At 60.8% G+C, this 55,707-nt stretch carries 52 protein-coding genes (2 of these 52 running past the window's edge); 35 read left to right on the top strand and 17 right to left on the bottom strand.

The window, feature by feature from the left end; genetic code table 11:
• A protein-coding gene (locus HKK57_RS07845) for a GspE/PulE family protein (RefSeq protein ID WP_169391183.1) crosses the window boundary here: on the bottom strand, window positions 1-1,635 show its 5' portion. The gene continues 117 nt to the left of window position 1, outside the view; only the first 1,635 of its 1,752 coding nucleotides appear in the window; its start codon is at window positions 1,633-1,635; its stop codon lies off the left edge, out of view.
• Window positions 1,636-1,719: 84 nt separating this feature from the next.
• Window positions 1,720-2,052 (bottom strand): hypothetical protein, encoded by a 333-nt coding sequence (locus HKK57_RS07840; protein WP_029289492.1) that lies wholly within the window; start codon window positions 2,050-2,052, stop codon window positions 1,720-1,722.
• Window positions 2,053-2,179: 127 nt separating this feature from the next.
• On the opposite strand from HKK57_RS07840, the gene HKK57_RS07835 reads away from it, so the two are divergent.
• Complete coding sequence (locus tag HKK57_RS07835) at window positions 2,180-2,650, top strand: Lrp/AsnC family transcriptional regulator (protein WP_029289490.1); 471 nt, start codon at window positions 2,180-2,182, stop codon at window positions 2,648-2,650.
• 183 nt (window positions 2,651-2,833) lie between these two features.
• On the opposite strand, the gene HKK57_RS07830 is transcribed toward HKK57_RS07835, so the two are convergent.
• Window positions 2,834-4,201 (bottom strand): CYTH domain-containing protein, encoded by a 1,368-nt coding sequence (locus HKK57_RS07830; RefSeq protein ID WP_169390005.1) that lies wholly within the window; start codon window positions 4,199-4,201, stop codon window positions 2,834-2,836.
• Between the two features lie 160 nt (window positions 4,202-4,361).
• On the opposite strand from HKK57_RS07830, the gene argE reads away from it, so the two are divergent.
• Window positions 4,362-5,510 carry an acetylornithine deacetylase gene (argE, locus tag HKK57_RS07825; RefSeq protein WP_029289486.1) on the top strand — a complete coding sequence of 383 codons (1,149 nt, stop codon included), beginning with the start codon at window positions 4,362-4,364 and terminating at the stop codon, window positions 5,508-5,510.
• Window positions 5,511-5,645: 135 nt separating this feature from the next.
• A complete protein-coding gene (argA, locus tag HKK57_RS07820) occupies window positions 5,646-6,944 on the top strand; it encodes an amino-acid N-acetyltransferase (protein ID WP_029289484.1) in 1,299 nt (432 codons plus the stop codon).
• Window positions 6,945-7,060: 116 nt separating this feature from the next.
• On the opposite strand, the gene tauA is transcribed toward argA, so the two are convergent.
• Window positions 7,061-8,047: a taurine ABC transporter substrate-binding protein gene (gene tauA / locus HKK57_RS07815; protein WP_029289482.1), complete on the bottom strand. Its 987-nt coding sequence runs from the start codon at window positions 8,045-8,047 to the stop codon at window positions 7,061-7,063.
• Between the two features lie 369 nt (window positions 8,048-8,416).
• Between tauA and HKK57_RS07810 the strand changes: the two genes are divergently transcribed.
• The 8 genes from HKK57_RS07810 (at window position 8,417) to HKK57_RS07775 (ending at window position 15,545) form a co-directional block, all read left to right on the top strand.
• Complete coding sequence (locus HKK57_RS07810) at window positions 8,417-9,742, top strand: OprD family outer membrane porin (protein WP_029289480.1); 1,326 nt, start codon at window positions 8,417-8,419, stop codon at window positions 9,740-9,742.
• 176 nt (window positions 9,743-9,918) lie between these two features.
• Complete coding sequence (locus tag HKK57_RS07805) at window positions 9,919-10,557, top strand: peroxiredoxin (RefSeq protein WP_169390004.1); 639 nt, start codon at window positions 9,919-9,921, stop codon at window positions 10,555-10,557.
• Between the two features lie 314 nt (window positions 10,558-10,871).
• Window positions 10,872-11,465 (top strand): NADPH-dependent FMN reductase, encoded by a 594-nt coding sequence (gene ssuE / locus HKK57_RS07800; RefSeq protein ID WP_038444301.1) that lies wholly within the window; start codon window positions 10,872-10,874, stop codon window positions 11,463-11,465.
• A 93-nt stretch (window positions 11,466-11,558) separates the two neighbouring features.
• Window positions 11,559-12,527 carry a sulfonate ABC transporter substrate-binding protein gene (locus tag HKK57_RS07795; RefSeq protein ID WP_169390003.1) on the top strand — a complete coding sequence of 323 codons (969 nt, stop codon included), beginning with the start codon at window positions 11,559-11,561 and terminating at the stop codon, window positions 12,525-12,527.
• A gap of 25 nt (window positions 12,528-12,552) precedes the next feature.
• Window positions 12,553-13,701, top strand: a complete 1,149-nt coding sequence (gene ssuD / locus HKK57_RS07790) for an FMNH2-dependent alkanesulfonate monooxygenase (protein ID WP_029289471.1) — start codon at window positions 12,553-12,555, stop codon at window positions 13,699-13,701.
• Window positions 13,702-13,710: 9 nt separating this feature from the next.
• On the top strand, window positions 13,711-14,499 hold the full coding sequence (gene ssuC, locus HKK57_RS07785) for an aliphatic sulfonate ABC transporter permease SsuC (protein WP_029289469.1): 789 nt from the start codon (window positions 13,711-13,713) through the stop codon (window positions 14,497-14,499).
• Window positions 14,496-15,302 (top strand): aliphatic sulfonates ABC transporter ATP-binding protein, encoded by an 807-nt coding sequence (gene ssuB / locus HKK57_RS07780; protein ID WP_032858910.1) that lies wholly within the window; start codon window positions 14,496-14,498, stop codon window positions 15,300-15,302. Before ssuC ends, ssuB begins: the two co-directional genes overlap by 4 nt.
• A 27-nt stretch (window positions 15,303-15,329) precedes the next feature.
• A complete protein-coding gene (locus HKK57_RS07775; protein WP_003213899.1) occupies window positions 15,330-15,545 on the top strand; it encodes a TOBE domain-containing protein in 216 nt (71 codons plus the stop codon).
• A 123-nt stretch (window positions 15,546-15,668) separates the two neighbouring features.
• On the opposite strand, the gene HKK57_RS07770 is transcribed toward HKK57_RS07775, so the two are convergent.
• Together HKK57_RS07770 and HKK57_RS07765 are read right to left on the bottom strand one after the other, a co-directional pair.
• The gene (locus tag HKK57_RS07770; protein WP_029289463.1) at window positions 15,669-16,298 is read right to left on the bottom strand and encodes a TetR/AcrR family transcriptional regulator; all 630 of its coding nucleotides are present in this window, start codon (window positions 16,296-16,298) and stop codon (window positions 15,669-15,671) included.
• Window positions 16,299-16,480: 182 nt separating this feature from the next.
• On the bottom strand, window positions 16,481-17,857 hold the full coding sequence (locus HKK57_RS07765; RefSeq protein WP_029289461.1) for a glutamine synthetase family protein: 1,377 nt from the start codon (window positions 17,855-17,857) through the stop codon (window positions 16,481-16,483).
• A gap of 278 nt (window positions 17,858-18,135) precedes the next feature.
• On the opposite strand from HKK57_RS07765, the gene HKK57_RS07760 reads away from it, so the two are divergent.
• The 8 genes from HKK57_RS07760 to HKK57_RS07725 all read left to right on the top strand — a co-directional run bounded on the left by HKK57_RS07760 (window position 18,136) and on the right by HKK57_RS07725 (window position 27,358).
• Entirely contained in the window at window positions 18,136-18,924 is a 789-nt protein-coding gene (locus HKK57_RS07760) for a gamma-glutamyl-gamma-aminobutyrate hydrolase family protein (protein WP_169390002.1), read from the top strand.
• Window positions 18,925-18,963: 39 nt separating this feature from the next.
• Window positions 18,964-20,322: a glutamine synthetase family protein gene (locus HKK57_RS07755; protein ID WP_029289457.1), complete on the top strand. Its 1,359-nt coding sequence runs from the start codon at window positions 18,964-18,966 to the stop codon at window positions 20,320-20,322.
• Window positions 20,323-20,377: 55 nt separating this feature from the next.
• On the top strand, window positions 20,378-21,742 hold the full coding sequence (locus HKK57_RS07750; protein ID WP_029289455.1) for an aspartate aminotransferase family protein: 1,365 nt from the start codon (window positions 20,378-20,380) through the stop codon (window positions 21,740-21,742).
• 195 nt (window positions 21,743-21,937) lie between these two features.
• Window positions 21,938-23,035, top strand: a complete 1,098-nt coding sequence (locus HKK57_RS07745) for a polyamine ABC transporter substrate-binding protein (protein ID WP_029289453.1) — start codon at window positions 21,938-21,940, stop codon at window positions 23,033-23,035.
• A gap of 220 nt (window positions 23,036-23,255) precedes the next feature.
• Window positions 23,256-24,350, top strand: coding sequence for a polyamine ABC transporter substrate-binding protein (locus HKK57_RS07740; protein ID WP_029289451.1), 1,095 nt, complete (start codon window positions 23,256-23,258; stop codon window positions 24,348-24,350).
• A 67-nt stretch (window positions 24,351-24,417) separates the two neighbouring features.
• Window positions 24,418-25,560: an ABC transporter ATP-binding protein gene (locus tag HKK57_RS07735; RefSeq protein ID WP_029289449.1), complete on the top strand. Its 1,143-nt coding sequence runs from the start codon at window positions 24,418-24,420 to the stop codon at window positions 25,558-25,560.
• Window positions 25,557-26,477 (top strand): ABC transporter permease subunit, encoded by a 921-nt coding sequence (locus HKK57_RS07730; protein ID WP_029289447.1) that lies wholly within the window; start codon window positions 25,557-25,559, stop codon window positions 26,475-26,477. Before HKK57_RS07735 ends, HKK57_RS07730 begins: the two co-directional genes overlap by 4 nt.
• Window positions 26,474-27,358: an ABC transporter permease subunit gene (locus tag HKK57_RS07725; RefSeq protein WP_029289445.1), complete on the top strand. Its 885-nt coding sequence runs from the start codon at window positions 26,474-26,476 to the stop codon at window positions 27,356-27,358. The genes HKK57_RS07730 and HKK57_RS07725 overlap by 4 nt, the downstream gene beginning before the upstream one ends.
• Window positions 27,359-27,427: 69 nt before the next feature.
• Here HKK57_RS07725 and HKK57_RS07720 read toward each other — a convergent pair whose 3' ends face one another.
• Window positions 27,428-28,069: an HD domain-containing protein gene (locus HKK57_RS07720; RefSeq protein ID WP_070994004.1), complete on the bottom strand. Its 642-nt coding sequence runs from the start codon at window positions 28,067-28,069 to the stop codon at window positions 27,428-27,430.
• A gap of 310 nt (window positions 28,070-28,379) precedes the next feature.
• Here HKK57_RS07720 and HKK57_RS07715 point away from each other — a divergent pair, with 310 nt between their 5' ends.
• Window positions 28,380-29,345: a GlxA family transcriptional regulator gene (locus HKK57_RS07715; protein ID WP_029289441.1), complete on the top strand. Its 966-nt coding sequence runs from the start codon at window positions 28,380-28,382 to the stop codon at window positions 29,343-29,345.
• On the opposite strand, the gene HKK57_RS07710 is transcribed toward HKK57_RS07715, so the two are convergent.
• Window positions 29,323-29,676 (bottom strand): carboxymuconolactone decarboxylase family protein, encoded by a 354-nt coding sequence (locus tag HKK57_RS07710; protein ID WP_028618364.1) that lies wholly within the window; start codon window positions 29,674-29,676, stop codon window positions 29,323-29,325. The two genes, HKK57_RS07715 and HKK57_RS07710, sit on opposite strands and share 23 nt — an antisense overlap.
• 99 nt (window positions 29,677-29,775) lie before the next feature.
• Here HKK57_RS07710 and HKK57_RS07705 point away from each other — a divergent pair, with 99 nt between their 5' ends.
• Entirely contained in the window at window positions 29,776-30,681 is a 906-nt protein-coding gene (locus HKK57_RS07705) for an AraC family transcriptional regulator (RefSeq protein WP_169390001.1), read from the top strand.
• Between the two features lie 142 nt (window positions 30,682-30,823).
• Here the strand turns inward: HKK57_RS07705 and HKK57_RS07700 are convergent, their stop codons facing one another.
• Together HKK57_RS07700 and HKK57_RS07695 are read right to left on the bottom strand one after the other, a co-directional pair.
• Complete coding sequence (locus HKK57_RS07700) at window positions 30,824-33,193, bottom strand: penicillin acylase family protein (RefSeq protein ID WP_169390000.1); 2,370 nt, start codon at window positions 33,191-33,193, stop codon at window positions 30,824-30,826.
• Window positions 33,194-33,223: 30 nt separating this feature from the next.
• Window positions 33,224-33,796 carry a DUF6436 domain-containing protein gene (locus HKK57_RS07695; RefSeq protein ID WP_169389999.1) on the bottom strand — a complete coding sequence of 191 codons (573 nt, stop codon included), beginning with the start codon at window positions 33,794-33,796 and terminating at the stop codon, window positions 33,224-33,226.
• A 111-nt stretch (window positions 33,797-33,907) separates the two neighbouring features.
• Here HKK57_RS07695 and HKK57_RS07690 point away from each other — a divergent pair, with 111 nt between their 5' ends.
• On the top strand, window positions 33,908-34,849 hold the full coding sequence (locus HKK57_RS07690; protein WP_169389998.1) for an alpha/beta hydrolase: 942 nt from the start codon (window positions 33,908-33,910) through the stop codon (window positions 34,847-34,849).
• 124 nt (window positions 34,850-34,973) lie between these two features.
• On the opposite strand, the gene HKK57_RS07685 is transcribed toward HKK57_RS07690, so the two are convergent.
• On the bottom strand, window positions 34,974-35,726 hold the full coding sequence (locus tag HKK57_RS07685) for a DUF2059 domain-containing protein (protein WP_029289427.1): 753 nt from the start codon (window positions 35,724-35,726) through the stop codon (window positions 34,974-34,976).
• A gap of 131 nt (window positions 35,727-35,857) precedes the next feature.
• On the opposite strand from HKK57_RS07685, the gene HKK57_RS07680 reads away from it, so the two are divergent.
• Together HKK57_RS07680 and HKK57_RS07675 are read left to right on the top strand one after the other, a co-directional pair.
• Window positions 35,858-36,490, top strand: coding sequence for a 2OG-Fe(II) oxygenase (locus tag HKK57_RS07680; RefSeq protein ID WP_029289425.1), 633 nt, complete (start codon window positions 35,858-35,860; stop codon window positions 36,488-36,490).
• 2 nt (window positions 36,491-36,492) lie between these two features.
• Window positions 36,493-36,981, top strand: a complete 489-nt coding sequence (locus HKK57_RS07675) for a DUF523 domain-containing protein (RefSeq protein ID WP_029289423.1) — start codon at window positions 36,493-36,495, stop codon at window positions 36,979-36,981.
• Between the two features lie 147 nt (window positions 36,982-37,128).
• On the opposite strand, the gene HKK57_RS07670 is transcribed toward HKK57_RS07675, so the two are convergent.
• Window positions 37,129-37,752 (bottom strand): transporter substrate-binding domain-containing protein, encoded by a 624-nt coding sequence (locus HKK57_RS07670; RefSeq protein ID WP_169389997.1) that lies wholly within the window; start codon window positions 37,750-37,752, stop codon window positions 37,129-37,131.
• A 134-nt stretch (window positions 37,753-37,886) separates the two neighbouring features.
• Between HKK57_RS07670 and HKK57_RS07665 the strand changes: the two genes are divergently transcribed.
• Entirely contained in the window at window positions 37,887-38,324 is a 438-nt protein-coding gene (locus tag HKK57_RS07665; protein WP_029289419.1) for a DUF4399 domain-containing protein, read from the top strand.
• Between the two features lie 63 nt (window positions 38,325-38,387).
• Here HKK57_RS07665 and serA read toward each other — a convergent pair whose 3' ends face one another.
• Window positions 38,388-39,617: a phosphoglycerate dehydrogenase gene (gene serA, locus HKK57_RS07660; RefSeq protein WP_029289418.1), complete on the bottom strand. Its 1,230-nt coding sequence runs from the start codon at window positions 39,615-39,617 to the stop codon at window positions 38,388-38,390.
• A gap of 205 nt (window positions 39,618-39,822) precedes the next feature.
• On the opposite strand from serA, the gene HKK57_RS07655 reads away from it, so the two are divergent.
• From HKK57_RS07655 to HKK57_RS07640, 4 genes are all read left to right on the top strand, one after another.
• On the top strand, window positions 39,823-41,217 hold the full coding sequence (locus HKK57_RS07655) for an FAD-binding oxidoreductase (RefSeq protein WP_169389996.1): 1,395 nt from the start codon (window positions 39,823-39,825) through the stop codon (window positions 41,215-41,217).
• A gap of 24 nt (window positions 41,218-41,241) precedes the next feature.
• Window positions 41,242-41,907: a fumarylacetoacetate hydrolase family protein gene (locus HKK57_RS07650; RefSeq protein WP_029289416.1), complete on the top strand. Its 666-nt coding sequence runs from the start codon at window positions 41,242-41,244 to the stop codon at window positions 41,905-41,907.
• A 263-nt stretch (window positions 41,908-42,170) separates the two neighbouring features.
• Complete coding sequence (locus HKK57_RS07645) at window positions 42,171-43,097, top strand: SdiA-regulated domain-containing protein (RefSeq protein WP_029289414.1); 927 nt, start codon at window positions 42,171-42,173, stop codon at window positions 43,095-43,097.
• A 120-nt stretch (window positions 43,098-43,217) separates the two neighbouring features.
• Entirely contained in the window at window positions 43,218-44,138 is a 921-nt protein-coding gene (locus tag HKK57_RS07640; protein WP_070993995.1) for an SdiA-regulated domain-containing protein, read from the top strand.
• 13 nt (window positions 44,139-44,151) lie between these two features.
• On the opposite strand, the gene HKK57_RS07635 is transcribed toward HKK57_RS07640, so the two are convergent.
• Both HKK57_RS07635 and rpiA read right to left on the bottom strand, forming a co-directional pair.
• Window positions 44,152-46,098, bottom strand: a complete 1,947-nt coding sequence (locus tag HKK57_RS07635; RefSeq protein WP_169389995.1) for an autotransporter domain-containing protein — start codon at window positions 46,096-46,098, stop codon at window positions 44,152-44,154.
• Between the two features lie 362 nt (window positions 46,099-46,460).
• Window positions 46,461-47,132, bottom strand: coding sequence for a ribose-5-phosphate isomerase RpiA (gene rpiA / locus HKK57_RS07630; RefSeq protein WP_029289406.1), 672 nt, complete (start codon window positions 47,130-47,132; stop codon window positions 46,461-46,463).
• A 136-nt stretch (window positions 47,133-47,268) separates the two neighbouring features.
• Here rpiA and ilvA point away from each other — a divergent pair, with 136 nt between their 5' ends.
• Both ilvA and HKK57_RS07620 read left to right on the top strand, forming a co-directional pair.
• Window positions 47,269-48,783 carry a threonine ammonia-lyase, biosynthetic gene (ilvA, locus tag HKK57_RS07625; protein WP_029289404.1) on the top strand — a complete coding sequence of 505 codons (1,515 nt, stop codon included), beginning with the start codon at window positions 47,269-47,271 and terminating at the stop codon, window positions 48,781-48,783.
• A gap of 40 nt (window positions 48,784-48,823) precedes the next feature.
• Entirely contained in the window at window positions 48,824-49,237 is a 414-nt protein-coding gene (locus HKK57_RS07620) for a DUF2269 family protein (protein ID WP_169389994.1), read from the top strand.
• A gap of 128 nt (window positions 49,238-49,365) precedes the next feature.
• On the opposite strand, the gene HKK57_RS07615 is transcribed toward HKK57_RS07620, so the two are convergent.
• Complete coding sequence (locus HKK57_RS07615; protein ID WP_169389993.1) at window positions 49,366-50,022, bottom strand: HAD family hydrolase; 657 nt, start codon at window positions 50,020-50,022, stop codon at window positions 49,366-49,368.
• A 143-nt stretch (window positions 50,023-50,165) separates the two neighbouring features.
• Here HKK57_RS07615 and HKK57_RS07610 point away from each other — a divergent pair, with 143 nt between their 5' ends.
• Both HKK57_RS07610 and ptsP read left to right on the top strand, forming a co-directional pair.
• Window positions 50,166-50,645, top strand: a complete 480-nt coding sequence (locus tag HKK57_RS07610; protein ID WP_003176750.1) for an RNA pyrophosphohydrolase — start codon at window positions 50,166-50,168, stop codon at window positions 50,643-50,645.
• A 22-nt stretch (window positions 50,646-50,667) separates the two neighbouring features.
• Complete coding sequence (gene ptsP / locus HKK57_RS07605) at window positions 50,668-52,947, top strand: phosphoenolpyruvate--protein phosphotransferase (RefSeq protein WP_029289388.1); 2,280 nt, start codon at window positions 50,668-50,670, stop codon at window positions 52,945-52,947.
• 90 nt (window positions 52,948-53,037) lie between these two features.
• On the opposite strand, the gene HKK57_RS07600 is transcribed toward ptsP, so the two are convergent.
• The gene (locus tag HKK57_RS07600; RefSeq protein ID WP_070993992.1) at window positions 53,038-53,784 is read right to left on the bottom strand and encodes an NRDE family protein; all 747 of its coding nucleotides are present in this window, start codon (window positions 53,782-53,784) and stop codon (window positions 53,038-53,040) included.
• Window positions 53,785-53,997: 213 nt separating this feature from the next.
• Between HKK57_RS07600 and lgt the strand changes: the two genes are divergently transcribed.
• Together lgt and HKK57_RS07590 are read left to right on the top strand one after the other, a co-directional pair.
• The gene (lgt, locus tag HKK57_RS07595; RefSeq protein ID WP_070993991.1) at window positions 53,998-54,810 is read left to right on the top strand and encodes a prolipoprotein diacylglyceryl transferase; all 813 of its coding nucleotides are present in this window, start codon (window positions 53,998-54,000) and stop codon (window positions 54,808-54,810) included.
• Window positions 54,811-54,861: 51 nt separating this feature from the next.
• On the top strand, window positions 54,862-55,707 hold the 5' portion of the coding sequence (locus HKK57_RS07590) for a thymidylate synthase (protein ID WP_029289382.1). It continues 126 nt past the right edge of the window; the window shows 846 of its 972 coding nt (coding positions 1-846); it begins with the start codon at window positions 54,862-54,864; its stop codon lies off the right edge, out of view.

Genomic DNA, 55,707 nt, shown 5'->3' with positions numbered 1-55,707 from the left:
CAGTGCCTGCAAGTCGGTGTCGGCACTGACCAGGGCCCTGGCCCCGTCATTCATCAACATGATTTCGTAGACCCCGATACGCCCGCGATAGCCGCTTTCGCGGCACTCTACGCAGCCATTGGCGCGGTAGACGCTGGCGGGTGGTGCCACGCAAGACTGGGTAGCGCTGTGCCAAGCGTCCTGGTTCAACGCCGTCGGGCTTTTACAGTGTGGGCACAACCGCCGCACCAGGCGCTGGGCCATGACCCCAAGCAAAGTGGCCTTGATCAAGTAATGGGGAATGCCCAGTTCCAGCAGGCGGCTTACTGCGCTGGGAGCGTCGTTGGTGTGCAGGGTCGACAGTACCAGATGACCGGTCAAGGCCGCCTGGATCGCCATTTCAGCGGTTTCCAGGTCGCGGATCTCGCCGATCATGATGATGTCCGGGTCTTGGCGCATGAGCGCGCGGATGCCGCTGGCGAAGGTCAGGTCGATATTGTGCTGGACCTGCATCTGGTTGAAGGCCGGCTCCACCATCTCGATGGGGTCTTCCACCGTGCACAGGTTCACCGTGCGGGAAGCCAATTGCCGCAGGGTGGTATAGAGGGTGCTGGTCTTGCCTGACCCGGTGGGGCCGGTGACCAGGATGATGCCGTTGGCTTGGGCGGTCATGTGCTGCCAGCGCTGCAGGTCATCGGCCGACAGCCCCAGTTGCTGGAAATCCTGGAGCAGCACCTGGGGATCGAAAATCCGCATCACCAGCTTCTCGCCGAAGGCCGTGGGCAGGGTCGAAAGACGCAACTCCACTTCGATACCCGTGGGCGTCTTGGTCTTGACCCGGCCATCCTGGGGCTTGCGCTTCTCGGCGACATTCATCCGCCCGAGGCTTTTCAGGCGGCTGACCACGGCGGTCGTGACCTGGGGCGGAAACTGATAGACATCGTGCAGTAAGCCGTCGATACGGAAGCGCACGCGGCCCTGGTCGCCGCCCGGCTCGATATGGATATCGCTGGCGCGCTGGCCGAAGGCAAATTGCAGCAGCCAGTCGACAATATTGACGATATGCGCGTCGTTGGCGTCGGGCTCCTGGTCGCCGGCACCGAGGTTGAGCAACTGCTCGGCAGGGGGCGCCGTGGGGTTGGTCTGGTCGGCCCCGCTGACCGACCTGGCCAGCCGGAAGAACTCCTGGGTACAACTGCGGATCGCCTGGGGGTTGGCGACCACGCGCTTGATCGAGCGCTTCAACACATGAGCCAGCCCCGCTTCCCACTCACACAGGTAGGGTTCGGCGCTGGCCACCGTCACGCTGTCGCGATCCAGGGCGACGGCGAGGATATGGTGGCGCTGGGCGAAGGCATGGGACATCAGCGGCACCACGCTCGCCACATCGATTTTCAGTGGGTCGATGCGCAGATAGGGCTGGTCTACATGACTGGCGAGCCATTGGGTCAGCCGCTCCAGTGATAGCGCCAGGCCGGGCCGCGCGGGGTCGGGCAGTGACTGGCCGGCGAGAAACTCCAGCGGGTGCAGGCCATTGGCCGGAGTTCGCCGCAGGCGTTCGGCCAGGGCTGTGTCGATCAAACCATGGGCGGTGAGGGCGGGCAGCAGTTCGTCGAGGCAAAGCCTGCGATCCTGGCGTTGTGGCGCAACGGGCATGGCGGTTTCCTGGGCGGTTTCATGCGGTAGCGCCAAGGCTAGTTCCATCCTGGTCGCTGTCGCCCAGAGGGTTATTGCCGGTTTTTACTGAGCCATCGCTTGTACGGTCTGCAACCTTGTGGATTCAACAGGTTGCAGCTCCAGCGAGCACACGCTGATCAGGTTACGAAGTTTTTCACCGATCACCTGGGCGCGGTGCCAGCTCAGGCCGTCCATCACTACGTCGATGTTCAGCAGGTCATCGTCGCGTGTCACGTTCACCTGTTGCGGCACGAGGAACTGCAAAGCGAAGTAGTTCAGGATTCGGCACAGCACATCGGGCTCGGCTTCGGCGAGGATCTGGTAGCGCGCCTGGCAATGGCTATTGCTGACTGCCCAGGCATCGACGCGGGTGGGGCTGGCTGGGACTGAATGCATGGCCGTTCTCCAAATTTGACTGGAGAAATTTTTACATGAGCTGTGGGGTATTTCTTATCTATGTTTGAGTGATATGCCTTATAAATGAATAGCACAATTCGAGCGTACGGGATTAAAGGGTATTTTTATGCACAGTGAGTTGGACGTCTACGACCGCCGGATCCTGGCACTGCTGCAGGAAGACGCGTCACTCTCCAGCGCGCAGATTGCCGAACAGGTCGGTCTGTCGCAGTCGCCTTGCTGGCGGCGGATCCAGCGGCTCAAGGAAGAGGGGGTGATTCGCGCCCAGGTGACGTTGCTCGACCGCAAGAAGATTGGCCTCAACACGCAGATTTTTGCCGAGGTCAAACTCAACGCCCACGGGCGGTCCAACTTCACGGAGTTCACCGAGGCGATCCGCGGGTTCCCGGAGGTGCTGGAGTGTTATGTGCTGATGGGGGCGGTGGATTTTCTGTTGCGCATTGTCACCTCGGATATCGAGGCGTATGAGCGGTTTTTCTTTGAGAAGTTGTCGATGGTGCCGGGGATACAGGAGGTCAACTCGATTGTGGCGTTGTCGGAAATCAAGTCGACCACCAGCCTGCCAGTGTTGCGCTGAAAGGGCTGCTGTGGCGAGCGGGCTTGCCCCGCGCTGGGCTGCGTAGCAGCCCCAAAACCTGTCGCCTCGGTCCACCTGAAAAAAATCAGTTGGTCTTGGTTGGTTGGGGCTGCTACGCAGCCCAGCGCGGGGCAAGCCCGCTCGCCACAAGAAGTCGGCTCTCCACAGCAAGCCAGAGGGCGCTTACAGACGCAGCAAAGTCTTCCACGCACGATTCTGATACACCGCGATCACCTGATGCATCCGCGCATCCAGCGATTCGTCGTTGATTGGCAGGTTGGCCAGGGCCGCCAACTTGTTCAGCTCACCGTACAAACGATCCAGCTCCGGGATTTCCAGCAGGTGCCGGGCATGGTGCAGCCAAGCCTGCAGACGCTCGATGCGCGGCAGTTGCTCGGCGAGGTCTTCGGGCTGTTGCTGGTAGCGCGGCAGGCGCAGGGCGACGGCTTCGTCGGCCAGCAAGCGCGGCAGCCAGTTGGCGACCTGGGCGGCGCCCTGGCGGTTGCCGCGCACGTTGCGGTCCTGGGTCCAGGTGCGGGCCAGCAGCCAGCGCGAAGTGTTCAGTGAGAACAGGCCCCAGCGCACGTCGGTCAATTCTTCGATGAACTGTTCCGGCGCGGCCTTGCGCACGTCTTCATCGTCTTCACCGGCCTGGACCAGTGGGCGCCAGTCTTCCAGCAGGGCGTCGAGCGCGCTGCGCAGTTCGCTGGTGGATTGACGTGGTGCGGCCTGGCCGAGGCTACCGATCAGGGCGCGCATTTCGGCGAGGTTTTCTACCCAGTCCTGCAACAGGCGCCAGTGGCCGTTGAAACGGTACTGCTCGGCCAGGCGCTGGCTGCTGCCCAGCAGGTGCCAGGTCAGCGCGGCGAAGACGTCATCCAAAGGCATTTGTGGTTGCAGTTGTGGGGCCGGCAGGCTCAGGGAGTAGCTGCTGGCGTCGAACAGGCGGTAGCCGCGCTCGGCCTTGCTGATATCGCACGGCATCAGCGCCAGGGTCTGGGCCAGTTCGGCAGCCAGTTCCAGCAGGGCGGCGGGTTCGCCTTCGCGCAATTCCAGTTCCAGCTCGCAGATTTCTTCCTTCTGCTTGCCGGCAATCACATGGCCCAGGTCCAGGGCGGCTTCGATCACCACCTTGGCCTTGCCACGGCCCCATGCGATCTCGGCACGTTCGCGCACGAAGTCGGTGGTGAAAATTGGCTTGAGAGTCTTTTTGTCCAGCTCGGCCAATTGCTCGGGCCAGCATTCGCCGTCGAGTTTCTTCACGTCGAGCTTGGCTTTGGGCAGTTTCCAGTCGTATTCATTACGTTCCGACAAGCCGGCAACGCTGTGGCCGCGGGTCTTGAGGGTCTGGATCACTTCGTCGCCATCCTTGCGCAGGCGCAGGGCAACCTTGGCCTGGGCCAGGTCGCGCTCGGGGGTGTCGAAGTACTGATTCATCAACTCACGGCGTTCCCAGCCACTTTTGTTGCGTTTTTTCAGGAGCGGGTGCTCACGCAGCGCAGCGAGGGTCTCGCGGCTGACGCGGAGCTTGATTTCGGTTTCTTTTTGCATGGCCGGAACATCCAGGATCGGGAGTGCAGCCGGGGGAAAATGTGGCTGCCAAGGTCGTGCAGTGTACAGGACTGAGCCCGGCAACGTGCCGCAACGGGTTTATTGTGCTGCGCAGATGGTTCTATGATGGGTTTCATCTGTGGAAGTTGAGAGACAGCGCATGCCTTTACCGTCCATGAAAGAACAATTTGCCGCTCTGATTGCCGCGCCCTCTGTCAGTTGTACCCAAGCGTCTCTCGACCAGACCAACCGCCCGGTGATCGATCTGCTCGCCACCTGGCTTGGCGACCTGGGCTTTGCCTGCGAGATCCAGCAGGTCAGCCCTGGCAAGTTCAACCTGCTGGCCAGCTTCGGCAGCGGGCCCGGCGGCCTGGTGCTGGCGGGGCATAGCGATACCGTGCCGTACGATGAAGCGCTATGGCAGACCGATCCTTTGAAGTTGACGGAAGTGGACGGGCGCTGGGTAGGACTGGGTAGCTGCGACATGAAAGGCTTTTTCGCGCTGGCCATCGAAGCGGTCCTGCCGCTGCTCGACCAACCGTTCAAGCAGCCGCTGTTGATCCTTGCCACCTGTGATGAAGAAAGCTCCATGGCCGGCGCCCGCGCGCTGGCTGCGGCCGGTCGCCCGCTGGGGCGGGCTGCGGTGATTGGCGAGCCCACGGGCCTCAAGCCGATCCGCCTGCACAAGGGCGTGATGATGGAACGTATCGACATCCTCGGGCGCAGTGGTCACTCGTCAGACCCAAGCCTGGGCCACAGCGCCCTCGAAGCCATGCATGACGCCATGGGCGAGCTGCGCGGCCTGCGCCTGGCCTGGCAGCGGGAGTATCGCAACCCACAGTTCAGCGTGCCCCAGCCCACCTTGAATTTTGGCTGCATCCACGGCGGCGACAACCCCAACCGCATTTGCGGCCAATGCTCCCTGGAATTCGACCTGCGGCCCTTGCCCGGCATGGATCCGCAGGTGCTGCGCGACGCCATCCAGCAGAAACTGCGGCCCATCGCCGAACGCCATCAGGTGCAGATCGACTATGCGCCGCTGTTCCCCGAAGTGCCGCCTTTCGAGCAGCCTGAAGATGCCGAGCTGGTGCGGGTCGCGGAACGATTGACCGGCCATCGTGCCGAAGCAGTAGCGTTCGGCACTGAAGCGCCTTATCTTCAGCGCCTTGGTTGTGAAACCCTGGTGCTCGGCCCTGGGGATATTGCCTGCGCCCACCAGCCGGGCGAGTACCTTGAAATGTCACGCTTGACGCCTACAGTGCGTCTATTGCGGGAATTGATTGAACACTACTGCCTCAAACCTGCATAAATTAACCCCATTGCATCCCGTACTTAGAAGGAGAGCGAGCGTGTCGCCAAGCCTGTTCCGACGATAACCATCAGCCCGCTGTGCGTTTAGCGATTCATTCTTTTTTTGGCTGCTTTTTATAACAGGCCCAGGTTTATGCCCGAATACGTCAATTGGCTTCGTCACGCTTCGCCTTACATCAATGCCCACCGTGACTGCACCTTTGTGGTCATGCTGCCGGGCGACGGTGTGGATCATCCCAACTTCGGCAACATCGTCCACGATCTGGTGCTGCTGCACAGCCTCGGCGTGCGCCTGGTGCTGGTACATGGTTCGCGCCCGCAAATCGAAACCCGCCTCGCCGCTCGCGGCCTGACCCCGCATTACCACGATGGCATGCGCATCACCGATGCCGCGACCCTGGAGTGCGTGATCGACGCGGTCGGCCACTTGCGTATTGCTATCGAAGCACGACTGTCCATGGACATGGCGTCCTCGCCAATGCAGGGCTCGCGCCTGCGGGTAGCCAGTGGCAACCTGGTGACCGCACGGCCGATCGGCGTGCTGGACGGTATCGATTACCACCATACCGGCGAAGTGCGCCGGGTCGACCGCAAGGGCATCAACCGCCTGCTGGACGAACGCTCCATTGTCGTACTGTCGCCATTGGGCTATTCGCCGACCGGGGAGATTTTCAACCTGGCCTGTGAAGACGTCGCCACCCGCGCCGCCATCGACCTGGGGGCCGACAAGCTGCTGTTGTTTGGTGCCGACCTGGGCCTGATCGACGAAAACGGCCGACTGGTGCGCGAGCTGCGTCCGCAGCAAGTACCGGCGCACCTGCAACGCCTGGGCAACAACTACCAGGCCGAACTGCTGGATGCGGCGGCCGAGGCCTGTCGTGGGGGCGTGGGGCGTAGCCATATCGTCAGTTATGTCGAAGACGGTGCGCTGTTGACCGAACTCTTTACCCGGGACGGCGGCGGTACGCTGGTGGCCCAGGAGCAGTTCGAACTGGTGCGCGAGGCGGCGATTGAAGACGTCGGCGGCCTGCTGGACCTGATCAGCCCACTGGAAGAGCAGGGCATTTTGGTGCGCCGCTCGCGGGAGGTGCTGGAGCGGGAAATCGAACAGTTCAGCGTGGTGGAGCGCGAAGGCATGATCATCGCGTGCGCCGCGCTGTACCCCATTGCCGACTCGGAGGCGGGTGAGCTGGCGTGCCTGGCGGTCAATCCGGAATATCGCCATGGCGGCCGTGGTGATGAGCTGCTCGAGCGCATCGAAACCCGCGCCCGCACCCAAGGCTTGAAGACCCTGTTCGTGCTGACGACCCGTACCGCCCACTGGTTCCGCGAGCGCGGCTTTGTGCCAAGCAGCGTGGATCGCCTGCCGTCGGCGCGGGCTTCGCTGTACAACTTTCAGCGTAATTCGAAGATCTTCGAGAAGACCTTATAAGCGCCACCCATCCAATGTAGGAGCGGGCTTGCCCGCGATGGCGGTGTATCAGTCGACATCTTTGTTAACTGGCCCACCGCCATCGCCGGCAAGCCGGCTCCTACAGGGTGGCGGGTTTATTCTTTGATGAATTTTCCGGTCACGTAGGCTGAATAGTCCGGTAGCACTGTCTCTACTTTCCCTTGTTCCTTGAGAAACTTCGCCGTATCTCCAATGGCCTTGGCTGTCCCACCATTAAGCAAGGCGTCGGTTTGCTGCGCCCGGGCATCGGGGAAGGTGCTGCCTTCCAGCAGTTCGGGAATATCTGCGGCGTTTGCGCCGGTCAACCTGGCGATCTTCTGCACCGGCGCCGAATCCACCGTCCAACTGGCTTTATGGGCCGCATACTCGGCAAACGAATCCAGGGTGACCTTGGCAAACTTGGCCACCACCTCAGGATGCTTCTCGGCAAAGTCCTTGCGCGCCACCCACACCTCGAACGTCGGCGCGCCCCATTGGCCGACCTGGGCAGCATCGGTGAGGATCTTGCCGGTCTTGCGGATTTCCCCCAGGGCCGGCGACCAGACAAACGCCCCGTCGATATCCCCGCGTTTCCAGGCTGCGGCAATTTCGCCTGGTTGCAGGTTCACCACTTTGACCTGCTTTGTGTCCAGGCCCCAGTGTTTCAAGGCCCCGAGCAGGCTGTAGTGGGATGTGGAGACAAAAGGTGTGGCGATGGTTTTGCCAATCAGGTCCTTGGGTGCGTCAATGTGACTGTCGTTGCGCACTACCAAAGCTTCAGAACTATTGATCTGGGCCGATACGATGAACGCTACGATGGGTAGGTTACGGGATGCGGCGGCCGCCAACGGGCTGGAGCCGAGGTTGCCGATCTGCACATCGCCGGAGGCAATCGCGGTGACCACTTGGGGGCCGCTGTTGAAGCGGCGCCAGTCGATCTGCTGACCGATGACTTGCTCATAGACACCGTCGGCCTGGGGCACTTTGCTGGGGTCAATCCCGGTTTGGTAACCGATGGTGAGATTGGCTGCTTGCACGCCAAAAGAAAGTGTAAGCGATAGTAAAACTGTAACAAATTGACTAGAGGATGCGCGTTTGGCCATGATGGCGTCGCCTTTTTGATCGTGAGTGACGTGTGCGAGATTTTGCTCACACTAAACGATCTAAAAAATGGCCAATAAATACCCTTTAGGAATTAGCTTATGGAGCGATACCCCGCTGCGGGATCGTCGCATCATGGAAAGTGTTATTCCTGAATAGTATGAAAAAGGATGAAATAATTCTTTTTGGGTGTATGAAAAACTCATTACCCTGCAGGGACCAAATCAACTGCGGTTAGACGAAGGTAGTAGACACACAAGGTTGCGATTGACTTGTCAGTCACTATCTGGCGCTAATCGCGCGTCTGTGGATCGAGGGCGTCAGACCCGAGACCAAAGAACTACAAAAATTAGAAACGAGAGGAGCGGTACATGAAGAAGTCCACATTGGCGTTCGCCATCGCGGCTGGGGTTTTGGCCCAGCAAGCAGGCGCCGCTGGTTTTGTTGAAGACACCAAGGCATCCGTAAGTTCTCGGACCCTGTATTTTGATAACGATCAGCGTGAAGGCGGCGCTGACCAGCGCGAAACGGCCACCGGCCTGAAGTTCAACGTCCAGTCTGGTTTCACTGAAGGCACGGTCGGCTTTGGTATCGATGCCCAGGCATTGGTCGGCTTTCACCTAGATGGTGGCCGTGGTCATCACCCAGACAACAACTCCTTTGTTCCAAGCGACACCGACGGTTCGGCCGTGAGCAGCTGGAGCAGCGCGAGCGCCAACGTAAAAGCTCGTTTTTCCAAGACCGAGGCCCATCTGGGCGGGGCCCTGGCTCCGAACCTGCCGGTCGTGATCGCAAGCGATGGCCGTCTGCTGCCGCAAACCTTTGAAGGCGGCACCATCACCTCCAAAGAAATCGACAACGTGACGTTCAACGCCGGTCAACTTGAACACGCCACTGGCCGTGCCTCGAGCAACAGCACTGGCCTGTCGGTTGCAGGCGCCAGCCAGGAAAGCAACAAGTTCCGTTATGGCGGTGCTGACTGGAAGGTCACCAAAGACCTGACCTTGCAGTACTACTACGCCAACCTGGAAGACTTCTATAAGCAGCACTTCCTGGGTCTGGTTCACGTCTACCCGATCACCGAAGGTCAGTCGTTCAAAACCGACGTGCGCTACTTCGATAGCAGCTCCGACGGCAAGAACGGCCAGGCTGGCTACCAGTTCAACAACAATGGTGGTTATGCGAAGGACGCAGGCGAAGTCAATAACAAAACCTGGAGCGCCATGTTCACCTATAGCCTGGGTGGCAGTGCGTTCATGGTCGGCCATCAGCGTGTCAACGATGACGGCGGTTTCGTCTGGCTGAACCAGGGCGGTGTTGTCGACGGCAACGGCCGTAACGAAGGCGCCGGCGGTTCCAGCTTCTACCTCTTCACCGATAGCATGATCAACTCCTTCGTGCGTGCGGGTGAAAACACCACCTTCGGTCAGTACTCCTATGACTTCGCTGCATTGGGCGTTCCAGGTTTGAAAACCTCGATTGCTTACCTGCATGGCGACAACATCAAAGCCAAGAACGGTGGCAGTGACCAGTCCGAGTGGGAACGCGATATGCGTATCGACTACACCATTCAGCAGGGCGCTCTCAAAGGCTTTGGCACCACCCTGCGTCACGGTGTCTATCGCGGTAGCGGCACTGGCATTCAGGACCAGGACCAGACTCGTCTGATCTTCAACTACACTTACAGCTTCCTGTAAGAACCGTTGAGAAAAAAACCTCGCGATAATTGCGAGGTTTTTTTTGCCCAGAAATTGGTCAATCAACGCACTGCTTGATATTCCTTTATGGTCTAAATAAATCGATATTTATTCTTTTTAAAATCTCATCGGCGCAGGCACAGTGGGTTCCATAAGCACTCATCAGGAGCCACACCATGAGCCTCAGACTGGGCGATATCGCCCCCGACTTTGAACAGGATTCCAGCGCCGGCAAGATTCGTTTCCACGAGTGGCTGGGTGATAGCTGGGGCGTGCTGTTTTCCCACCCGGCGGACTTCACCCCGGTGTGCACCACCGAACTGGGCTTCACCGCCAAGCTCAAGGATGAGTTCGCCAAGCGTGGGGTCAAGGCCATCGCCCTGTCGGTGGACCCGGTGGACTCCCACCACAAGTGGATCGAAGACATCAACGAAACCCAGAACACGATCGTCAACTTCCCGATCCTGGCCGATGCCGATCGCAAGGTCTCGGACCTTTACGACCTGATCCACCCCAATGCCAACGACACCCTGACCGTGCGTTCGCTGTTCGTGATCGACCCGAACAAAAAGATTCGCCTGACCATCACCTACCCGGCCAGCACCGGGCGCAACTTCCACGAAATCCTGCGGGTCATCGACTCGTTGCAACTGACCGACAACTACAAAGTCGCCACTCCTGCCAACTGGCAGGACGGTGATGAAGTGGTGATCGTGCCGTCGCTCAAGGATGAGGATGAGATCAAGCAGCGCTTTCCCAAAGGCTATCGCGCGGTCAAGCCGTATCTGCGGCTGACCCCACAACCCAACCGCTGAAGCTGATACCGCCATCGCGGGCAAGCCCGCTCCCACAGTTGACCGCATTTCCCTGTGGGAGCGGGCTTGCCCGCGATGGCGCCCGTACAAACGCTGCAAACATTGCATCAGAACCGACTCACATAGCAGGGGTTTTCAGGCCGTCTCGACGGCCTTTTTTTTCGCCTTATAAATGATTTTTCTTATATGCAATTTAAGAATAAACAAATGAAAAAATAAGATTTATAGATATATAAATCTGCTGATAAGGTCTGTTCCATCTTGGCGCCATCGCCGCACCGCGAACCGCCGACACTTGCTCAAGGAAACTCCAGATGCTGGTCGTAACACTTGGTGGCAGTCCCAGTCAGCGTTCCCGCTCCGGGGTCTTGCTGGATCACTCCCGGCGCTGGTTGCAGCAGCAAGGCGTGGAAGTGGTGAGTTATCAGGTACGGGACTTCCCGGCCGAAGATTTGTTGTATGCCCGCTTCGACAGCCCGAAGGTCCTCGACCTGCTGGCCCAGGTGGCCAATGCCGATGGTTTGCTGATCGCCACGCCGGTGTACAAGGCCTCGTTTTCCGGCGCGCTGAAAACCGTCCTCGACCTGCTGCCGGAACGCGCCCTGGCCCACAAAGTGGTATTGCCCATGGCCACCGGCGGCAGCATTGCCCACATGCTGGCGGTGGATTACGCCTTGAAGCCAGTGCTGTCGGCACTCAAAGCCCAGGAGCTGCTACACGGGATTTTTGCCGAGGACAGCCAGATCGCCTATGGCGAAGGCAGTGCCCAGGCACAGTTGGTGCCGATCCTTGAACAACGCTTGAGCGAAGCCCTGGAGCAGTTCTACAGCGCCATGGCCCGCCGCCCGCAACCGCTGGACCCCCATGTGTTGAATGAACGTTTGTTGAGTGCTCGCTGGAGCATTTGAGCCACACCCCATTACCAGAATCCCTCACCTTACTCAGCCGCCAACGGCCAAGCAGGTGCAGCCACAACCCTAACCGTCAATTTGGAGAGCGCCATGCGCACTGTCATCTTGCGTCGGGGCCTGGTCGCACTGTTTGCTGCGGCTGTGTCCTTCGGCGCCATTGTTCAAGCCCAGGCCGCTGAAACCCTGCGGATCGGTTATCAGAAATACGGCACCCTGGTGCTGCTCAAGGCCAAGGGCACCCTGGAAAAACGCCTGGCCGACCAGGGCGTGAACGTGCAGTGGACCGAGTTTCCCGGTGGCCCGCAGTTGCTCGAAGGGCTGAATGTCGGCTCCATCGACTTTGGCGTCACCGGCGAAACCCCACCGGTGTTCGCCCAGGCCGCCGGTGCCGATCTGCTCTACGTCGCCTACGAACCGCCAGCGCCGACCAGCGAGGCCATCCTGGTACCCAAGGACTCGCCGATCAAATCGGTGGCCGAGCTCAAGGGCAAGAAAGTCGTGCTCAACAAAGGCTCCAACGTGCATTACCTGCTGGTGCGCGCCCTGGAAGACGCCGGCCTGAAATACACCGACGTACAGACCGTGTTCCTGCCGCCCGCCGACGCCCGTGCCGCCTTCGAACGTGGCAGTGTCGACGCCTGGGTCATCTGGGACCCGTACCAGGCGGCCGCCGAGCAACAACTGCAAGCTCGCACCCTACGTGACGCCACCGGCATTGCCGACAACCACCAGTTCTACCTGGCCACCAAGCCCTATACCGAAAAACATCCGGACGTGATCAAGGCGCTGGTGGAAGAAGTGCGGGCCGTAGGCGAATGGTCCAAGGCCAACCCCCAGGAAGTCACCCAACAAGTTGCGCCGCTGCTCGGCCTGCCGGCTGACATCACCCTGACCTCGGTCAAACGCCAGGGCTACGGTGCGCTGTTCCTGACCCCGGAAGTGGTCGCCGCGCAGCAGAAAATCGCTGACACCTTCTACCAGCTCAAATTGATTCCCAAGCCCTTGAGCATCAAGGACGTGATCTGGACGCCACCTGCGACCGTTGCCAAAGCGCCGTAATCCGACTTCTTCAGGAGACAACTCCATGAGCCTCAATATTTTCTGGTTCCTGCCTACCCACGGCGACGGCCATTACCTTGGCACCGCCGAAGGCGCTCGCGCCGTAGACCACGGTTATCTGCAGCAGGTGGCCCAGGCCGCTGATCGCCTGGGCTTTGGCGGGGTACTGATCCCCACCGGTCGTTCTTGCGAAGACTCGTGGCTGGTGGCCGCCTCGCTGATTCCGGTGACCCAGCGTCTGAAATTTCTGGTTGCCCTGCGCCCCGGGATCATTTCCCCGACGGTGGCGGCGCGTCAGGCAGCGACCCTGGACCGGCTGTCCGGTGGACGGGCGCTGTTCAACCTGGTGACCGGTGGTGATCCAGAAGAGCTGGCCGGTGATGGCCTGTTCCTCAGCCATGAGGAGCGCTACCAGGCCTCGGTGGAATTCACCCGCATCTGGCGGCGCGTGCTGGAAGGCGAAACCGTGGACTACGACGGCCAGCACATCAGCGTCAAAGGCGCCAAGTTGCTCTACCCGCCGATCCAGCAGCCACGCCCGCCGTTGTATTTCGGCGGTTCTTCCGAAGCGGCCCAGGACCTGGCAGCCGAACAAGTGGAAATGGTCCTGACCTGGGGCGAACCACCAGCGGCAGTCGCGGAAAAAATCCAGCAGGTACGGGTCAAGGCGGCCAAGCTTGGGCGCACCGTGCGCTTCGGTATTCGCTTGCATGTGATCGTGCGTGAAACCAACGAGGAGGCATGGAAAGCCGCCGACAAACTGATCTCCCATCTGGACGACGACACCATCGCACGTGCCCAGGCCTCGCTGTCGCGCTTTGATTCGGTGGGCCAGCAGCGCATGGCCGCCTTGCATGGTGGCAGTCGCGACAACCTCGAAGTCAGCCCCAACCTGTGGGCCGGCGTCGGCCTGGTACGCGGCGGCGCCGGCACGGCACTGGTGGGCGATGGGCCGACCGTGGCGGCGCGGGTCAAGGAGTACGCGGACCTGGGCATCGACACCTTTATTTTCTCCGGTTATCCACACCTGGAAGAGTCGTACCGGGTTGCAGAGTTGCTGTTCCCGCACCTGGATATCGAACGTCCCGAGCTGCCGAAAAGTGCCGGTTACGTCAGCCCGTTTGGCGAGATGGTGGCCAACGACATTCTTCCCAAAGCCGCGTCGCAGAGCTGAGGCGCCGTCATGAATAGTCAACGGATTCTGCATCGGCTGGCGCCTTGGGCACTGCCGATCCTGTTGCTGGCGGTGTGGCAGTTGTCGGTGTCGGCGGGCTGGCTGTCGACCCGGATTTTGCCGGCCCCCAGCGCAGTGATTGCGGCCGGCGTGCACCTGGTCAGTAGCGGTGAGATCTGGACCCACCTGGCCATCAGCGGCTGGCGCGCGGGCCTGGGTTTTGTGATCGGCGGCGGTATCGGCCTGGCCCTGGGTTTTATCACCGGCCTGTCGAAATGGGGCGAGCGCCTGCTGGACAGCTCGGTGCAGATGATTCGCAACGTGCCGCACCTGGCGCTGATCCCGCTGGTGATTTTGTGGTTCGGCATTGATGAGACGGCGAAGATTTTCCTGGTCGCCCTCGGCACGCTGTTCCCTATCTACCTCAACACCTATCACGGCATCCGCAACGTCGATCCGGCACTGGTGGAGATGGCGCGCAGTTATGGCTTGTCGGGTTTCAGCCTGTTTCGCCAAGTGATCCTGCCGGGCGCGTTGCCATCGATCCTGGTGGGGGTGCGTTTTGCCCTGGGCTTTATGTGGCTGACGCTGATCGTCGCGGAAACCATTTCCGCCAGCTCCGGTATCGGCTACCTGGCGATGAATGCCCGGGAGTTCCTGCAAACCGACGTGGTGGTGCTGGCGATTGTGCTGTACGCGGTGCTCGGCAAATTGGCGGACCTCGCGGCGCGTGGCCTGGAGCGGGTGTGGCTGCGCTGGCATCCGGCCTATCAAGTACACAAAGGAGGTGCGGCATGACCGCTCAACAACCTCCACGCCTGCTGCGGGGCATTCCGTTAGCGGTGCGCAAGCTGCGCAAGGCGTTCGGCGCGCGGGAAGTCCTGCGCGAGATTGACCTGCACATCCCGGCGGGCCAGTTCGTGGCTGTAGTGGGCCGCAGTGGCTGTGGCAAAAGTACCTTGCTGCGCCTGCTGGCCGGCCTTGATAGCGCCAGCAGTGGCGAGTTGCTTGCAGGCTCTGCACCCCTGAGCGAAGCGCTCGAAGACACGCGGCTGATGTTCCAGGAAGCACGCCTGCTGCCGTGGAAAAAGATCATCGATAACGTCGGCCTGGGCCTAAAAGGCAACTGGCGGCCCCAGGCGCTTGAGGCGCTGGAAGCGGTCGGCCTGGCCGAGCGTGCCGATGAATGGCCGGCGGCGTTGTCCGGTGGCCAGAAACAACGGGTGGCCCTGGCCCGCGCCCTGATTCACCAGCCGCGCCTGTTGCTGCTGGATGAGCCCTTGGGTGCGCTGGATGCCCTGACCCGCATCGAGATGCAGCAACTGATCGAAAACCTGTGGCGCAAGCACGGTTTTACCGTGTTGCTGGTGACCCATGACGTCAGCGAAGCCGTGGCCATTGCCGACCGGGTAATCCTGATCGAAGACGGCGAAATCGGCCTCGACCTGCATGTGGAACTGCCACGCCCGCGGGTCCGTGGCTCCCATCGCCTGGCGGCCCTGGAAACCGAAGTCCTCAACCGTGTGCTGTCACTGCCCGGCACGCCGCCGGAGCCGGAACCTGTTTCACCGTTGCCTACGCAATTGCGTTGGGCGCAATAACTCACTTGTCCCTTAAGGAGTAACACCATGACTATCAAAGCGATCAACGTGCGTAACCAGTTCAAAGGCACCATCAAGGAAATCGTCGAAGGCGACGTACTGTCGGAAATCGACGTGCAGACCGCGTCCGGCATCGTCACCTCCGTGATCACCACCCGCTCGGTGAAAGAGCTGGAGTTGGTGATTGGCAGTGAAGTGATTGCGTTTGTGAAGTCCACCGAGGTGTCGATCGCCAAGCTGTGATCGGCTTTCGACCGCTATCGCAGGCAAGCCAGCTCCCACATTCGACCGATTTCCAACATGGGAATGCGGTCGAATGTGGGAGCGGGCTTGCTCGCGAAGAGGCCGGCCCAGTCACCACAACCCTTATCGCTTAGGCAAAAACACCGGCAAATAAAGCCCCACATACGCATCAAACACCCGCATCCCTTCCTCCGCCATGCGCGGGGTGATCTGCCCATGCTGATGCACTGAGCGCGCGTAAACGCGGTCGCTTAGCTCCAGCGCCAGGGCAAACACGTCCACATCTGCCGGCAGCACCGGCACTTCAAAGTGGCGGTTGAACACTTGCAGCATCAAGTCCCCCAACTCCAGGTCATGCTGGCGGTCGGCCTGGGTCACTTCGGTGAGGCCGTGCTGGGCGAGGATCAATTGCCGGGCGGCGGCGTCGTTGCTGTAGATGGTCAGCATGCGCAGCTCCACCACGCGCGACAGGTCGCGCCAGTGATGCAGGCTGTCGTGGTCGATGGGGGCTTGTAGCGCGGCGCGGAATGCGGCGTGTACGTCAGCCGTCAATGCTTCGAGCAAGGCCGGTACGCTGGCGAAAAAGTGATACACCGATGACGGCGGAATCTGCGCCCGTTCGGCCACGCTGTAGATCGACAGGCTGGCCACGCCTTCGGCTGCCAGCAAGGTGCGGGCGGCGTCGAGGATCGCGTCGATCCGGGCCTGGCTGCGGGCGCGGGGTTTGCGAGGGGCGGCGGGGCGGGTGGTCATGGAAGTCTCCTACAAGGCAGAGCGCATTGTACGCAGAGATCCATATCGGTACAGATAGGGCTTGTTGTGGGGAGCAGGTTTGTTTGTGGTGAGTGGGCCTGTTGTGGCTAGGGCTTTTTTGTGGTGAGTGGGCTTGTTGTGGCTAGGGCTCGCCACAGACAAGCCCGCTCACCACAATCCGTTTACACGGTATGCAGGTACCAGTTGTACTCAAGGTCGGAGATGGAGTGTTCGAACTCCTCCAGCTCGCTTTCCTTGCAGGCGACGAAGATATCGATGTATTTCGGATCGATGTACTTGGCCATCACCTCGCTGTCGTCCAACTCGCGCAGTGCGTCACGCAGGTTGTTCGGCAGGCTTTGCTCGTTCTGCTCGTAGCTGTTGCCTTCCACCGGTGCGCCAGGTTCGATCTTGTTGGTCAGACCGTGGTGCACGCCCGCCAGGACCGAAGCCATCAGCAGGTAAGGGTTGGCATCGGCGCCGGCCACGCGGTGTTCGATACGTACCGCGTCGGACGAGCCGGTAGGGACGCGAATCGCCACGGTGCGGTTGTCCAGGCCCCAGCACGGCGAGTTCGGCACGTAGAACTGTGCGCCGAAACGACGGTAGGAGTTGACGTTGGGGCACAGGAAAGCCATTTGTGCAGGCAGGGTCTCCAGCACACCGCCGATCGCGTGACGCAATGCGGCGTTCTGCTCGGGATCCTCGCTGGCAAAGATGTTCTTGCCTTCTTTGTCCAGGATCGAAATATGCACGTGCAAACCATTGCCTGCCTGGCCCGGGTAAGGCTTGGCCATGAAGGTGGTGTCCATCTCATGGTCGTAGGCAATGTTCTTGATCAAACGCTTGAGCAGTACCGCGTAGTCGCATGCCTTGATCGGGTCGGCGACGTGGTGCAGGTTCACTTCGAACTGCGCCGGGGCACTTTCCTTGACGATGGCGTCGGCCGGGATGCCTTGCTCTTTGGCACCTTCCAGAATGTCCTGGAGGCAGTCGACGTATTCGTCGAGGTCGTCGATCAGGTAGACCTGTGTCGAGTGCGGGCGTTTGCCGGAAATCGGCGAGCGGGGAGGTTGTGGGCGGCCGTTCACGTTCTCCTGGTCGATCAGGTAGAACTCAAGCTCGAAGGCTGCGCAGATGGTCAGGCCCATATCGTCAAACTTGGTTACAACTTGGCGGAGCACTTCGCGCGGATCGGCGAAGAAAGGTTCACCTTCAAGTTCGTGCATGGTCATCAGCAGTTGCGCGGTAGGGCGCTTTTGCCAGGGTTCATTGCACAGGGTATCGGGGATTGGATAACAGATTCGGTCAGCATCACCGATGTCCAGACCCAGGCCGGTGCTTTCCACCGTCGAGCCATTGATATCCAGGGCAAATAAAGAGGCAGGCAAGTTGATGCCTTTCTCGTAAACCTTGTGGAGGCTGGTGCGTTCGATGCGCTTACCGCGCACCACACCATTCATATCCGCAATTAGAAGGTCTACGTACAGAACCTCAGGATGATCCTTAAGGAACGCGTTCGCTTCGTTAAGCTGAACGGCACGCGGGGGTACCGACATGATGCAACACCTTTGTTGTTAAAAATATCAATCATTGATCTTTTCTGGTTTCAGTCAACCCGAACGGCATGCCGAAGTCAAGCGAGGCCTTTTTTGCCCTAAAAAAGCGCCTTGAGGGCTTTTTTGCGGCTTTTTTGGGCAGTTTTATCGGTTTGCCCGGCTTGGGACTGGCAGGCTTGAGCGGGCCGTGTTGTATTTTTTACGGGGGTGTTGTGTAAAAAAATGAACAAGGCTAAGCTCGATTCAAACCCATAACAGCAATAATACCGGGGTGCTTCATGTCTGGCCTGCCGTTAATCGGCGTCACCGCCTGCTCCAAACAGGTTGGTCTGCATGCTTATCACATCAGTGGCGACAAATACGTCCGCGCCGTGGCCATCGCTGCCAAGGGCCTGCCATTGATTATTCCGTCCCTGGCGGACCTGTTCGAACCGGCCAATATTCTTGACGGTCTGGACGGCATTCTCTTTACCGGCTCACCTTCCAATATCGAACCCTTTCATTATGACGGTCCGGCCAGCGCGCCAGGGACTGCCCATGATCCTGCCCGTGACCAGAGCACCCTGGCGCTGATTCGCGCCGCGATTGCCGCAGGCGTGCCGGTGCTGGGGATCTGCCGGGGCTTCCAGGAAATGAACGTGGCCCTGGGCGGCAGCCTGCACCAGAAGGTTCATGAGTTGCCGGGTATGCTCGACCACCGCGAAGACGATACCCAGCCGCTGGAAGTCCAGTACGGCCCGGCGCACGCCGTGGCGATCAGCCCGGGTGGTGTATTGGCGAGCCTGGGCTTGCCGGACACGATCCAGGTCAACTCGATCCACAGCCAGGGCGTTGACCGCCTGGCGCCCGGCCTGCAGGTCGAAGCGAGCGCGCCGGACGGCCTGATCGAGGCTTTTTCGCTCAAACAGGGCAAGGCTTTTGCAGACGCTTTTGCATTAGGAGTGCAATGGCACCCTGAATGGCAGGTAAGCTCCAACCCGTACTACCTCGCGATCTTCCAGGCATTTGGCGATGCCTGCCGAACGCGGGCGAAACAAAGAGACGCGCACGCGTCAAACAACGCCTGACCTTTAATGGATGTCAGGAAACCCAGCCCAGAGGCATTTATGAGTAACAACCTCGACCAGCTCACCGATTGGTTGAAAGACCACAAGATCACAGAAGTCGAATGCATGATTGGCGACCTCACGGGGATCACCCGGGGCAAGATCTCGCCGACCAACAAGTTCATCGCCGAAAAAGGCATGCGCCTGCCCGAGAGCGTTCTGTTGCAGACCGTGACCGGCGACTATGTCGAAGACGACATCTATTACGAACTGCTCGACCCGGCCGACATCGACATGATCTGCCGCCCCGACCAGAACGCCGTGTTCCTCGTGCCCTGGGCCATCGAGCCCACCGCCCAGGTGATCCACGACACCTACGACAAGCAAGGCAACCCGATCGAGCTGTCGCCGCGCAACGTACTCAAGAAAGTCCTCAAGCTCTACGCCGACAAAGGCTGGCAGCCCATCGTGGCGCCGGAGATGGAGTTCTACCTGACCAAGCGCTGCGAAGACCCGGACTTCCCGCTGCAACCGCCGATTGGCCGCTCTGGCCGCCCGGAAACCGGTCGCCAGTCCTTCTCTATAGAAGCGGCCAACGAATTCGACCCGTTGTTCGAAGACGTCTATGACTGGTGCGAGCTGCAAGAGCTGGACCTCGACACCCTGATCCACGAGGACGGCACGGCGCAGATGGAAATCAACTTCCGTCACGGCGATGCCCTGTCCCTGGCCGACCAGATCCTGGTGTTCAAGCGCACCATGCGTGAAGCCGCGCTCAAGCACAACGTGGCCGCCACCTTCATGGCCAAGCCCATGACCGGTGAGCCGGGCAGCGCCATGCACCTGCACCAGAGCATCATCGACATCGCCACCGGCAAGAACGTGTTCTCCAATGAGGACGGTTCCAAGAGCGAGCTGTTCCTGCACCACATCGGCGGCCTGCAGAAGTTCATCCCCGAGCTGCTGCCGCTGTTCGCGCCCAACGTCAACTCGTTCCGCCGCTTCCTGCCCGACACCTCGGCGCCGGTGAACGTGGAGTGGGGCGAAGAAAACCGCACCGTCGGCCTGCGCGTACCGGATGCCGGCCCGCAGAACCGTCGCGTGGAAAACCGCCTGCCGGGCGCCGATGCCAACCCGTACCTGGCGATCGCCGCCAGCCTGCTGTGTGGCTATATCGGCATGGTCGAAGGCATCAGCCCAAGCGCGCCTGTTGTGGGGCGTGGTTACGAGCGGCGCAACCTGCGCCTGCCGTTGACCATCGAAGACGCGCTGGAACGCATGGAAAACAGCAAGACCATCGAGAAATACCTGGGTCACAAATTCATCACTGGCTACGTCGCGGTCAAGCGGGCCGAGCATGAAAACTTCAAGCGCGTGATCAGTTCGTGGGAGCGGGAATTCCTGCTCTTCGCCGTCTGATGCGCCGGGTGCGGCCGGGATACGCCGCACCTTCACCTACCTATTGGAGATTGGTATGTCCAGCAACAACCCGCAAACCCGTGAATGGCAAGCCCTGAGCAACGAGCATCACCTGGCACCGTTCAGCGACTTCAAGCAGTTGAAAGAGAAAGGCCCGCGCATCATCACCAACGCCAAGGGCGTGTACCTGTGGGACAGCGAAGGCAACAAGATCCTCGACGGCATGGCCGGCCTGTGGTGCGTGGCCATCGGTTATGGCCGCGACGAGCTGGCTGACGCCGCCGCCAAGCAGATGAAACAACTGCCTTACTACAACCTGTTCTTCCAGACCGCCCACCCGCCGGTGCTGGAACTGGCCAAGGCCATCGCCGATATCGCCCCCGCCGGCATGAACCATGTGTTCTTCACCGGCTCCGGCTCCGAAGGCAACGACACCATGTTGCGCATGGTCCGCCACTACTGGGCGATCAAGGGCCAGCCAAACAAGAAAACCATCATCAGCCGCAAGAACGGTTATCACGGCTCCACGGTGGCCGGCGCGAGCCTGGGCGGCATGACCTATATGCACGAGCAGGGCGACTTGCCGATCCCGGGCATCGTGCATATCGCGCAGCCGTACTGGTTCGGCGAAGGCGGCGACATGAGCCCCGAAGAGTTCGGGATCTGGGCGGCCAACCAACTGGAAGAGAAGATTCTGGAAGTCGGCGTGGACAACGTCGGTGCCTTTATTGCCGAGCCGATCCAGGGCGCCGGTGGCGTGATTGTGCCGCCAGCGACCTACTGGCCGCGCATCAAGGAAATCCTCGCCAAGTACGACATCCTGTTTGTCGCCGACGAAGTGATCTGCGGCTTCGGCCGTACCGGTGAGTGGTTCGGTAGCGATTTCTACGATCTCAAGCCGGACATGATGACCATCGCCAAGGGCCTGACCTCGGGCTACATCCCCATGGGCGGCCTGATCGTGCGCGACGAAGTGGTGGCAGTGCTCAACGAAGGTGGCGATTTCAACCACGGCTTCACCTACTCCGGTCACCCGGTGGCGGCTGCGGTGGCCCTGGAAAACATCCGCATCATGCGCGATGAGAAAATTGTCAGCCGTGTACATGACGAAACGGCACCGTATTTGCAAAAGCGTCTACGCGAGCTGGCGGATCATCCGTTGGTGGGCGAAGTCCGTGGTGTCGGCATGTTGGGTGCGATCGAGCTGGTGCAGGACAAGGCCACGCGCAAGCGTTACGAAGGCAAGGGCGTGGGCATGATCTGCCGCACCTTCTGCTTCGAGAATGGCCTGATCATGCGCGCCGTGGGCGACACCATGATCATTTCGCCGCCGCTGGTGATCAGCAAGGCCGAGATTGACGAGCTGGTGACCAAGGCTCGCCAGTGCCTGGACCTGACTTTGGCGGCATTGCAGGGCTAAGTGCTAGGCTCAGAATGCAGCGGCTTGCGGCTGTTGCATTCGGGCAATGATAAATGCGGGGCTTTGGTTGAAAGCCGGCCCCTGAACTTGCCAGACTGTCGCCCTGTTTTGTTGCCCTTCGACGGGCCATGAAACGTAGAAAAATGTGGCCCAAAAAAGAAAAAATTGGAGCATGACCGAATGAAGGCATTAGGTTTGAAGAACGCTGGCAAGACCCTCCTGGCCTTGTCCCTGATGGGCGTGATGGCGGGCGCGGCCCAGGCGGACAGCAAAGTACTGCATGTCTATAACTGGTCCGACTACATTGCACCGGACACCATTGCCAACTTTGAGAAAGAGTCCGGCATCAAAGTGGTGTACGACGTTTTCGACAGCAACGAAACCCTGGAAGCCAAGCTGTTGGCGGGCAAGTCCGGTTACGACGTGGTTGTGCCGTCGAACAACTTCCTGGCCAAGCAGATCAAGGCCGGTGTGTACCAGGAGCTGGACAAGTCCAAGCTGCCAAACTGGAAAAACCTCGATACCGACCTGCTCAAGGCCGTGGGCGATGCCAGTGACAAAGGCAACCTGCACGCATTCCCGTACATGTGGGGCACCATCGGCATCGGCTACAACCCGGACAAGGTCAAGGCTGCGCTGGGCGTAGACAAGATCGACTCGTGGGACGTGCTGTTCAAGCCCGAGAACATCGAGAAACTCAAAAGCTGTGGCGTGAGCTTCCTCGACTCGCCAACCGAAATGATCCCGGTGGCCCTGCACTACCTGGGTTACCCGACCGACAGCCAGGACAAGAAGCAACTGGCTGAGGCCGAAGCACTGTTCCTCAAGATCCGTCCTTCGGTGGGCTACTTCCACTCCTCCAAGTACATCTCGGACCTGGCCAACGGCAACATCTGCGTAGCCGTGGGTTATTCGGGTGACCTGGAACAATCCAAGTCCCGCGCGGCTGAAGCCGGCGGCAAGGTCAAGGTTTCCTATGCCATTCCCAAGGAAGGCGCAGGCAGCTTCTACGACATGGTCGCTATCCCTAAAGATGCCGAGAACCTGGACGCCGCCTACCAGTTCATGAACTACCTGATGAAGCCTGAAGTCATGGCGGCAATCACTAACAGCGTACGTTTCCCGAACGGTAACAAGGCTGCCACACCGCTGGTGAACAAGGATATCTCGGGCGATCCGAGCATCTATCCGTCGGATGATGTGAAGGCCAAGCTGTATGCAATCAGCGATCTGCCCGCCGCGACCCAGCGTCTGCTGACGCGCAGCTGGACCAAGATCAAGTCGGGTAAATAAGCACGAACCTGTAGGAGCGAGCTTGCTCGCGAAAAACTCAAATGCGCCGCGGGGTGCCTGATGCCCCGCGTTATCGTTGACGACCTTCGCGAGCAAGCTCGCTCCTACAAAAAATTAAATGACAGAAAGTTTTGCCGGATCGGTTTATCGAGGGTAAGTTGCGCGCCGGTTTTGTTGCCGGGCAACAACTTCGGGCCCAACTATTTAAGAGGACCTCCACTTGCCAATTTCTTTATTTCGCAAAGCCTTGCTGGTAGGGGCGGGCCTCACGTTGGCAGTCAGCGTGCAGGCAGCTTCCACCGTGCATGTTTATAACTGGTCGGACTACATCGGCCCCGACACCCTGGCCAACTTTGAAAAGGCCACCGGCATCAAGCCGGTCTACGACGTGTTCGATTCCAACGAAACCCTGGAAGGCAAGTTGCTGGCCGGGCGCACCGGGTATGACGTGGTGGTGCCGTCCAACCACTTCCTGGGCAAGCAGATCAAGGCGGGCGCGTTCCAGAAGATCGACAAGTCGTTGCTCGGCAACTACGCCAATCTCGACCCGGCGCTGCTCAAGCGCCTGGAAAAGAACGACCCGGGCAACCAATACGCGGTGCCGTACCTGTGGGGCACCAACGGCATTGGCTACAACGTCGATAAAGTGAAGGAAGTGCTGGGCGTCGACAAGATCGACTCGTGGGCCGTGCTGTTCGAGCCACAAAACATGAAGAAGCTGGCCAGCTGCGGTGTGTCCTTCATGGACTCGGCCGATGAAATGCTGCCGGCGGTGCTCAACTACATGGGCCTGGACCCGAACAGCACCAACCCGGCTGACTATAAAAAGGCCGAGGAAAAACTCCTGAAAGTGCGGCCCTACGTGACCTACTTCCACTCCTCCAAATACATCTCGGACCTGGCCAACGGCAATATCTGCGTGGCTGCGGGCTTCTCCGGCGATGTGTTCCAGGCCAAGGCCCGGGCGGCCGAGGCTGGCAAGGGCGTGAACATCGCCTACGCGATTCCCAAGGAAGGCGGCAACCTGTGGTTTGACGTGCTGGCGATCCCCAAGGACTCGACCAACGTCAAAGAGGCCCACGCCTTCATCAACTATCTACTGCAACCTGAAGTGATCGCTCAGGTCAGTGATTACGTCGGCTACGCCAACCCTAACCCAGGGGCGGACACGCTGATGGAGCAATCGATACGCACCGACGAAGCGGTTTATCCACCGCAGGCGGTTCTCGACCGGACGTTTGTCAACTTCGAGCTACCCCCGAAAGTGCAACGCTTGATGACCCGTAGCTGGACCAAGGTCAAGACGGGCAAGTAAGGCTAAAACTATCCAACGTTCGTCCGTATTGGACGTTCTGCACTCTTTTTTTCTGGGAGTTTCGTAAATGGCAGTTGCCTCCGGCGCCTATAAGAAAGCCCTCGAGGGCGACCAGACACCGAAAAAGGTGTTGGTCAAAATCGACCGGGTCACGAAGAAGTTCGACGAGACGATTGCCGTGGACGATGTGTCCCTGGAAATCAAGAAAGGCGAGATCTTTGCCTTGCTCGGCGGTTCGGGTTCGGGCAAGTCCACCTTGCTGCGCATGCTCGCAGGTTTCGAGCGCCCGACCGAAGGGCGGATTTTCCTCGACGGTGTGGATATCACCGACATGCCGCCCTACGAGCGGCCGATCAACATGATGTTCCAGTCCTACGCCTTGTTCCCACACATGACCGTGGCGCAGAACATCGCCTTCGGCCTGCAACAGGACAAGATCCCCAAGGCCGAGGTCGAGGCCCGCGTGGCCGAGATGCTCAAGCTGGTGCAGATGAGCCAGTACGCCAAGCGCAAGCCGCACCAGCTGTCGGGCGGCCAGCGTCAGCGCGTGGCCCTGGCCCGGTCCTTGGCCAAACGCCCGAAACTGCTGTTGCTCGATGAGCCGATGGGCGCTCTGGACAAGAAGCTGCGCTCGCAGATGCAACTGGAGTTGGTGGAGATCATTGAGCGCGTCGGCGTGACCTGCGTGATGGTGACCCACGACCAGGAAGAGGCCATGACCATGGCCGAGCGCATCGCGATCATGCACCTGGGCTGGATCGCGCAGATCGGCAGCCCGATCGATATCTACGAAACCCCCACCAGCCGCCTGGTGTGCGAGTTCATCGGCAACGTCAACATCTTCGACACCGTGGTGGTGGATGACGCCGAAGGCCATGCGGTGCTCAAGTGCGCCGACCTGGACCGCGATATCTACGTGGGCTATGGCATCGCCACGTCGGTGGAAGACAAGTCGGTGACCTACGCCATCCGCCCGGAAAAACTGCTGGTCACCACCGAAATGCCGACCTGCGAGCACAACTGGTCCAGCGGCAAGGTGCATGACATTGCCTACCTGGGCGGCCACTCGGTGTTCTACGTCGAACTGCCGAGCGGCAAGCTGGTGCAGTCCTTCGTTGCCAACGCCGAACGCCGTGGCGCGCGGCCGACCTGGGGTGACCAGGTCTACGTGTGGTGGGAAGACGATAGCGGCGTGGTACTTCGCTCATGAACATGAAGAAATTCAAACGGCGACTGCACCGAATAATTCCCAGCGGCAAGCAGGTGGTCATCGGGATTCCGTTCCTGTGGCTGTTCCTGTTCTTCATGCTGCCGTTCTTCATCGTCCTGAAGATCAGCTTTGCCGAAGCCGACGTGGCGATCCCGCCCTACACCGAGATCTACACCTACATCGAGCAGAAGCTGGAGGTGGTGCTCAACCTGGCCAACTACAGCCTGCTGGCCGGCGACGAGCTGTACATCGCCGCCTACCTGGGCTCGTTGAAGATGGCGTTTTTCAGCACGGCCTTGTGCCTGCTGATCGGCTACCCGATGGCCTACGCCATCGCCAGTGCGCGCAAAGAGATGCAGACCGTGCTGGTGCTGCTGATCATGATGCCGACCTGGACCGCGATCCTGATCCGCGTGTATGCGTGGATGGGCATCCTCAGCAACAACGGCTTGCTCAATGGCTTTTTGATGTCCATGGGGTTGATCAACGAACCGTTGCAGATCCTCAACACCAACATTGCGGTGTATATCGGCGTGGTCTATTCGTACCTGCCGTTCATGATCCTGCCGCTGTACGCCAACCTGGTCAAACATGACCAGAGCCTGCTGGAAGCGGCATCGGACCTGGGTTCGAGCACCTTCAACAGCTTCTGGAAAATCACCGTACCGCTGTCCAAGAACGGCATCATCGCCGGCTGCATGCTGGTGTTCATCCCGGTGGTGGGCGAGTTCGTGATCCCGGAACTGCTGGGCGGCCCGGAAACCCTGATGATCGGTAAAGTGTTGTGGCAAGAGTTCTTCAACAACCGCGACTGGCCGGTAGCTTCTGCCCTGGCGGTGGTGATGCTGGCGATCCTGATCGTGCCTATCATTCTGTTTAACCGCAGCCAAGCCAAAGAGATGGAGGGCAAGGTATGAAGCGCTTCAGTTTCTCCAGCTTCATGCTGGTCGTAGGGCTGCTGTTCATCTACCTGCCGATGCTGATCCTGGTGATCTATTCGTTCAACGAATCGAAACTGGTGACGGTGTGGGGCGGTTGGTCGATCAAGTGGTACGTGGGCCTGCTGGACAACACCCAGTTGATGGGCTCGGTGGCGCGCTCCCTGGAAATCGCCTGCTACACGGCGGTGGCCGCGGTGGCGCTGGGTACGTTGGCGGCGTTTGTGCTGACCCGTATCAGCCAATTCAAGGGCCGCACGCTGTTCGGCGGCCTGGTGACGGCGCCGCTGGTGATGCCGGAAGTGATCACCGGTCTGTCGCTGTTGCTGCTGTTCGTGGCCATGGCGCAGATGATCGGTTGGCCCCAGGAGCGTGGCATTGTCACCATCTGGATCGCCCACACCACGTTCTGTGCGGCGTATGTGGCGGTGGTGGTGTCGGCGCGCCTGCGTGAGTTGGACCTGTCGATCGAAGAAGCGGCCATGGACCTCGGTGCGCGGCCGTGGAAGGTGTTCTTCCTGATCACCATCCCGATGATCGCGCCGTCGTTGGCGGCGGGCGGCATGATGTCGTTCGCGCTGTCCCTGGATGACCTGGTACTGGCCAGCTTCGTCTCGGGCCCGGGCTCCACCACCTTGCCGATGGAAGTGTTCTCGGCGGTGCGCCTTGGGGTCAAACCCGAGATCAACGCCGTGGCCAGCCTGATCCTGCTGGCGGTGTCGCTGGTGACATTCCTGGTGTGGTACTTCAGCCGTCGCGCTGAAGAGCGGCGCAAGAAGGCGATCCAGCAAGCCATCGAAGAAGCGGCAGCGGATGGCTGGAAACAGCCGGATGTACGCCGGGCGCCAGCACCGGTCTAAAGCCCGGTACTCGGTCAAAATGTGGGAGCAGGCAAGCCAGCTCCCACATTTGATTGCATTTCAAGTTGATTAGGCAGTCCACGGCGACTGGCGAATCACCTCGACAAAGTTCAGCGGCTTGAACCCCGGCTCCTGATCCACCAACACATCGGTCTTCACGTTGCCAAACGTGGTCTGCGGGCGATGGCGCAAGCCGTCGGCAAACGCGCAGATGATGCATTCCTTGAACCCTTCGCCCCGTGGATGCGCATGCACCACTGCCTCGCGCTGCACGTGGGTAAACGCGGCGTAGTCCATGCCCAGCACATCCATCTCCACGCCAGCGGTCACCAGGGCGACGGTAGGGCGCAGGTGCTGAGGTACCCCCGGCGTGGTGTGCAGGGCAATGGACAGCCACACTTGCTCGATATCGTCGTCGCTTAAACCATAGGGCTTGAGAAAGGCGGCGGCAGCATTGGCGCCGTCCACTTCAAAACGCTCGTTGTCGCTGCGATGGCCTGCCACCAGGCCCAGGTCATGGAACATAGCGCCGACGTAGAGCAGCTCCGGGTTGTAAGTCAATTGCTTGCGCTCGCCGCTCAGGGCGCCAAACAGGAAGACGCGACGGGAGTGGTGGTAGAGCAGGTCGGATTCAATGTCGCGGATGTATTCGGTGGTAGCCTTGGCCAGGGCACTGTCGGGGATTTTGATGCCGGCGATGGTGGTACTCATGGTCATGCTCCTCACGAGGGCGCCGGGTTGGCGCTGATGAGTGCAGTCTGGACGCGCCTGTGCGCGAGGGCCATCGGGGTGAGGATGCGATCCCGGCCAATGTGCGGTCACATCGTGCCACGTGAAATCGGCTAGGGTGTAGCAGGCACTGCTATCCCTTGAAGCCTGCAACAATCCAAATGTGGGAGCGGGCTTGCTCGCGAATGCGCAGTGTCAGTCACCAGATGTATAGACTGATCCACCGCTTTCGCGAGCAAGCCCGCTCCCACATTTGTTTCTTCGTTTATTCCGGTAGAAAGGTGTGCCATCCATGCACAAAACCGTCGCGATCCTGATCTTCCCCGGCGTCCAGTCACTGGATGTGACCGGTCCCATGGACGTGTTCTGCGAGGCCAATCGCTTCCTGGCGCCTGCGGATCATTACCAGCTCGAAGTCATCGGCCAGGTCCAGGGCCAGATCGCCTGTTCCAACGGCCTGTCATTGCAGGCCCACATCCACTACAGCGAGGCATTGCAAGCCTATGACCTGTTGCTGGTAGCCGGTGGCCCGCAGTTGCCCTTCGAGGATTTCGGCCCGGGGTTCAATCAGTGGCTGCAGGGCGCCAGTGCCAGGGCTCGGCGTTTCGGCTCGATCTGCAATGGCGCGTTCATGCTCGCGCGTGCCGGTTTGCTGGAGGGGCGCACGGTCACCACGCACTGGGGCGACGCGGCGGATCTGGCGCGACTGTGCCCCTCGACCCGGGTCGACGCCGACCGCCTGTACGTGCAAGACGCCAACCTCTACACCTCGGCCGGGGTCACGGCGGGCATCGATCTGTCGTTGTACCTGCTGGCCCAGGACCACGGCCCGGAAGTGGCCTTGAGCGTGGCCAAGCGCCTGGTGGTGTTTACCCAGCGCAGCGGCGGGCAGTCCCAGTTCAGCCCGTTCCTGACGCCCCATGCCGAATCTTCATCGGCCGTGGCGCAGGTGCAGTTGTACGTGCTGGCGAACCTGACCGGTGACCTGGGCATTGCCGACCTGGCCCGCGCGGCCAACATGAGTGCGCGCAACTTTTCGCGGGTATTTGCCCGGGAGGCGCGGATCACCCCGGCGGAATTTGTCGAGCGGGCGCGGGTGGATGCGGCGCGGGTGATGCTCGAAAGCAGCAGCGCGCCGCTCAAGACCGTGGCCTATCAATGCGGGTTTCGTGACGCCCAGCACCTGCGCAGTGTGTTCAACCGCCGGCTGGGCGTGACGCCGCAGCAGTTTCGGCTCAACTTTGCGGCGCCGGTTTAAGCGTGTCGTAGGCTTCCAGCGCGCGCAGCGAGTAGATGTAGGCGGCGCCGGCATTCAGTGAGATGGCAGTGGCCAGCGTTGCGGCGACTTCTTCGCGGGTGGCACCGGCCTTGATCGCGGCGTCGGCATGTACGCCGATACAACCGTCGCAGCGAGTGGTGATCGCCACTGCAATCGAGATCAGTTCGCGGGTCTTGGCATCCAGGACGTTGTTTTCCTCGGCGGCTTCGCCAAGCGCCATGTAGGCTTTGACCATCTTCGGGTTGCTCTTGCCCAGTGTGCCAAAGGCTTTCTTCACGGTAGGCAGCAAGTCGGACCAGTTATTGAACATTGCGATGACTCCTGAACGGGTTGGGTGTGAAGCCAGTGTGTGCCGTTCGGGTTTGGCGGTATTGTTCGATCCGCTCAACTTTTTGACCGATATTCGCAAATGAACGCTATCGACACCCTGATCACCCTGGCCAACCTGCGCGGCAACCTCGATGTACGTTGCCAGTTCCAGGGCGACTGGGCCCTGGACCATGCGCCCGAGGCCCTGGGCGTGGCGCCGTATCACATTGTGGTCAGTGGCACTTGCCGCGCCGAACTTTCGGGTGGGCAACGAGTGACCCTGGAGGAGGGCGACATCCTGCTGTTGCCCGGCGGCGCGACTCACCTGTTGCGTAGCCAGGGCGCGAGGGTACCGGCGATGTTGCCCAGGGTGATCGACGACGGTGTCCTCACGGTGCATCGCCTGGGTGGCGATCAGCCGGAGGTGGAGATGCTCTGTGGCAGCTTTCACTACAACCGCCAGTCGTTGCTGTTCGCGGCCTTGCCGACGTATCTGGTGGTGTCCAGCCGGCAATGGCAGGCCGACGGGCAACTGGCAGCCCTGATTGCCCTGATGCGCAGCGAAGCGGATAGCGAGCGGCTCGGTGCGCGGTCGTTCATTGATGCGCTGTCGGTGGCCCTGTTCACCTTGCTGGTGCGCACCTGGCTGGCACAACAGGCCCCGCTGGCGGGGACGTTTGCCTTGCTCACCGACAAACGCCTGGGCCGCGCCTGGCAGGCGATGCTGGCCGAGCCCGGGCATGACTGGACCATCGACAGCCTGGCCGGCGCGGCGTCGATGTCCCGAGCCACGTTCATGCGCGCGTTTGTCAAAGTGGCGGGCGTATCGCCGTGGGTGCTGCTGACCCAGTTGCGCATGGAGCTGGCGTTCAACCTGTTGCAGCAGTCGCGGTTGAGCCTGACGGATATCGCCGCCCGGGTGGGTTATCAATCCCAGGCGGCGTTCAGCAAGAAATTCAAGGAGGCGTATGGCCAGGCCCCCGGTCGAATGCGCAACGCAGATTAAAACTGTGGGAGATTAAAGTGTGGGAGCGGGCTTGCTCGCGAATGCGGTGGATCAGTCTATACATGTGGTGACTGACACTACGCATTCGCGAGCAAGTCGAATCGTCGCACCGCCCCTCCCACATTTCTTAAGCCATGTTTCGTCAGGGCTGTTGTGGGGGGCGGGCCGGCAATAGCTTGAGGGTGCCGCGAGTATTGGCCTGGACCTCTTCTTCATCAAAATGCGCTTGCTCGTACCCGCCCTCGATGTAGGTCTCGGCCTGGTCGGCATAGTGCTTGTCGAACGGCACGCCGCTCTGTCCCACCGGGTTGATGGTCAGTGCGTGGGCGGCGTCGGCGAAGTCGACCAGGCGCCGGGTAGACGGACCATAAGTCACCGGCCATGGCGCCGGGCCAATGATTGCGGACAGGTTGTTCGGCACTTCGTGGCTGCCCGGTGAGGCAAACGGGCCGACATTGACGATCTGGTCCAGCGGCTTCTTGATGCCCAGCGGATGGCCATGGGTCAGGGTATGGGCCTTGCCCCATTGCCATTGCGCCGGGTCGTCGCCGAAGGTGGTTTTCAGGTGGGCCAGGCTCTTGTCCCAGGCGCGCTTGACCGTCTCGGCACGCTGCCCGTTCCACCACGGCGAATCGGCGGCGGCGGCCAGGCGTGGCAGGGCGGCGTCGACCACGCGGGTGGTGATCAGGGTCTTGAACATGTCGTCGCCCAACTTGGGGCGGAAAGCAGCGTCCGTCAGGTCATACAGCAACTGGTTGAACAACGTGGCCGGGATCGACTCCACCGGGTAATCACCTTTCCATCCTGCCAATTGCTCCACCAGTTTGAGCTCGGACGGCTCCTTGACCACCTCACGCAGCACCGGCAACAGCGGCGCCAACAGGCGGGGCCCGTAGGCGGTGGTGGTGCCCAGTTGCAGGGCCTGGCTGTTGTCCAGGTCCCATTTGACCTGGTTGTCGCTCAACTGCGCGTTCAACTGTTGGCCGCGGTCCGCCAGGTTGTAATAGCCGGGGATCTGCATGCCAGTAGGCGATACCGGCTGGGCATTGGCCGAGACCACATAACCCCGCGCCGGGTTTTCTTCCTGGGGGTTGGCGCTGAACGGGTAGAAGCCCAGCTTGTCAGCCTGAGGCGTGCTGCCGTCGAGGATAAACCCGGCATTGGCCCCGGCCGGGCGGATCGGCAACTGCGCCGCGGCCCACCAGCCGATATCGCCCTTGGCATTGGCCCACACGATATTCAGCCCCGGTGCATGTACCTTGGCCACGGCCTGACGGGCCTTGGCCAAGGTGTCGGCGCGGTTGAGTTGGTAGAACCCGTCGAGGATCGGGTTTTCGGTGTCGAGGAACGCCCACCACATGGCAATCGGCGTGGTGCCGGCATTGGCGCCGAGCACGTCGTTGATGATCGGGCCGTGGGGCGACTGGCGTAGCGTCAGCGTCACCGGTGCCTGGCCCTTGACCGCGATCTGTTGCTCGCTGGTGGTCATGTCGACCCACTGGTCGTGGTAGCGCACCTGGTTGGGGTTGTCCGGGTTGACCTTCTCGGCGATCAGGTCGAGGTCATCGTTCTGGAACATCGTCAGGCTCCAGCCAAACGCTTTGTTGTGGCCCAGGAACGCCACCGGTACCAGGGCGTTGTGATAACCGTAGAGTTCGAAACCGGGCGCCGACAAGTGCGCCTCGTACCACACCGACGGCACCGAGAAGCGGATATGCGGGTCGCCCGCCAGCAACGGCTTGCCGCTCTTGGTACGGTTGCCACTGATGGCCCAGGCGTTGCTGCCCTCGAACTGCGGCAGGCCGTTGTCGGCCAGGGCCTGCTCGCTGAGGCGGGCGATGGCACTCAAGCCTTGCCAGTCGGCGGCGGCCAGGCCGAGGTCGCCCTTGGGCTTCCAGTCGAGGTCAAACACCTTCAGGTAGTCGCTGCCCAGTTGGTCGCGCACATAAGTCAGCAAGGGCTCGGTCCGAAAGGCTGCGGCAAAGCTGTAGGCCAGGTAGCCAGCGATGCTGATGGTGTCTTCGGCGGTGAATGGCCGCTTGGGGATGCCCAGCACGTCGAACTCCATGGGGCTGGCGTGGCTGTCCTGATACTGGTTGATCCCGTCCAGATAGGCTTGCAAGGCCTTCCAGTGCGGCGACTGGCGGTCCATCTGCGCTGCATAGGTCGTGGCGCGGTCGCGGATGCGCAGGCTGCGGAACAGTTTGTCGGTATCCAGCAACTTGACGCCGAGTACTTCGGCCAACTCGCCTTGGGCCAAGCGCCGCATGATCTCCATCTGGAATAGACGGTCCTGGGCGTGCACATAACCCAGGGCGCGATACAGGTCGGCCTCGTTCTCGGCGCGGATGTGCGGCACGCCCCGGTCGTCGTAGCGCACCGTGACCGAGCCCTGCAGGTTGGCCAGCTCCACCGTGCCCTGGCGGGTGGGTTGCTTGCTGTAGACATACCAGCCGGCCCCGAGGGCGATCAACACCAGCAGGGCCGCGAGACCCGACAAGACGCGCTTCATGAACAATCCTTATTATTAGAAGTGGGACTTTTAGCCTTGTGGCCAGGAACAATAGCAGCCCACCGACAGGGTGTGGGTCGCATTCACCGCCCGCCCGCTCTTGAGCGCCTGCAGGATCGGTTCGATAAAGCTGTTGCTCGAATTACAGGTCAGGCCCTCACTGTAAGGGCCGAAGTACGCCAGTTTGCCATTGCTGTCCCAGATGCCCACCGCCGGGCTGGCGGGCACTTGGTCGGCGCCGGGCAAGGTGGTGAGGATTTTCATGGCGCCAAGGGTTGCGGGCAATTGGCCGTGGCTGCCGGTTTTTTGCAGGGCATAGAATTCCACGCCCTGGGGCGCGTATTGCTCGATCAGTTCACTCAGGTGCTGTTGGTTGCCGACATTGCACGGGCAGGCCGGGTCCCAGAAGTGCACCAGGCGGATCGGGCCGGGGCCTGCCAGGTCGTCCGGCAGGCGCAGCAGGTCGCCGGAAAACACCGCCGTATGCTCGCTGAATGCCCGCAGATAGCGACCCTGGAACCAGTCATACGCGGCCCACAGCACGGCGGCGCAGATCAGCATGATCAGGCTGGCGAGCAGGGCAGTGCGGTAGGGTTTTCGCATTCAGAACAATCCTCGACGGTGGCGTAGCTTGCCATGCTTGCCCTGACAGATGAATATCGCGACTCGATATTCATCTGTTCAATGCTGTGAAGCCCTAGTCTGGAAGTTCTTATGCCCGTTACCTTTGACCCCGATCATCTGCGCGAAAGCTTGCGGCCCCTGATGGACGCGCAACCGCTTTCGGCCGAGGCCAGGGTCTACCAGCGCTTCTATGGGCTGGACCTGGCTGCGCGCAAAACGCCGGTGGTCAGTCGCCTGGGGCGCTTCGAGGTGGACGGGTTCGCGGTGGTCAGCCAGGTCTGGTGGCCGGCGAAACCGGTGGCCACACTGTTTATGTTCCACGGTTTCTACGACCACATGGGGCTGTACCGCAGCGTGGTGGAGTGGGGTCTGGACCAGGGCTTCGTGGTGATTGCCTGCGACTTGCCGGGCCATGGCCTGTCCAGTGGCGCGCGGGCCAGCATCGATGATTTCGCGGTGTACCAGCAGGTGGTGAACGGCTTGTTCGAACAGGCCGACGCGCTGCAACTGCCCAAGCCCTGGCATCTGTTCGGGCAAAGCACCGGCGGGGCGATTGTGGTGGACCATCTGCTCCACCATGGCCCGGACAGCCCGGCGCAAGGCCAGACCTTCCTGTTGTCGCCGCTGGTGCGGCCGCGAGCCTGGGGCTGGTCGCAGCTCAGCTATTACCTGCTCAAGCCGTTCGTCAAAGGCATCGCCCGGCGCTTCAGCGATAACAGCAACGACCCGGCGTTTCGTCCGTTCCTCGAGGCCGACCCCTTGCAGCCCCGGCAACTGCCTACCGCTTGGGTGGGTGCGCTGGCGCGCTGGATCAAGCGCATCGAAGCTGCCCCGCGCAGCACGCGGCGGCCACTGATCGTGCAGGGCGAGGAGGATATGACGGTGGATTGGCAGCACAACTTGCAGGTGCTACGCGGCAAGTTCGATCAGCCGCAGGTCCTGATGGTGCCGCGTGGGCGGCATCACATGGCCAATGAGCTGCCTGAAATCCGCGAGCAATACTTCAAGTTCCTCACCGATCACCTGAAATAACCCTCCCCCCCTGTAGGAGCGAGCTTGCTCGCGAAGAACTCAAGGACGCCGCGTCTAACCAGGCAGCACGCGTTATCGTTGACGTTCTTCGCGAGCAAGCTCGCTCCTACAGGGGGGAGGGGCGTCAGGGGGCCAGGCTGGAGGTGCTTTGGCCGACCGCCAGGCCGGCGCGGATCGCTGCCAGCGCTGCTTGGTAATACGCCTTGCCTTCCGGCGATTCGGCAAACGTGGCGAACTCTTCCAGCTCCGGGTCTGACAGGTCCCGATACACGTACAGCAAGGTGTTGTTCAGGTCATTGCCGATCTGCTGCATCAACCGCTCGCGCTGGCCGTTGAGCATGCCTTGCGCCTGACCGCCGCCCAACAGGCCGGGGATCATCTGGCTCAGGCTGTCTGCTGCCACGCCGGCAATCGCCAGGCTGACCTCGGCCCCGGCTTCGCGGGCGGGCAACGCCTGGGCCAGGTGGCCGATGATCAGGCTACGGGTGGCGTCGGCCTGGATCTGCGGCAAGCCCTGGGCGTTCTTGGCCAATTGGTCGCGGCGGGTCGCCAGCAACTCGGCGGCGACAATCTTGCGCCCCAGCGGCGACTGGAAAAACGCCAGCGCGGGTTTTGGATCGGCCAGGTTCTGGCGCAACTGGGCTTCGGCGCGCTGATCCATGGCCTTGGGGGCGAAGCGTTTATTGCTGTTGTCCACCAGCGCCTGGTACACCGCCGGCGGCAAGCTGTTGCGGTATCGCTGCTGGGCGGCACTCAAGGCGTCATTAAAATGCGCACGTTGTTCCGGCCAGCCGGCGACCGCGTACAACTGGTCATGGCTGTCTGCCCAGGCGGGCAACACGCAGAACATCAGCAAGGATAAAAACAAACGACGCATAGGGACTCCTGTCAGTCGGCCACTATTGTCCGTGTCGGGCGTAGGATTTGTCGAGAAGTCCTATCAATCGCCTGACTAAAGTGTATTTAGGCGCTAGGCGGCGCTGTCGGTTTGCCAGGCGTATGGATACTATGCGCGCCATGCAAATATCCCCTGATGACCCGCTGCTGCTACGCATCGTCGACGACCTGGCCGTGAAAGGCTGGTCGCAGCAGAACATCTTCCTGCCAGAGGCTCTGACCCTGGAACTGGCGGCTGAGTGCCATAAACGTGCCGCTGAAGGTGAATTGGCACCGGCCGCTGTCGGACGCGGACCGGCCCAGGAGATTCGCGAGGGGATTCGTGGCGACCATATCCAATGGCTGGAGCCCGGCCAGGCGGTTATCTGCGACCGCTACCTGGTGTTGATGGACAGCCTGCGGCTGGCGATGAACCGGGGGTTGTTCCTGGGGCTGGAAGAGTTTGAATGCCACTTCGCCATGTACCCGCCGGGAGCGTTCTACCTCAAACACCTTGACCGTTTTCGCGATGATGACCGGCGCATGGTCTCGGCGGTGGTCTACCTGAACCAGGACTGGCTGCCCGAGCACGGCGGCCAGTTGCGCATGTACCTCAAGGATGGCATTGAACACGATGTGGACCCCACCGGCGGTTGCCTGGTGGTGTTCCTGTCGGGGGAAGTGCCCCATGAAGTCCTGCCCGCCCACCGCGAGCGCCTGTCCCTGACGGGCTGGTTTCGCCGGCGGGGCAACGAGCCGTTTTGAGCATGCAAAAGATTCTGGTCAGCCGCTGCCTGCTGGGGCATCGCGTGCGTTATGACGGTGGGGCCAGCGGGCCGTTCGACCAACTGGCCGCCTGGCAGGCCGAAGGGCGGGTGGTTGCGGTGTGCCCAGAGGTCGCTGGCGGCTTGCCTACGCCACGCCCATCCGCCGAGATTCCGGGCGGGCAGGGGATGGATGTGTGGGAAGGCCGCGCCCAAGTGTTGACCGCCGATGGCCAGGACTTCAGCGAAGCCTTCCTGGATGGGGCGCGCCAGGCCCTGGCTCTGGTGCAGCGCCACGGCATCCGTATCGCGGTGCTCAAGGCCAACAGCCCGTCATGCGGCAACCTGCTGACTTATGACGGCACGTTCAGTGGGGTGAAAGTCACGGGCGAAGGGGTGACGGCAGCGTTGCTCAAGCGCCATGGGGTGCAGGTGTTCAGCGAGTTGGAGTTGGCCGAGGCGGCTGCGGCCCTGCTCTCAAACCCCGCCTAAATCCCATGTGAGGGTGGGCTTGTGTGGGAGCGGGCTTGCCCGCGATGGCGCTATATCAGTGACAGATTTTTTGGCTGACCCACCGCAATCGCGGGCAAGCCCGCTCCCACACAAGCCCGCTCCCACACAAACCTGGCCCCACATTGGTTATTTGGCAGGTTTGCTGGTGTCAGCCTCTAACCACTTCTCCGACAGCGCCGTCAGCCGCCCATCGGCCTTGATCCGCTCCAACGCCATGTCCAGGCTCGATTTGAACGCCGGGTTGCCCTTCTGGAATGGGATGGCCAGGGTCAACGTGGCCTTGGCATCGACACGGCTGCGCAGATCCACGCCCTCGGTGGGCTTGGCGGCAAATTGACTGCTGGTGAGGGTATTCAGGCCGCTCAACAGGGGTTTTTGCTGCTTGTTGGCAAGCATCTGGGCATTGGCATAGCTATACGGTGCGCTGAAATCGAAACGATCGCGCAATTGCGCAGTCACAGCGATGTGGTTGATCGCCACGTCGTACTTGCCGCTTTCCACGCCGGGCAGCAAGTCTGCTTCGTCGGTGGTGATAAAGGAGGCGCGTACGTCCATTTCCCGAGCCAGCAACTCACCCAGTTCCACTTCAAAACCGGTGAGTTTGTCGCCTTCCTTGAAGTTGAAGGGCGGCGTGTCGGCCTCCAGGGCAATGCGCAGTTCCCCACGGTCAAACACGTCGTCAAACAGTTCGGCGTGAGCCAAGGGGCTCAAAAAAGGCAGCACAAGTAACAGGCCAGGCAAAAAACGCATGGTCACTCCTAAAGAATTCGAAGGTGCGAGACGCGGTTCAGGCTCGCTTTGCTATGGTGTCGAGTGCCTTGGACAACGTTTCGTCACTAAGTTGTCATAACCCTACAGATTTCACAGAAAAACTGGAGAAGTTAATGAAAGCCATTTTGTCTCGTGCAACCCTGGCCAGCCTGCTGCTGGGGGCTTCCATGCTGGCGTCAGCCGCCGATGTCCCACGTACACCTGCGCCCAAGGGTGCTGAAGTGTTTATTGTCTCGCCTAAGGATGGCGCTACCGTCGACAAGACCTTCACCGTTGAGTTTGGCATCAAGGGCATGGACCTGGAACCTATCGACAAACAAGTCCCGGGTGCCGGCCATCACCACTTGCTGGTTGATCAGAAGGAGTTGCCCGACCCAAGCCAGCCGATTCCCGCCACCGATACCGTGATCCATTTCGGCAAGGCGCAGACCAAGACTGAACTGACCCTGGCCCCAGGCAAGCACACCCTGCAACTGGTGGCGGGCGATAACGTTCACCGTCAGTTTGAACCTACTGTAGCTTCAAAAGTGATCACCGTTACCGTCAAGTAAGATTTGTTCAGACGAAAAAAAGGGAGCCCTCAGGGCTCCCTTCTTCGTGGTGCGTCTGAAACCTTAGAACAACACGCGGCTACGGATAGTACCGCTGATGTGCTGCAGCTTCTCTTGCGCCAGGTCCGAGTACTCGGCGTCGACGTCGATTACCACGTAGCCAACCTTCTCGTTGGTCTGCAGGAACTGACCGGAGATGTTGATGCCGTTTTCCGCGAAGACCTTGTTGATCTCCATCATCACACCCGGGATGTTCTGGTGGATGTGCAGCAGGCGGTGCTTACCAGGGTGAGCCGGCAGGGCCACTTCCGGGAAGTTGACCGAGGACACCGACGTACCGTTGTCGCTGTACTTGACCAGCTTTTCCGCTACTTCCAGACCGATGTTGGCCTGGGCTTCAGCGGTGGAACCGCCGATGTGCGGGGTCAGGATCACGTTGTCCAGGCCACGCAGCGGGCTTTCGAAAATGTCGTCGTTGGAGCGTGGCTCCACCGGGAACACGTCGATGGCGGCGCCGATCAGGTGCTTGTCCTTGATCGCGTCGGCCAGGGCATCCAGCTCGACCACGGTGCCGCGAGCGGCGTTGATCAGGATCCCGCCCTTCTTGATGGCGCGGATTTCCTTTTCGCCGATCATCCACTGGGTCTCAGCGGTTTCCGGCACGTGCAGGGTCACGATATCGGACATGCCCAGCAGCTCGGTCAGGCTCGACACCTGGGTGGCGTTGCCCAATGGCAGCTTGGTCAGGGTGTCATAGAAGAACACCTGCATGCCCAGGCCTTCGGCCAGTACCGACAATTGCGTGCCGATCGAACCGTAACCGACGATACCCAGCTTCTTGCCGCGGATTTCGAAGGAGTTGGCCGCGCTTTTGATCCAGCCGCCACGGTGGCAGGAAGCGTTCTTCTCAGGGATGCCGCGCAGCAACAGGATGGCCTCGGCCAATACCAGCTCCGCCACGGAACGGGTGTTGGAGTACGGGGCGTTGAACACTGCGATACCGCGCTCGCGCGCTGCATTGAGGTCAACCTGGTTGGTGCCGATGCAGAAACAGCCGACAGCTACCAGCTTCTTGGCGTGGTCGAAGATCTCTTCGGTCAGCTGGGTGCGGGAGCGAATGCCGATAAAGTGCGCGTCGGCGATCTTTTCCTTGAGCTGGGATTCCGGCAGAGAACTGGTGATGTACTCAATGCTGGTGTACCCGGCGGCCTTTAGGACGTCGACGGCCGATGGGTGGACGCCTTCCAGAAGAAGGAACTTGATCTTGCTCTTATCGAGAGAAGTCTTGCTCATCTGCGTAAACCTGTATCCCGGAGAAAAATGGCAGGGAATCGGATCGCTTAAGCTGACCCGGACGGCAGGAAAGCCGTCACCGCAGAAACGCCCTTGGGCTCTGTCCTGCGGGGGCGGTATGCTAGCATACGCGCCCCGCTAAACACTCATTCCTGCGACGTGAAGCGTTCTCAGGATGACCATGAATTGTTCGAGAGTTCTGTCGATGACCCATCCTGCCCTGATTGATGAGCTAAAGACCCTGGTTGAGCCCGGCAAAGTGCTGACCGATGCAGACTCCCTGGAGGCTTACGGCAAGGATTGGACCAAGCATTTCGCCCCCGCGCCGACCGCTATCGTCTTCCCCAAGACCATTGAGCAGGTACAGGTGATTGTCCGTTGGGCCAATGAACACAAGGTGGCGCTGGTGCCATCCGGTGGGCGTACCGGCTTGTCGGCGGCGGCCGTTGCCGCGAATGGCGAAGTGGTGGTGTCGTTCGACTACATGAACCAGATCCTCGACGTGAACCTCACCGACCGCACCGCCGTGTGCCAGCCGGGCGTGGTCACCAAGCAATTGCAGAACGTCGCCGAAGAAAACGGCCTGTATTACCCGGTGGACTTCGCTTCGTCCGGTTCTAGCCAGATTGGCGGCAATATCGGCACCAATGCCGGCGGGATCAAGGTCATTCGCTACGGCATGACCCGCAATTGGGTGGCCGGCATGAAGGTCGTCACCGGCAAGGGTGATGTACTGGAGCTCAACCGCGACCTGATCAAGAACGCCACCGGCTACGACATGCGCCAGCTGTTTATCGGTGCTGAAGGCACCCTGGGCTTTGTGGTCGAAGCCACCATGCGCCTGGACCGTGCGCCGAAAAACCTCACCGCCATGGTGCTTGGCACCACTGACTTCGACTCGATCATGCCGGTGTTGCATGCGTTCCAGAGCAAGCTGGATCTGACGGCCTTTGAGTTTTTCTCCGACAAGGCCCTGGCCAAAGTCCTCGGCCGTGGCGATGTGCCGGCGCCGTTCGAGACCGATTGCCCGTTCTATGCCCTGCTGGAATTTGAAGCCACCACCGAAGAAGTCGCCAACCACGCCCTGGAAACCTTTGAGCACTGTGTGGAGCAGGGCTGGGTGCTGGATGGCGTGATGAGCCAGAGCGAAACCCAGCTGCACAACCTGTGGAAGCTGCGCGAGTACATCTCCGAGACCATCTCCCACTGGACGCCATACAAGAACGACATTTCGGTCACTGTGTCGAAAGTGCCGGCGTTCTTGAAGGAAATCGACGCGATCGTCGGCGAACACTACCCCGACTTCGAAATCGTCTGGTTCGGCCACATCGGCGATGGCAACCTGCACTTGAACATCCTCAAGCCGGAAAGCCTGTCCAAGGACGAGTTCTTCGCCAAGTGCGCCACCGTCAACAAGTGGGTGTTTGAAACCGTCGAGAAGTACAACGGTTCGATCTCCGCCGAACATGGCGTGGGCATGACCAAGCGTGACTACCTGACCTACAGCCGCTCCCCGGTTGAAATCGAATATATGAAGGCAGTGAAGGCCGTGTTTGACCCGAACGGGATCATGAACCCGGGCAAGATCTTCGCTGTTTAACCATCACGAAAGAGGAAGCGGTCCATGAGCTATCAGCACAAGTACGTCGACGGCACCAATATCCACTTTCCGCTGGGCAAAGTGGTCTGCATCGGGCGCAACTACGCCGAACACGCCAAGGAATTGGATAACCCGGTGCCGACCGAGCCCCTGCTGTTTATCAAGCCGGGCAGTTGCGTGGTGCCATTGGAAGGCGGTTTTGCCATTCCAGCCGACCGTGGGTCGGTGCACTACGAAGCGGAAATTGCGGTGCTGATCGGCAAGCCCTTGTCGAAAACCCCGAGCCGTGAAGAAGTGCTGGACGCCATCTCCGGCTTCGCCCCGGCCCTGGACCTGACCCTGCGCGACAAGCAGTCCGAGCTCAAGGCCAAGGGCCTGCCGTGGGAAATTGCCAAGTCCTTCGACGGTGCGGCAGTCATTGCGCCGTTCGTGGTGGGCAGCACCTTCCCGGACCTGACCGATATCGGTATTCGCCTGACCATCAATGGCCAGGTGCGCCAGGACGGCAACAGTGCGCAGATGCTCAACCCGATCGTGCCGATGATCCAGCACATGGCCGGCTGCTTCTCGCTGCAGGCCGGTGATGTGATCCTGACCGGTACGCCTGTGGGCGTGGGCCCGCTGGAAGTGGGTGATGAACTGGTGCTGGAATTGCCCGGCGTGAGCCGCTTCGAAAGCTCCGTACGCTAACCCCATCCCTCTGTAGGTGCCGGCTTGTGTGGGAGCTGGCTTGCCTGCGATAGCATCACCGCGGTGTGCCTGATACACCACGGTGCTTGCATCGCGGGCAAGCCCGGCTCCTACACAAGCTCGTACACAGATTATTTGTGCGTACTGCGCAAATCGGCGCTTTGCATTTTTTTCACACGCCATCTGGATAATCCTCGGCCATATGGCACGCAGGCGGTCTAAGCCTGGGCTATCACCTACAGCCGATTATCTGGAATGCCTCCATGGCCGTACCTCTCCCTTCTGTGAAACCCGCTCCGCGCCCGCGCCTGAATATGCGTTGGTACTCCTGGCTGTTCCTGGTCGGGGCCGTCATGTATGGGATTTCCTGGTTGATGCACTGGGACGACCGGGGCGCGTTATGGGTGTTGGAGCGGTTTGAAAGCCCCATGGAGCGTCGGGAGAGTGTCTGGCTTCCGGATTACCAGACGGTGATTGACGCCAAGCCGTTGCCCGGCATGGAAAAGGACGAAGCGTCGGATCTGGCCTACGACCCCAGGACCAAGACCCTGTACGCGGTCATGGGCCGCAACCCGTTCCTGGTGGAGCTGAGCCTGCAGGGCGATGTGTTGCGCAAGATCCCCCTGGTGGGCTGGAGCAACCCGGAAGGCGTGACGGTCATGGAAAACGGCGTGCTGGCCATCGTGGATGAGCGCAGACACAACATGACGCTGGTCAAGGTCGATGCCGATACGCGCCAACTGGCCTTCGCTGACTTCCCCAGCTACGACCTGGGGCCCTCCGAAAACCAGAACAAGGCATTCGAGGCCATCACCTGGGACAAGCGCAATCAACAACTGGTGTTGGGTATCGAACGGCCAGCGCAGTTGTTCACCTGGCACAGCGACGGCGGCCAGGTCCTGGCTGGCAACAAGCAGAAACTGCCCAGCTCCGAGTTGGATATTCGCAACCTCTCGGCCCTGAGCGTCGATCCGCGTACCGGCCACCTGTTGGTACTGTCCGCCGACTCCCATCTGCTGCTGGAGCTGGACGAAGAAGGCAAGCAAGTCAGCTTCATGACGGTGCTTGGCGGCTTCAATGGCCTGAAAAACACCATCCCCCGCGCCGAAGGCGTGACCATGGATGAAAACGGCACGCTGTACATGGTCAGCGAGCCCAATCTGTTCTACCGCTTCGAAAAGCAGAAATAGCCGACTAATACGTCGGATTCTTCTCTATGAGCGGCATTCCCCAGACACTGAGCTGCGTTTAAGTTTAAATTCAGATGGCTGTGATATTCATTTGCCAGTTTTGACTTTGAGCCAGCCCCCATGCGCCGATTTGCCCGCCCCAAACCCGCCCTGTTTATCCTGTTGTTGATCGCCCTGGTTGCTGTGGGCGTGGTCGCCCAGCAGTTTCGTTTATTCGAGCGTGCCTGGTTCAACTGGCAGGCTTGGCGCCAGCCGGTGGACGAACGATCCATTGGCCTGGCGGATTATCACGTGGTGCTGGAAGCCCAGGTGATTGACGGCCTGGACGATGACGTCTCGGCATTGACCTTCGATCCGGTGCGCAAGAGCCTGTTTACCGTGACCAACCAAAACGCCGAACTGGTCGAACTGTCCCTGGATGGCAAGATCCTGCGGCGTATCAACCTGGTGGGCTTTGGCGATGCCGAAGCGGTGGAGTTCATCAGCGAGAACACCTATGTGGTCAGCGATGAACGTCAGCAGCGCTTGATCAAGATACATCTGGAGGACGACACGCAGTTCCTCGACGCGGCCGATGCCGAGCAGATGACCCTGGGTGTGCACCTCAAGGGCAATAAAGGGTTTGAAGGGCTGGCCTATGACTCGGTGGGCAAGCGCCTGTTTGTCGCCAAGGAGCGGGACCCGATGTTGATCTACGAAGTGCATGGGTTTCCCCATTTCAAACCCGAAAAGACCTACTCGGTCCATGTCGTCAACAACCCACGGCGCGATGCCGGGCTGTTTGTGCGCGACCTGTCCAGCTTGCAATACGATGAGCGCAGCGGCCACTTGCTGGCGCTGTCCGATGAGTCGTACCTGGTGTTGGAATTGGATATCGACGGTCGCCCCTTGAGCAGTCTGTCATTGCTCAAGGGGCGCCATGGCCTGAAGAAGCGCGTGCCCCAGGCCGAGGGCATCGCCATGGATGACGATGGCACGCTGTATTTGGTCAGTGAGCCGAATTTGTTCTACGTGTTCAAGAAAAAAGCCGACCCACTGTAGGCGCGAGCAAGGATCAGAACATCCACTGTACGCCCAGGGAGTAGCCGGTCTGGCTGCCTTCGGCATGGCCCAGGCGCCCGTTCACTTCGGCGTACACCCCAAGCTGCGGGGTGATCGCCAATTGGCTGCCGACCTGTGCGCGGCCAAAACTCTTGTCTACTGAACCCAGGCGCGCAGTGCGCACCTGGCCATCAGCTCGTGCAGTCAGGTCCAGGTCGTCCAGGCGGCCGTCGGCCAGTTCCTTGACCCAGGCGATATCGCCGTAGGGCATCAGGCTCAGGCCGTAAGGCAGGGCCACAGCACCACGCACGCGCCAGCCGAGGCTGGCTTCCAGGGAATCGAAAGACTGCTCTTCATATTCAAGGGCCGTGCGCAGGTTCTGCTTCTCGTGGAACTTGTCGATACGCGAGTGGCTGTAATCCAGGCCGGCAAACGGTCCGGTCTTGATCGCACCCAGGTCGAAGTCATAGCCGCCGAGCACCCGGGCACCCAGGGACAAGGCATCGGTCTCGCCAGTCAGTTGCTGGTCAAGCAACACGGGGCCGCCATTGGCCTGGATCACCAGGTTACGTTTTGAGTCAAAGCTGCTGTGGCCCACGCTCAGGTCGCCGGCCAGCCAGGTCGGGCCACCATCGTTCAACAAGGCATAGACTGCGGCTTGCCAGGTGTCGCTTTCCAGCTTGCCACGGTGCTCGAGTTTGTCGCGACCGTTGAGGTAGCTGAGGCTGGCGCCGATGTTCAAGCTGCTGCTCAGTTGATAGTCACCCAGGGCATGCAGGCCCAGGCGTCGCGCTTCGGGGTTGGGAGCGGTGTCGAAGCCACTGTCCGGGTTGTACTCGCCGTCCACGCCGATCTCGCCATCGAAGGTGCCCACTTCACGGCTGGCCGATTGCAACGTCAGCCAGCGGCGATCGTGCAAACGCACCATGGCCTGGTGCTGGCGCTGCAGGTTGTCCTGCATGTTGCGCGCAACCGCGCCGCCCGAGGTGGTGGAGGCCATCAAGTCGGCATTGGTCAGCTCCAGCACCAGGCGGCTGAGCAGGCGCGAATAATCGCGCAGGCGCTGGTCGATGCGTTCCTGGCCGAAAGCATTGGTCAGGACGCTCTTGTTGTCTTCGTTGGGGTCGTGCCAGGTCGAGCCGCCGGGGATCGCTGGGTTGTCGGTCTGGGTGTAGCCGTCCAGGTCGCCCAGTTCCCAGTTGGTGGCTTCGATATACAGGATCGGGATATTCAGCGCCTCGAAGGCTTCGCCATCACTGCAGCAACCGGTGCCGGCGGGGTATTGCGCGTCCAGGCCGGGGTTGGTGAACAGGTTGATGTTCAATTCCTTGGCGATCTGGAACGTGTGTTCGCGCAACGATGCCAGGGCCGGGTTGGCGGTGCTGTTCTGGCCGGCGTGGGCGTACATCATGTCGCCGGTGATCAGGCTGTCGAGGTTGATCATGGCCAGCATATTGGCGCGCTGGCTGGCGCTCAGCGAATCGACAAATGCTCGGGAGCCGCGCAGGCCTTCCTCTTCGGCGCCGAAGCCGACGATCTGCAAGCCGTTTTCCAGTTGCAGGCCGCCAAGGTTCTTCGCCACTTCGGTCAGCACACTGGCGCCGGAGCCGTTGTCGTCCAGGCCTTGCAGGGTCGGGCGGCCAAAATAGGTATCGAAGTGCGCGCCAATCACCACGTATTGCGGTTTGGTGCCGGCGGCATAGGCCACCACGTTTTGCGAAGCGCGGCTGCCGCCATTCCAAGTGAAGTCCTGGCGGCTGATGTTATAGGCGCTGCCCATCTGGCTCTGCATCCAGTCGGCGGCGCCGGCGAAGTTGGCCGTGCCTCGGTAGCGGCCGGGGTAGTCGGTGATCAGCTTTTCCAGGGTGGTATTGGCGTGCTCGCCGTAATCGTAGGCATTGGATTGAGTCGACAGCAGGGCACAGGCAACGCTGACAGCGAGGGCTAGGGGCTTGATCACAAGGTCTTCCTTGAAGAGGTTGAGGGAGTTGCTCGGCGGGACCGATTGCACAATGCGCGCCTCATTCCGTGGGGCGGTCGCGAATTGGCGCGTTGTTGGAAGTGGGGGTCGCCTGGCTATAAGTTGTAACGGATTTGATACCAGATGCGGCAGGGGATGCCGTGACTTGGCGCACAAATTGGGGCGGGCGGGGGAGAGGCTGCTGCGAAAAGTAGCGTTTTTGTTACATGTCCATCGAACGGAGCGCGGTCAAAAAGGTGGGAGCGGGCTTGCTCGCGAATGCGGTGTGTCAGCCAGCAAGTTCGGTGACTGGCACATCGCATTCGCGAGCAAGCCCGCTCCCACAGGGGTTCTGCGTGTACTTAGGCCTTGAGGGTTTTCACGCCTTCACTGGTCCCCAGCAGCAGCACATCCGCAGGGCGCGCGGCGAACAACCCGTTGGTGACCACGCCGACGATCGCATTGATCTGGGTCTCCAGCTCCACCGGGTTGGTGATCTGCATGTTGAACACATCGAGGATGATGTTGCCGTTGTCGGTCAGCACGCCTTCGCGGTACACCGGGTCGCCGCCCAGTTTTACTAGCTCGCGGGCCACGTGGCTGCGGGCCATGGGGATCACTTCTACCGGCAGCGGGAAGTTGCCCAGTACCGGCACCAGTTTGCTGGCGTCGGCGATGCAGATAAAGGTCTTGGCCACGGCCGCGACGATTTTCTCGCGGGTCAGGGCAGCGCCGCCGCCCTTGATCAGGTTCAGGTGTTCGTCGCTTTCATCGGCGCCGTCGATATAGAACTCCAGGTCGCTCACGGTATTGAGCTCGTACACCGGAATGCCATGGCCCTTGAGGCGCGCGGCGGTGGCTTCGGAACTGGCCACGGCGCCGTCGAACGCGCCCTTGTGCAGGGCCAGCGCGTCGATAAAGCAATTGGCGGTGGAGCCGGTGCCAACACCGACGATGCTTTTATCGTCGAGTTTAGGAAGGATTAAATCGACGGCGGCCTGGGCCACTGCCTGTTTGAGTTGATCCTGGGTCATGCGGGCTCCGGAACGGGCGGGGAGTAAAGAGGGGCGCGAGTATAACCCAACAAAACCTCTGGATTCGTGTGGTCGTCCGGCCAAAAGGCGGGTTAGACTCCTCGGCCCTGCCCAACCCGCCCAGTGATGCTTTCCGATGCTCGAACAGTACGTCAAAAAGATCCTCACCTCGCGCGTTTACGACGTTGCCGTGGAAACCCCGTTGCAGACCGCCCGCCAGCTCTCCGAGCGCCTGGGCAACAAGGTCTGGCTCAAGCGCGAAGACTTGCAGCCGGTGTTTTCCTTCAAGATTCGCGGTGCCTACAACAAGCTGACCCAACTGACCGCTGAAGAACGCGCGCGTGGCGTGGTCACTGCCTCGGCCGGCAACCATGCCCAGGGCCTGGCCCTGGCGGCCAAGGTGCTAGGGGTCAAGGCCACGATCGTGATGCCCAAGACCACCCCGGAAATCAAGGTTGAAGGCGTACGCTCCCGTGGCGGCAAAGTGGTGCTGCATGGCGACTCCTTCCCGGAAGCGCTGGCGTATTCGCTGAAGCTGGTCGACGAAAAAGGCTACGTCTACATTCACCCCTACGATGATCCGCACACCATTGCCGGGCAGGGCACCGTGGCGATGGAGATCCTGCGCCAGCACCCAGGGCCGCTGGATGCGATTTTCGTCCCGGTGGGCGGTGGAGGCCTGATTGCCGGCATCGCCGCGTACGTGAAGTACCTGCGCCCGGAGATCAAGATCATCGGCGTCGAGCCGGACGACTCCAACTGCCTGCAAGCCGCCATGGCCGCGGGCGAACGCGTGGTACTGCCAGCCGTGGGGATCTTTGCCGATGGCGTGGCGGTGGCGCAGATCGGCCAGCACACGTTCGATATCTGCAAAGACTATGTCGACGAAGTGATCACCGTCAGCACCGATGAAATCTGCGCGGCAATCAAGGATATCTACGACGACACCCGCTCCATCACCGAGCCAGCAGGGGCCTTGGGCGTGGCCGGGATCAAGAAGTACGTGGAGACCCGTGGCGTCAGCGGCCAGACCTTTGTTGCCATTGATTCCGGGGCCAACGTCAACTTCGACCGCCTGCGCCATGTGGCCGAGCGCGCCGAGTTGGGCGAAGGCCGTGAAGCGATCATCGCCGTGACCATCCCCGAGCGCCCAGGCAGCTTCAAGGCCTTCTGCGAAGCCGTGGGCAAGCGCCAGATCACCGAATTCAACTACCGCTACCACTCCGGCAGTGAGGCGCACATTTTTGTCGGGGTGCAGACCCATCCGGAAAACGACCCGCGCAGCGCACTGATTGCGAGCCTGACCGAGCAGGGTTTCCCGGTGCTGGACCTGACCGAGAACGAGCTGGCCAAGCTGCATATCCGCCATATGGTCGGTGGGCATGCGGCGCATGTCAGCAATGAAGTGGTGTTCCGTTTCGAATTCCCGGAACGTCCGGGAGCCTTGTTCAACTTTCTTAACAAATTGGGCGGTCGCTGGAACATCTCGATGTTCCACTATCGCAACCACGGCGCGGCTGACGGTCGGGTGGTCGCTGGGCTGCAAGTGCCAGCCAACGAGCGGCACCTGGTGCCGGCGGCGCTGGAAGCCATTGGCTACCCGTATTGGGATGAAAGTGACAACCCGGCCTATCAACTGTTCCTCGGTTGAGCGACTACGCTGATTGGGCGGCCTTTAAGGAATCGAGAGCATGGAATATCTGACAACCCTCAAGACCATCCACATGGTGGCAACGGTGCTGCTATTGGCCAGCGGCCTGGCCCTGGCGGTGCTGAGCTGGCGCAAGCGCGCAGCCGGGCCGGCGATTACATTGCAACGGCCATGGCTGTTTGTGTGGTTGTTGATGGGCGTAAGCCTGGTGAGCATGCCATTCACCGGCTGGTGGCTGGTGCACCTGATCGACTGGCCATTGGGGCAGACATGGATCCTGGGCTCCAGCGTGATCTATACCGTCGCGGCGCTGGCCTGGTTCTGGCTGGTGGTGCGCCTCAATCGCCTGCGCCTGGGCGGTACGGGCAGCGCGAAATTCACCCTGGCCCTGGCGGTTGTCAGCCTGGTGGGGTTTGTGGCGATTGCCGGGTTGATGGGGGCCAAGCCGGTCTAGCGTTCGTCAAACCATTGTAGGAGCGAGCTTGCTCGCGAAAAACGTCAACGATAACGCGTACCCGCTGATTAAACGTGTCGCGCTTAGGTTTTTCGCGAGCAAGCTCGCTCCTACAGGGATTTGGGTTATCAGCTGCGCAGGCTGATTACCGGCCATCCACGCTTCTGGGCCTCAGCCCGCAAATTCGCATCCGGATCCACCGCCACCGGGTGAGTCACCTGCTCCAGCAACGGCAGGTCGTTCATCGAATCGCTGTAGAAATAGCTGTCGTCCAGGCTATACCCGGTCTCTTCCAGCCATCGATTCAAGCGCGTCACCTTGCCCTCGCGAAAGCACGGAATATCCGTGCTGCGCCCAGTGTAGCGGCCATCGGCCATCTCACACTCGGTGGCGATCAGGGTTTCAACCCCCAAACGTGCGGCAATCGGCGCGGTGACAAAGCGGTTGGTGGCGGTGATGATGACCAGCGTGTCACCGGCGGCGCGGTGTTTGGCCAGCAGTTCAGCCGCCTTGGGCAGCATCAGCGGTTCGATGCAGTCGCGCATGAAGTCGCGGTGCCATTCGTCGAGTTGGGCCATCTCGGTGTTGCCGAGGATTTCCAGGCTGAAGTTCAGGTACGCGGCGTTGTCCAGCTTGCCGGCCAGGTAATCCTGGTAGAACTCGTCGTTGCGGGTTTTGTAGGCAACGGCATCGAGGATGCCGCGCTCACACAGGTAATCACCCCAGGCGTGGTCACTGTCGCCGCCCAAAAGCGTGTTGTCCAAGTCGAATAAAGCCAGGCGCATTGCGGTTACTCGCTGAAAAGTCTGTAAAAAGGCGTCCAGAATACGGTCTTTTCACAAGAGTGCACATAAGGTAAGCAGCCTCGTTGCCGCTGCAACAAGCTTTGTGGAACAATGCGGCGACATGCGTTTGCGAGGTTGTTGCCGTGATCGACCCCGATGGTTTCCGTCCAAATGTCGGGATTATTCTTACGAATGATGCCGGACAGGTGCTATGGGCTCGCCGTATCAACCAAGATGCCTGGCAGTTTCCCCAGGGCGGGATCAACCCCGACGAAACCCCTGAAGACGCCTTGTACCGCGAGTTGAACGAAGAAGTAGGCCTGGAACGCGAAGATGTGCAAATTCTCGCCTGTACCCGAGGCTGGTTGCGCTATCGTTTGCCGCAACGCCTGGTGCGTACCCACAGCCAACCACTGTGCATCGGCCAGAAGCAAAAGTGGTTTCTCCTGCGCCTGATCTCCAACGAGCAGCGGGTGCGGATGGATTTGACCGGTAAACCGGAGTTCGATGGCTGGCGCTGGGTCAGTTATTGGTATCCGTTGGGCCAGGTGGTGACATTCAAGCGCGAGGTTTATCGTCGCGCTCTCAAAGAGCTTGCCCCGCGCCTTTTAGCGCGCGACTGACGACGGAGTTCGACCCCGAGCCATGCTCAATACGCTGCGCAAGATCGTCCAGGAAGTTAACTCCGCCAAGGATCTCAAGGCGGCGTTGGGGATTATTGTGTTGCGCGTCAAGGAAGCCATGGGCAGCCAGGTCTGCTCGGTTTACCTGCTGGACCCCGAGACCAACCGTTTTGTGCTGATGGCCACGGAGGGCTTGAACAAGCGCTCCATCGGCAAGGTCAGCATGGCGCCCAATGAAGGTCTGGTGGGCCTGGTGGGGACGCGTGAAGAACCCCTGAACCTTGAGAACGCGGCCGATCACCCGCGTTATCGCTACTTTGCCGAAACCGGCGAAGAACGTTACGCCTCCTTCCTCGGCGCCCCGATCATCCACCACCGCCGCGTTGTCGGCGTATTGGTCATCCAACAGAAAGAACGCCGCCAGTTCGATGAAGGTGAAGAAGCCTTCCTCGTGACCATGAGCGCGCAGCTGGCCGGGGTTATCGCCCATGCCGAGGCCACCGGCTCGATTCGCGGCCTGGGTCGCCAGGGCAAGGGCATCCAGGAGGCCAAGTTCGTTGGCGTGCCGGGTTCACCGGGCGCTGCGGTCGGTACTGCGGTGGTCATGCTGCCGCCGGCTGACCTGGATGTGGTGCCGGACAAGTCCATCGACGACATCGATGCGGAAATCAAACTGTTCAAGACCGCCCTGGAAGGGGTGCGCGCCGACATGCGCAACCTGTCGACCAAACTGGCCACCCAGTTGCGCCCCGAAGAACGGGCGCTGTTCGACGTGTACCAGATGATGCTCGACGACGCGTCCCTGGGTAACGAAGTCAAGACCGTGATCAAGACCGGCCAGTGGGCCCAGGGCGCGCTGCGCCAGGTGGTCACCGATCACGTCAACCGCTTCGAGCTGATGGACGACGCCTACCTGCGCGAGCGCGCCTCGGATGTGCGCGACCTGGGCCGGCGCCTGCTGGCCTACCTGCAGGAAGACCGCACCACCAATCTGGTGTACCCCGACAACACCATCCTGATCAGTGAAGAACTGACCGCCACCATGCTCGGCGAAGTGCCGGAAGGCAAACTGGTGGGCCTGGTCTCGGTATTGGGTTCGGGCAACTCCCACGTGGCGATCCTGGCCCGGGCCATGGGTATCCCGACGGTAATGGGCCTGGTGGACCTGCCGTATTCCAAGGTTGACGGCATCTCGATGATCGTCGACGGGCACCGGGGCGAGGTTTTCACCAACCCCAGCGAGTTGCTGCGCAAGCAGTACGCCGAAGTCGTAGAGGAGGAGCGCCAGCTGTCCCAGGGTCTCGATGCCCTGCGCGAACTGCCCTGCGTGACCCTCGACGGCCACCGTGTACCGCTGCTGGTCAACACTGGCCTGCTGGCGGACGTGGCGCGTGCTCAACAACGTGGCGCTGAAGGGGTGGGCCTGTACCGCACCGAAGTGCCGTTCATGATCAACCAACGTTTCCCGAGCGAGAAGGAGCAGCTGGCGATCTATCGCGAGCAACTGTCCGCCTTCCATCCGCTACCGGTGACGATGCGCAGCCTGGACATCGGCGGCGACAAGTCACTGTCTTATTTCCCCATCAAGGAAGACAACCCCTTCCTTGGCTGGCGCGGCATCCGCGTTACCCTCGACCACCCCGAAATCTTCCTCGTCCAGACCCGCGCCATGCTCAAGGCCAGCGAAGGCCTGAACAACCTGCGTATCCTCCTGCCGATGATCTCCGGCACCCACGAACTGGAAGAGGCCCTGCACCTGATCCACCGGGCCTGGGGCGAAGTGCGCGACGAGGGCGCCGATGTGCCGATGCCTCCGATTGGCGTAATGATCGAAATTCCGGCAGCGGTGTACCAGGCCAAGGAACTGGCGCGGCAGGTGGACTTCCTGTCGGTGGGCTCCAACGACCTGACCCAATACCTGCTGGCCGTGGACCGTAACAACCCACGGGTGGCCGACCTCTACGACTACCTGCACCCGGCGGTGCTGCAAGCCCTGCAACACGTGGTGCGCGACGCCCATGCCGAAGGCAAGCCGGTGAGTATCTGTGGGGAAATGGCCGGTGATCCGGCAGCGGCGGTGCTGTTGATGGCCATGGGCTTTGACAGCCTGTCGATGAACGCCACCAACCTGCCGAAGGTCAAGTGGATGCTGCGCCAGATCAACCTGAGCAAGGCCAAGGAGCTGTTGGCGGAGTTGATGACCATCGACAACCCGCAAGTTATCCACAGCTCGCTGCAGTTGGCCCTGAAAAGCCTGGGGTTGGCGCGGATGATCAATCCGACGGCGACCAAAACCCTGTAGGAGCGAGCTTGCTCGCGAAAAACGTCAACGATAACGCGTACCCGCTGATTAAACGTGTCGCGCTCAGGTTTTTCGCGAGCAAGCTTGCTCCTACAGGTTGATGTCTACCTCGCCGAGTCGTCCACCATGGGGCCCGAAGCTACGTTCCACCATCCGCCGCGTCCCATCGGCATGCACAATCAGTGCGGTACTCGCCCGTGTTCCATAACTGGGGCTGGCGATAAACACACTCGACAACAAACTCTCGGTGGCGAGCCCCACCCCGGTATCCGGCAGCTCGGCAAACGGTGCGGTCTGCGGGTCGCTCAAAATCCCCAGCAGGGCTTCAGGATGGGGATCGTCCAGCACTTCGGCCAGCGCGGCCTTGGCCTTGAGCAGTTTGGGCCACGGCGTGTCCAGCCCGGCATTGGATAACCCATAGATCCCGTTCATCAGTTGCGTGGGCGTCGACTCATTGGCGTTGTAATGCCATAACTCATCCCGCGTGCCGATCAACAGGTTGAACCCGGCATATTCAATCGATCTGCCGTTAACATCGGCTAAATAGTCATCAACCGGTAGGGAACCGTTGAGAAAGCGCGCCACCAACTCGCCCCGGGACTTGCGCGCCGGTGGCTGGTGCGGGTCGCGGATGTTGGTCAGCGCGGCAAACCGCCCATCGGCACCGATCCCCAGCCAGGAGCCACCCGCTTCCTGGTCGCGGCCGGCATATACCTGCGGTGCATCCGGCCACTGGGCCAGGGGCAGGCTGGGCCGGGCGTAGAACTCGTCACGGTTGGCCGCGACGATCAGGGGCTGGGCGTGGCCCGGCCGCCAGGCGAAAACAATCAGGCACATAAGGCGATCCTTTTGTGTTTTGTTCACTCTACCCATAGAACCGCCGGCTATCCATCGTATCGAAGTTGGGCCAGATGCCTCCCATCCGTTAACATGCCAGGCTGCTTGGCGTGGGGGCGAACTTCTTCATTTGATCGAACTGCTGTAACGCAGGCTTAATCGCCCACCGGCATGGTCCGTGCGCAATAACGAATGATTTAACGAGGAGTCGCAATGCTGCCTTACCCGCAGATCGACCCGGTGGCCCTGGCCATCGGTCCGCTGAAAATCCACTGGTACGGGTTGATGTACCTGATCGGCATCGGCGGTGCCTGGCTGCTGGCTTCTCGGCGCCTGAACCGCTTCGACCCGACCTGGACCAAGGAGAAACTCTCCGACATGGTGTTCTGGATGTCGATGGGGGTGATAGTCGGCGGCCGCCTGGGCTATGTGCTGTTCTACGACTTGAGCGCGTACCTGGCCAACCCGACCCTGATCTTCGAGGTGTGGAAGGGCGGTATGGCGTTCCACGGCGGCTTTATCGGCGTGATGCTCGCGGCCTGGTGGTTTGGCCGGCGCAACGGCAAGTCATTCTTCCAGTTGATGGACTTCGTCGCGCCGATGGTGCCGATTGGCCTGGGTGCCGGGCGTATCGGTAACTTCATCAATGCCGAATTGTGGGGCAAACCGACCGACGTGCCGTGGGCGATGGTGTTCCCACCCTTCAGCGACCCGGCGCAACTGCCGCGCCACCCGTCGCAGCTGTACCAGTTCGCCCTGGAAGGCGTGGCGCTGTTCCTGATCCTCTACATCTTCTCGCGCAAGCCGCGCCCGACCATGGCGGTTTCCGGGATGTTCGCCCTGTTCTACGGGATCTTCCGCTTTATCGTCGAGTTCGTGCGGGTGCCGGATGCGCAACTGGGCTACCTGGCGTTTGGCTGGCTGACCATGGGCCAGGTGCTGAGCATCCCAATGATCCTCGCAGGCCTGGGCATGCTCTGGTGGGCTTACAATCGCCCGCAGGCGATCAAGAACGCCGCGCTATAAATTCGAACGCCGAGGCCTGAGGGCCTCGGCTTCACCGATACAGGTAAAGTCATGAAGCAATATCTCGAGCTGGTTTCCCACGTCATCAACAACGGCACCAAGCAGGCCAACCGCACGGGCGTGAACACCATCAGCTTCCCTGGTGCGATGTTGCGCTTTGACCTGCAGGAAGGTTTTCCGGCCATCACCACCCGCAAAATGGCCTTCAAGTCGGCGATTGGCGAGATGTGCGGCTTTTTGCGCGGGGTGAACAACGCCGCCGAATTCCGCGCCCTGGGCTGCAAGGTGTGGGACCAGAACGCCAACGAAAACGCGCAGTGGCTGGCCAACCCGTTCCGCCAGGGCGAGGACGACCTGGGCGAGATCTACGGCGTGCAATGGCGCAAGTGGCCGGCGTACAAGCAGATCCCGTTGAGCAACCAGGCCGCTATCGAGCAGACCCTGGCCCAGGGCTATCGCCAGATCGCCGAAGGCGAGGAAGATGGCCAGGCCTACGTGGTGCTGTACAAGGCCATCGACCAGATCCGCCAGTGTGTCGACACCATCATCAAGGACCCGGGCAGCCGGCGCATCCTGTTCCACGGCTGGAACTGCGCCCAGCTCGATGAAATGGCCTTGCCGCCGTGCCACCTGCTGTACCAGTTCCACCCGAATGTCGAGACCAAGGAGATTTCCCTGACCCTCTACATCCGCTCCAACGACCTGGGCCTGGGCACGCCGTTCAACCTCACCGAAGGCGCCGCGCTGCTGAGCCTGATCGGCCGCCTGACTGGCTACACGCCGCGCTGGTTCACCTATTTCATCGGTGATGCGCACGTCTACGAAAACCACCTGGACATGCTCAACGAACAGCTCAAGCGCGAGCCATTCGCCGCGCCGAAGCTGGTGATCAGCGAG

Origin of the sequence: Pseudomonas sp. ADAK21, from assembly GCF_012935735.1 — a bacterium.
Taxonomy (GTDB): domain Bacteria; phylum Pseudomonadota; class Gammaproteobacteria; order Pseudomonadales; family Pseudomonadaceae; genus Aquipseudomonas; species Aquipseudomonas proteolytica.
The sequence above is the reverse complement of the archived record's forward strand: the minus strand, read 5'-3'. Positions and strand labels throughout refer to the sequence as shown.

Bases quoted from the DNA above. Each gene is read 5' to 3' on its own strand.
- HKK57_RS07840 (WP_029289492.1), bottom strand. From the start codon at position 2,052: ATGCATTCAGTCCCAGCCAGCCCCACCCGCGTCGATGCCTGGGCAGTC.
- HKK57_RS07835 (WP_029289490.1), top strand. From the start codon at position 2,180: ATGCACAGTGAGTTGGACGTCTACGACCGCCGGATCCTGGCACTGCTG.
- HKK57_RS07830 (WP_169390005.1), bottom strand. From the start codon at position 4,201: ATGCAAAAAGAAACCGAAATCAAGCTCCGCGTCAGCCGCGAGACCCTC.
- argE (WP_029289486.1), top strand. From the start codon at position 4,362: ATGCCTTTACCGTCCATGAAAGAACAATTTGCCGCTCTGATTGCCGCG.
- argA (WP_029289484.1), top strand. From the start codon at position 5,646: ATGCCCGAATACGTCAATTGGCTTCGTCACGCTTCGCCTTACATCAAT.
- tauA (WP_029289482.1), bottom strand. From the start codon at position 8,047: ATGGCCAAACGCGCATCCTCTAGTCAATTTGTTACAGTTTTACTATCG.
- HKK57_RS07810 (WP_029289480.1), top strand. From the start codon at position 8,417: ATGAAGAAGTCCACATTGGCGTTCGCCATCGCGGCTGGGGTTTTGGCC.
- HKK57_RS07805 (WP_169390004.1), top strand. From the start codon at position 9,919: ATGAGCCTCAGACTGGGCGATATCGCCCCCGACTTTGAACAGGATTCC.
- ssuE (WP_038444301.1), top strand. From the start codon at position 10,872: ATGCTGGTCGTAACACTTGGTGGCAGTCCCAGTCAGCGTTCCCGCTCC.
- HKK57_RS07795 (WP_169390003.1), top strand. From the start codon at position 11,559: ATGCGCACTGTCATCTTGCGTCGGGGCCTGGTCGCACTGTTTGCTGCG.
- ssuD (WP_029289471.1), top strand. From the start codon at position 12,553: ATGAGCCTCAATATTTTCTGGTTCCTGCCTACCCACGGCGACGGCCAT.
- ssuC (WP_029289469.1), top strand. From the start codon at position 13,711: ATGAATAGTCAACGGATTCTGCATCGGCTGGCGCCTTGGGCACTGCCG.
- ssuB (WP_032858910.1), top strand. From the start codon at position 14,496: ATGACCGCTCAACAACCTCCACGCCTGCTGCGGGGCATTCCGTTAGCG.
- HKK57_RS07775 (WP_003213899.1), top strand. From the start codon at position 15,330: ATGACTATCAAAGCGATCAACGTGCGTAACCAGTTCAAAGGCACCATC.
- HKK57_RS07770 (WP_029289463.1), bottom strand. From the start codon at position 16,298: ATGACCACCCGCCCCGCCGCCCCTCGCAAACCCCGCGCCCGCAGCCAG.
- HKK57_RS07765 (WP_029289461.1), bottom strand. From the start codon at position 17,857: ATGTCGGTACCCCCGCGTGCCGTTCAGCTTAACGAAGCGAACGCGTTC.
- HKK57_RS07760 (WP_169390002.1), top strand. From the start codon at position 18,136: ATGTCTGGCCTGCCGTTAATCGGCGTCACCGCCTGCTCCAAACAGGTT.
- HKK57_RS07755 (WP_029289457.1), top strand. From the start codon at position 18,964: ATGAGTAACAACCTCGACCAGCTCACCGATTGGTTGAAAGACCACAAG.
- HKK57_RS07750 (WP_029289455.1), top strand. From the start codon at position 20,378: ATGTCCAGCAACAACCCGCAAACCCGTGAATGGCAAGCCCTGAGCAAC.
- HKK57_RS07735 (WP_029289449.1), top strand. From the start codon at position 24,418: ATGGCAGTTGCCTCCGGCGCCTATAAGAAAGCCCTCGAGGGCGACCAG.
- HKK57_RS07730 (WP_029289447.1), top strand. From the start codon at position 25,557: ATGAACATGAAGAAATTCAAACGGCGACTGCACCGAATAATTCCCAGC.
- HKK57_RS07725 (WP_029289445.1), top strand. From the start codon at position 26,474: ATGAAGCGCTTCAGTTTCTCCAGCTTCATGCTGGTCGTAGGGCTGCTG.
- HKK57_RS07720 (WP_070994004.1), bottom strand. From the start codon at position 28,069: ATGAGTACCACCATCGCCGGCATCAAAATCCCCGACAGTGCCCTGGCC.
- HKK57_RS07715 (WP_029289441.1), top strand. From the start codon at position 28,380: ATGCACAAAACCGTCGCGATCCTGATCTTCCCCGGCGTCCAGTCACTG.
- HKK57_RS07710 (WP_028618364.1), bottom strand. From the start codon at position 29,676: ATGTTCAATAACTGGTCCGACTTGCTGCCTACCGTGAAGAAAGCCTTT.
- HKK57_RS07705 (WP_169390001.1), top strand. From the start codon at position 29,776: ATGAACGCTATCGACACCCTGATCACCCTGGCCAACCTGCGCGGCAAC.
- HKK57_RS07700 (WP_169390000.1), bottom strand. From the start codon at position 33,193: ATGAAGCGCGTCTTGTCGGGTCTCGCGGCCCTGCTGGTGTTGATCGCC.
- HKK57_RS07695 (WP_169389999.1), bottom strand. From the start codon at position 33,796: ATGCGAAAACCCTACCGCACTGCCCTGCTCGCCAGCCTGATCATGCTG.
- HKK57_RS07690 (WP_169389998.1), top strand. From the start codon at position 33,908: ATGCCCGTTACCTTTGACCCCGATCATCTGCGCGAAAGCTTGCGGCCC.
- HKK57_RS07685 (WP_029289427.1), bottom strand. From the start codon at position 35,726: ATGCGTCGTTTGTTTTTATCCTTGCTGATGTTCTGCGTGTTGCCCGCC.
- HKK57_RS07680 (WP_029289425.1), top strand. From the start codon at position 35,858: ATGCGCGCCATGCAAATATCCCCTGATGACCCGCTGCTGCTACGCATC.
- HKK57_RS07675 (WP_029289423.1), top strand. From the start codon at position 36,493: ATGCAAAAGATTCTGGTCAGCCGCTGCCTGCTGGGGCATCGCGTGCGT.
- HKK57_RS07670 (WP_169389997.1), bottom strand. From the start codon at position 37,752: ATGCGTTTTTTGCCTGGCCTGTTACTTGTGCTGCCTTTTTTGAGCCCC.
- HKK57_RS07665 (WP_029289419.1), top strand. From the start codon at position 37,887: ATGAAAGCCATTTTGTCTCGTGCAACCCTGGCCAGCCTGCTGCTGGGG.
- serA (WP_029289418.1), bottom strand. From the start codon at position 39,617: ATGAGCAAGACTTCTCTCGATAAGAGCAAGATCAAGTTCCTTCTTCTG.
- HKK57_RS07655 (WP_169389996.1), top strand. From the start codon at position 39,823: ATGACCCATCCTGCCCTGATTGATGAGCTAAAGACCCTGGTTGAGCCC.
- HKK57_RS07650 (WP_029289416.1), top strand. From the start codon at position 41,242: ATGAGCTATCAGCACAAGTACGTCGACGGCACCAATATCCACTTTCCG.
- HKK57_RS07645 (WP_029289414.1), top strand. From the start codon at position 42,171: ATGGCCGTACCTCTCCCTTCTGTGAAACCCGCTCCGCGCCCGCGCCTG.
- HKK57_RS07640 (WP_070993995.1), top strand. From the start codon at position 43,218: ATGCGCCGATTTGCCCGCCCCAAACCCGCCCTGTTTATCCTGTTGTTG.
- rpiA (WP_029289406.1), bottom strand. From the start codon at position 47,132: ATGACCCAGGATCAACTCAAACAGGCAGTGGCCCAGGCCGCCGTCGAT.
- ilvA (WP_029289404.1), top strand. From the start codon at position 47,269: ATGCTCGAACAGTACGTCAAAAAGATCCTCACCTCGCGCGTTTACGAC.
- HKK57_RS07620 (WP_169389994.1), top strand. From the start codon at position 48,824: ATGGAATATCTGACAACCCTCAAGACCATCCACATGGTGGCAACGGTG.
- HKK57_RS07615 (WP_169389993.1), bottom strand. From the start codon at position 50,022: ATGCGCCTGGCTTTATTCGACTTGGACAACACGCTTTTGGGCGGCGAC.
- ptsP (WP_029289388.1), top strand. From the start codon at position 50,668: ATGCTCAATACGCTGCGCAAGATCGTCCAGGAAGTTAACTCCGCCAAG.
- HKK57_RS07600 (WP_070993992.1), bottom strand. From the start codon at position 53,784: ATGTGCCTGATTGTTTTCGCCTGGCGGCCGGGCCACGCCCAGCCCCTG.
- lgt (WP_070993991.1), top strand. From the start codon at position 53,998: ATGCTGCCTTACCCGCAGATCGACCCGGTGGCCCTGGCCATCGGTCCG.